Genomic DNA, 49,711 nt, shown 5'->3' on the forward strand with positions numbered 1-49,711 from the left:
GGTCGGCTTTGGTGGTGGGCGTTTCGGTCACTGTGCGGCCCGCGCGTCGTACTCGGCGAGCGCCTTCCGTCCGGCGTCGGTGAGCCGGATTCCCCGAACGTGGAAGTCGTCATCTTCGGGGTCGGTCTCGCACATGCCGGCGGTCTTCATGACCCGCACCTTGCCGGTGACGACGGTGCCGAGGTGTCCGCCCTGCGCGCCCTGGCGGATCTCGCCGGGTTCGTCGGTGAACCAGTCTTCGGTGACCGCGCCAGTGTCGATGGCGCGCAGCAGAGCGGCACGGGTGGGGGTGATGGTCAGGCCGGTCATGGTGGTCACGCCTCCTTGCTGGTGATGGCCTGCCGTGCCGCAGCTACGGCGTGTTCGATCTCGTCCAGCAGGGCGGGTACGTCACGGCGGCGTCCGTTGCGGTGATCGCGGGCCAGTTCCTCAATCAGCCGGGCCACCTCGCGGAACTTCTCCGCGTTGTGCGCCTGCACGACCTCGGGGGCGTTCAGCGGCTTGAGAACGGGCGAGCTGTAGCTGCTGCTGCCGACCTTGGTGAGGCGCTGGCGGTTGAACCGTTCGTCGTTGTCGCAGACGATCTGTGTCTTGGTGAGCTTAACGATGGTGGTGGTGCGGTAGCTGCCGTCACCGTGGTAGCTGTCGCGGTAGATGGCGACGGTGTTGCCTTCCCGAATCCAGTCGGCGTCGGTCATGGTGGTCACTTCCCGTTCGTGTCGTGGGCGTCGAGGACTGCTCGGCCGGTGTCGGTGAGCTTGTACGGCTGGCCTCGGTGCTCGTGTCCGCGCTGCCGGGGTAGCAGCTCGATGTGGCCGGCGCGGAGGGCGGCCTGCGCTGCGCCGGCTACGCGGCCTCCGTCGGGGGCTTCGAGGTTGATCCAGTCGTAGCCGCCGTAGATGGAGTGGAAGAGGTCGCCGCGCTGGGCGGCGCGGAGGATGCGGATGCGGGAGTCGTTGAGCTTCATGGTGGTTGTTTCCCTTCCACGCCCCGGGTTGGTATGCAGACCATACCATGGCATGACAGTCATGCCAATCCTGTTCATCCCCACACACGAGAAGGCCCGCCACCACCACGGCGACGGGCTCCCCCACACCACACCTCACGGCACAATCCGACGCCCCTTGTCCACCGCCGGGTCATACCGACCCTCCAAAAAATCGATGAACCGGTTCGCGTGCCCCACGCGAGACTCCACCGTCTTCTCCGCGTACGAGCCGTCACGATGACCCTGCTCGTACTCGTCAGCCAGCACCCGCAACGCGGCGATCTGCTCGGCAGGCAGCTTCGGGGTCGACATCAACTGCTCCCTTCGTCGGAGACCACATCCAACAACTCCGCTGCCCGCGCCGTCCACACCTGCACCTCGCCGTCCGGCACCTTCCCGAAATCCCAGTCGCACTCCCGCTCGTAACGGTAGGCAGGACCGAGGCTGTTGGCGTACAGCCACCGTGCAGCCCGCTCGCCGCCGTCACGCGGCCCACCGTCGAACACCACCACCCGCTCGTCGCACACGCCGTCGCTGTTCCAGTGCCGCACGACCAGCCTGTCGTCGCGCCCCGGCCCATCCCCCGGCAGCCCGCCCGTGATCTCCACCAAGGTCATGTTGCGGCGGCGCTTGAACGGGTCGCTGCTGGTCGACTCGGCGGCGTGATACCGCTTCCACACCTCAGCCTCGACGCGGTTGCCGTCGGAGACGTACGCGGACACCCCGAACCCGGACATCAGCCCGGGGCGCAGGTACACGCCCAGGTGATGCCCGTCGCCGCTGACACCTTCGGTGATGCCGCCGTTGCGGGCGCTGGTGTCGAGGGTGAGGCCGGCAGTCACGTCGGGCGGCCGATCCACGTACGTGTACCGCTGTGTGACGGTGATGCGCCGGCCATGGGTGAGCAGGTTGCGGATGCGGGCGGCGATGTGGGGCATGGTGTCGACGGCGGCCATGCAGGTGACTTCACGCATGCTGATGACGCGGGCAGGGTTGGCGGTCATCAGGTGTCCTTTCCGGTGATGACGTTGAGCCCACGGCTGGCAGCCCTCGCCTGGTAGCGCGGAAGGGTCTGATTGGCCGGCAGGATCGGGGCGTCCAGGTCCGCATCGGTGCGGGGTGCCGCCTCAATCGGGGTGGCGAGACACGGGCATGACTCGCACCCTTGGAGCACGTTGTGGGTGTACTGGTCGTGTCGGCAGAAGCGGCACGCCCACCGCCCGCGCAGGTCGGTCAGGTCAGCCATGGAAGGTCACCCACCAGACGACGGCGGTCCACGCGACAAAGGCAGTGCAGGTCATGACGGTTGCGACAACCCTCGCGGGAGTAGCGGACAGCCAGTCGATGCCACGGGACAGCCACGACAGGGGCGGGTACTGGTAGGGCCAGGCGAGGATGCACAGAACGGCCAGGGTGCGCGCGTACGGCAGACGACGGTCAGCCACGGGACGCCTCCATCTCTGCGGCGGTGGGCACGTATCCCCACCAGTAGTCCCCGCCGGGGACCTTCGTGTGGTGGCGGTCGCCGGTGTGGCCGGCGTCCTTCTGGCAGCGAAAGAACCTGGCGGCGTCTGCGGGCTCCCCGCACACCGGGCGGTTGACGGACTCAGCCACCAGTGGCCTCCACCCGCGCATACGGGCACTCCCACCCGATCCGCTCAGCCTCCACCGTCAGCATCTCGCGCCACCCCTGCGGTGGCGGGAACTCCGTGTTCTCGCTGTCGCCGTCGTAGTACAGGTTCGCCTTCCCGGTGCGCCCACCGAAGGTGATGCCGAGCCGTTCGGCGTCGGCGATCAGCGTGTCGATGACGGTCCGGATGCCGGTGGTGGTGCCGCCGGAGCGGACGTAGTAGCGGGTGTGCAGGCGACCTTCGGTGGAGATTTTGCCGGCGTCGGCGTTGTCGTCACCGGCGAAGCCGTCGTCGTAGAAGTCGACGTGCCCGGCCCATGCTTGTCGGTGCCCGTACCAGCGCAGGGTGATTCCGGTGGCCCAGTATCCGGTGCTCGATTCGAGTATCATGATCACTGCTCCTTCGGGGTGCCGGTGGGTACGCGGGTGAGCATCCCGCCGTTGGACAACAGGTGGTCGATCTCCCCGTCGGTCATGGTGTCGCCCAGCCTGTTGGTCCACAGGCTGATGCCACCTTTGACCCAGGTGGTCCAGAATGTCTCGACGACGGCCCCGGCGGGCAGATCCTTGGCGGTCTTCATCTGCGGCATGGTCACTGCCCTTCCGGTCCGCTGAGCAACTGGTAGTTCATGACGACGATGCTGCTGAGCGGCCCCTCATATCCGGCCTGCGTCATGCGTTCATGCACCTTCTGTGTCAGCACCTCCACGTCGGCGAAGCGGTTGACGGGCCGGTCGTAGGGGACGCTGGTGCTGCCGAAGCCGAACCCCAGCGGGCCGCAGTGGCTGTAGGAGACGAAGTAGATGTGCGGGTCCATGTCGCCGAATCCCTTCGGAGTGGTTGTCGGGTGGGCTGGGTTGTGGTGCCTCCGGCCGCATCTGATGCGGCACCCTCACGGCATGATCGGAGGCTGGGCGGGTCAGCTCGTGGGGTTCCAGTTGCGGCCACCCGAGCGGCGGTGCCCGTTGATGCGCCGGTCGGCTTCGTCGAGGGTTGCGGCGACACTCCACCGGAGGGGATTGGCGACCGCCACGATCTTGTAGTCGTCGTCCGCTCCGGGCCTGTGGGTGACTTCGTAACGAGCGTCTTGGCTGAGCCACTTGCCGGGTTCGGTGGGGATGAGCATCGCTGCGGCTCCTCTGCTGGTTGGTGGTTGGGTGGTGTTGTCGCCGGTCCGGGATACGACTCCCGGGCGTGCGGCCTACCTGACCGACCGGCGGGAAGGTCACGCCTCGGCGGCGGGGATGCCCAGGACTCGCCCGGCGTAGAACGCGGCGTTGGCGCTCGCGCTGTCGTTGCTGTCGTGGCGGGATGCGATCAGGTGCAGGATCGCCTCTTCCTGCGTGTGGTGCCGCCAACTGGTCGGCTTGCCGTCGATGACGAACGTCCACAGGACGGTGTCCCCGTCGGTGACCTCGACCAGGTGGTCTGCGCCGAGGGTGATGACGTCGGTGACCCGCTTGCGGCTGCTGCGGAGGGCACCGGGCCGGGTGGGGAGGACGATGTCGGCGATGCGTCGGAACTCGGTCTGCTGGTCGCGGATCTGCTGGAGGGCGGCGTCACGCTGGCGGTCGAGGAAGGTGGGGCGGGCGTCGTCGGTCATGGCTGCGCTCCTGTCAGTTGAAGTAGTCGGGGTCGTCGGTCATGCGGCGGCCTTCGGCGATCAGCCGGCCTAGGAACGCCCGCTGCTCGTGGGTGGCCTCGTGCGGGGCCTGGTGGATGGTGGCGGCTTCTTGGGCGACCGCGTATTCGGCGAGCCCGTACCAGACTCCGGCGTCGCCGCTGGCCGCCCAGTAGAGGGCGATGTCGGCCGCGTTTTCGGCGTCGCAGTCGTATCCGAAGTCGGCGCACTGGTCGCCGTCGCAGGCAGGGATGTGCACGATGAGGGTTTCGATGATGGTTGTGGTGGTGGGGAGTGCCCGGAATTCGAGGATGCCGGTGGGGGTGCTGTACAGGTAGCGGACGCTGTCGGCGGTGTGGCGGGTTTCCTGCATGGCTGCCTCCCGGTGAATCTCGGTCCGCGTTATGTGACCAGTCTAAACGCTCAACCCATCCGGGTCAACAATGCGGACCGAGTTTTCTTACTCGTCTTGAACAGCAGCCTTACGCGGCCGACCACCCACACCCGCCCGGTCCTGGTACCGCGCGAACCATGCCTCAATCTCGGCACGCCGCTCCGCAGACCACCACGGACGCGACCCCGACCGCGATCCCTCACGGCCGCCGATCCGCCCATCCGGCTCCGGGAACGGATCGGCAGACAGCCGGCCGCCCGGCTTCGACCGCTGCAACGCCTTTGACACCGACGTCGGCTTCACCCCGCCAATCTCGGCGACATCAGCCATCAACAGAACAGGCAGGTCAGGCACAGCACACCCCGAAACTCGGTCTACGTTGTCTGACACAGCGTAGGCGATCACTCGGGCCTCCCTTCATTGCGCACCGGCGGGGCGCGGCCTCACCTCAGGCGAGGATCAGGCCCTCGTCGGCGGACACGTGGCCATAGAAGCGGACGTCGAAGTAGTCGGTCGTGATGTCGGAGCCGTCGTAGTTGTAGGCGTTCATCACGTCCTTGATGGCGCGGGCGAATGCCTTCAGTTCGGGGGTGGCGACTCGGCGGTATCGAGGGTTGGTGCAGCCGTCTTCCGGGCCTTCGGTCCATCCCCACTCGTCAGGAATGCCGGAAAGCTGGACATTGATGGAGCCCCCACCGGAGTAGCACTGGGTGCGCACGCTGACTTTGATTCCGGCGGGGGCGTCGCCGATCGGATCGGCGGTCTTCACCGCGCCGGGGGTGGCGGTCATTCTGGCGATCTTCCGCGCAAGTTTCACCTCGGCGCGGATCAGCTTGGCGATGTCGGTGAGCCGGAGGTTACGGGTGTCGGCATACTTGCCGCCGTACCAGCGCCGGTCGGCGAACCCGCCCGGGGCGGTGTCGGCGAGGAGTTTGCGGAAGCGGTCGAGCATGCGGTTGGCGGCGGCGCGCTCGTGTTCGGGGGTGGTGGTGCGCTTGGGGTCGGCGAGGGTTTCGAGTGCGCGGATCTTGTCTCGGATGGCCTGTGCGTTCATTACCGCCCCCTAGGTTCTCGGTCCGGGTTACATGGACCAGTCTAGGCCCGATCGCGACGTGGGTCAACAATGCGGACCGAGTTTCTAGGGTTCAACCTCGACCGGCTGGCAGAACGGACACACATCCCCCTGCCAGCCGTCACACTCCGCCCCCTCCCACGCATGCTCCGCATCCGCGAAATGCTCCCCATCCCCCACCGCCAGTCCACACACCCGACACTCCACCAGCACACAACCCGCCTCATGCAGGAACGGCACCGGCGGGATCCGCTCCGGCCACCGCGCCCACACCTCGGCGATCGGCGTGAAGAAGTCGGTGACCTCGTAGCGGTGAATGTCGGTGGGTTCGCCGCCGCAGTGGTCGACGACAAGAACCCAGCAGCGGGCGGGAAGCCGACGCAGGGGCATGGGGGGGGGGGGAGTCTCCTACTGGCCGAGGGGTACGTCGGTCCAGGCGGCGACCAAGGCGGCCCCGTCACGCCACAGCCGGTAGGTGCCGTCGGCGCAAACGTGCTCGACGTACCAGCCGCGCCCGTGCCCGGCCACCTCCACCACCACGGGCTCGTGGGCGGCGAGGGCGGCGCGGTGTCGTTCGGCCTGCCGCACGTGCGCCTCAACCGGGGTAGGCGGGACGGCACGGCGGTGGATGCGGGCAGGCTGGGCGGTGAGCAGCGGCGGCGTCATCGGTTCTCCCTCGTCGGGCAGTTGGCGGGGCAGGGGCTGACCTCGGTGTCGGTGCCGCACACGCAGCGCGTCGACCTGGGCGCAGGTGGGGGTAGCCGGCGGGTGGGGCGGGGGCGACCGTGGGTGGCCACCCCCGCCTGCATGCTGCCGGTCACCGCTGACCGTTCCGAGCGGTTTCGCCCGTCGCCGGCTTCTGCTGTCCGCTGGGGTGGGCGACCTCGTAGGCGCGGCCGTGCCACTGCACGTACTCGCCGGCCTTCTCGTCCCACGTCACCCGGCCGGACGGCTGCCCGCTCACTGCTGGCCGCCGGCAGGGTGGACGGCGGCACCGACACCACGACGCTGCGCGGGCGGCCTGGCCTCGACGCGGAGGGCGGCGAGGATCGTACTGGTGCAGGCACGGCACTTACCGCAACTGCATCGGATAGCGTTGGCCATGGTCGGCCTCCTTCGGGGGGCTGGTTGCCCGCCCGGGGTCGCAACCCCCGGATGCCGGGCTGGTCTCCTGGTTGGGGATCTGGCGGGGTGCGGTGCTTGTCGAGGGCTGCCGCACCCCGCCTCCGTGTTCAGTCCTGTTGGCCGCTGCGGAGCCGCCCGGCCCGCTGCCGCAGGTTGGCAGCCTGCGTGCGCATCCGGTCCGGGTCACCGGCGTTGCCGGGCTGCTCGGCGGACTCGTCCAGGAACCGGGCGGCGTCCTCGCACTGGGTTGGGTCGGTCGAGTCGTAGCGCATGAAGTGGTAAACGGTGGCCATGCGACCTCCAGGGGTGGGTGGTCCGCCGGTTGTGGCGGCTCCGCGTGCGCCCGAGTGACGGGTCGGGCACCACGGGGCCGTCACAGCAGCCGGGAAACCCCCACCACAGCCCCCACCGCCGCGCCGGCAGCAATCCCCAGCCCGGACAGGAGGACAGCCACCCGCAACTTCCGGTACTTGCGGCGCACCGCCCACGACGTGCCCGCCAGCCGGGTTGCCTGCTGCCGGTGGTCTTCCAGCACCATGCTGATCACCTCGTCCGGGTCGGCTGCGCTGGCGTAGGCCATGAACCCCCACATGCCGGACAGGTTGGGGGCGAACACGGTCAGGGCGAGCAGAGTGGATGCCACCAGCGGGGCGAGGGTTCCAGCAGCCACCCCGGCGATCGCCCAGGCGGGCGACTGGGTGAGTGCGGCCCCGGCGACGCCGATGGCGGCGAAGTTGAGTGCGAGGAGAACGCTGACTTTCGTGTCGATGCGATTGTTGTGGGCGTCGGTTCGCTCGTGGACATGGTCGAGTAGGAGGCCCGTGTCGACGCTCACCGGTCGGCCCCGATCAGGTAGGCGACGACCTGCATGTCGTGGTCGTCGACACCCATCTGTTCGGCGATGCGCTGGAGCAGCCACCGGTCGGCTGCCCCGCTGATGCTGCGGTGCACGGTGACCGCGTCGAGTAGCGCGGTTTGCGTTTCGGTGAGGGCGACGGTGACCGGGACGACCGCGCGGCGGGTCCACAGCAGTCGCTGCCAGGTGGTCATCCGGTCGAGGTCGCCGTCCACGGTCAGCCAGCGGCGGCGTTGGCTGCCGGCGGTCGTGTGGTTCATGCGGGGGTCTCCTTGGTGGGTTGGTTGCTGGCCGCTGCGGCGACCCCGCCGGGCCGGAAATGCTGGGTCCGGCCCGACAGGCTCACGGCAGGTCAGCGGTCGAACAGGCTCGGCGCGAGCGCGTACAGGTGCGGGTCGCGGTGCAGCGGCGAGTCCTTGCAGTTGTCGACCCACGTCTGGTGGGTGTGGCAGGTGCGCCGGTCGTCGCCGTGCATGCCCTGGTCTTCGGCCTTGTCGTCGGCGGCCAGGGCGGCGGCGAGCTTCGGGTCGGGGCGGCCCATCAGTGGCCGTACCCGAGGGAGGCGCGGATGGCGGTGCGGCGGGTGTTGGCCCGGCCGGGGCGGACGCGGATGGTGCGCTGCTCCCCGTCGCTGCTGTGGACGGTGCGGACGGTGCGGATCTCACGGGCGGTGTAGCCGATGCTGGCGCTGGCGAACATGGTTTGCTCCTAAAGCGGGATGAAACGGATGTGGGTGGGTGTGGTGGCCCCGCCCCATCGACGGGGCCACCAGGTCAGCGCTTGCTGTTGTTCTGCTTGGCGTCGCGGTCGGTGGGCTTGTCCGGGCCGTCCAGGTCGGCGCGGATCTTCTCCCACTCGCGGATGTTCTTCCGGTCGGTAATCCCGACGACCTTGCCCATGTCAGGCCCCGTTACGGGCGGCGGTGGTGCGCGGACGGTACGGCTTGTTGACCGGGCTGTTGGCCGGGTAGCGGCCGGCGAGGACAGCGGGGACGGCGTTCGGGTCGGCGGCCTGCCGAACAGATCGGGGCAGGTTGCGCAGCGAGCGGGGCGTCACCGCTTCACCTCCACGGACTGCACCTTGCCGTCACGCACCTCGATGGCGCGGTCCGACTGGTAGCCGGCAGGGTTGCTGCCCCGCAAAGCCGCCTCGCCCAGGGTGGACAACACCACCGGAAACACGCCCGGCGTGCTGTCGGGTGCCGTCCGGTAGGCGAGCCCCCGGGCGATCGCCACCACGATCAGCAGCCGCAGCTCACCGATGGTGGCGATGTCCACGCTGTTGGGTACGAAGATCGACTCATATTGGTCGGCTTCCACACCACCGGCGGCGATCACGGTGAGGGCGGTGTGCTGGGTAGGGCCGCTCATCGCTGCACCCGCCTGCGGCCAGCATTGATGGAGTCCTTCAACGCCTCGGCGAGCAGGGCCGCGCGGGCGAACTCGGCCATCGACCCGTAGGTTCCCTCAGCCCGGTTGATGTCGCAGACGGCCAAACCTTCGGTGATGGTGCCGTCCGGGGCGATCTCAACCCGCTGGGTGACCTGGATGCGCCACTTCGTGTTGTCGTGCCAGTCGGTGCCCTCCCAGACGCGGGAGTAGTGGTCGACGACGCCCGGGTCGGGGATGCGACATCCGACGCACCAGGACGGCTCTTCGGGCATGAAGTATCCGGCGCGGGTGATCGTGGGTGCGGTCATCAGCGGACTCCCTCGACCTGGTCGGCGAACAGTTCGACGGCGGTGAGCAACGCCCGGAGGGTGTCCAGGTGCGCGGTGAGCGGGGCGATGCCGTCGGCGGTGACGTGGACGGCGGTGTTGCCGTACAGGTGGCTGCCGTCGCTGCGGGTGGTGTCGGGGCGCTGCACCCACACCTGCGTGTCGTGGATGGTGCCGATGAGGTGCCGGTGGGTGATGTCGGTGCCGGTGGTGGCGCAGTGGGTGGGCTGGCACCAGGCGGGGTGCGGGGTGGGGATCATGCCGCCACCGCCTTCACTGCGGCCATGCCCTGCTTGGTGAGGGCCAGCGACACGACCCGCTTCCGCCGGCCCTCGAAGGTGAGCGTCCCGTAGCCCTTGCGGGCGAGCGCCCGGAGGGTGGCGGCGGTGATGCCATCCCCCACGTAGACGACCCCGGCGCGGTGGGCGTTGATCGCCTTCTGCTGCGGCCCGGTGAGGGGCGTGAGGTGCGCGCCGGCCATGGTCGGACGGACCTGCCGGAACTGGCCGGTGGTGGCGATGTCGGCGAGGCTGCGGGTGATGACCTGCTCCGCCTCGGCAACGGCGGCGACAGCCGGGGCGTTGATGTGGGCGGCGACCTGCTCGGCCGTGTGACCCTGCCGGGCGTGGTCGCGGATCGCGGCGTACCGGGCGCGGTAGAGGTCCCGGTCGGCGGTGGTGGAGCAGAGGGCGTCGATGCGCTCGGCACCGGCGTAGACGTTGATTGCGTAGCCGCCCTCGACGGTGCGGGACGCGGTGACGGTGAGGTGCCCGTACTTCTTGGTGACGGGCGCGGGCATGCTGACGAAAGGCTTGATAGCCTGCACGACGGTTCCCTTCGGGGTTCCGATGAGGCCCCTGCACCGGTCATCCGTCCAAAGATCCCGGTGTGGGGGCTTTCCCTTGCAGAACTAACCTTGCCGCACTGGCATGTGAAAGTCAAGGCTTCCACATGCTTGTTAGGCGTCGAAGTTGTAGACCACCTCGTACGCCTCCGCGTCCAGCACCATCCGCGTGACGTCCACGCATCGATCCTTGGACCAGGCGAACCGCGTGATCTCCAAGACCATCGCCTTGTTCCTCGGCAGCCTCAACAGCTCGGCCTCATCCGGCAGCGGCGGGCGGCCGACAAGCCGCTCCGTGAACCGCTCCGGCTCCCAACCCTGCTCGGCGAGCCGCGCGAACACGCCCCCCTTGCCGGTGTCGTGGTAGACGATCGCCGTCCCGCGCGCCAGGTCGACAGGGATATGCGACTCGGCGATCTGCACCCGCCGGCCGTCGACCTCGAACACGCGGAAGCGCCGCACCACCGGTGAGCCGACCTCAATCCCGAGCGGTTCGGCGACATACTCCGGGGCGGGCACCTCGTCGACGCGGGCATCGAGGTCGCGCCACCGGTTGCCGGTGTCCTTGTCCTGGATGGCCTTGCCGCTCCCCCACTGCTTGCGTGAGAGCCGGTCGGGGGACTCGCGGACGATCCGCGCGAACTGCTCGCGGACAATGCTGGCCGCGCCCTGCCGGGAGATGATCGCGCCCTCAGCCCGGAGTGTGGCGACTGCCTGCTGCACTGCCCCACGGCCCATGTCGTGCTGGGCCATGAGTTCGCTGATGGATGGCAGCTTCGATCCGGCGGGCAGCTTCCCGGTGCGGATGTCCTCCCTGAGTTGGGCCGCGAGGCTGGCGGCGGTCCCTGGCATGTCAAACCCCCCACTGTCGTATGACAGCAGGTTACGTGGACAGCTAGAAGGTGCCCGCATCATCCGGACAACTTTGAGAGGGTTGCCAACTTTCACGTAAAGGGTGATGTAAGTTCCTCTGACTTGACTTGCATGTGACAGTGAGGAATGATCAGGTCATGCAAATGAGCGAAATCATGCTGCTCGTCGAGGCCCACAAGAAGGCCCGCAGCGGCGACGCGAAGCGCATCCGGCAGCAGGCCGGACTGACCATGTCCCAGGTAGCCGCCGTCGTTGGCGTCGGCGAGTCCACCGTCAGCCGCTGGGAAGGCGGCAGCCGCAAGCCCCGAGGTGAGCACGCCTTGAAGTGGGCCGCCCTGCTCAACGAGCTGGAGCGCGCACAGGTCAAGCCGGTCGCAGCCTGACCATGACCAGCCCAAGCGAAGAGGAATCGATCTTCGGCGTCTTTGAGGCGACCGTGCAACATCTCAACCTCGTCCACCGCAAGATTCAGCAGCTCGAAGCGGCCCGGGTCCAGGCCGAAGAACAACTCTTCCACTCCATTAGCAGCGAACATCGAGCGGGCAACCTCAGCAACGACGACCTCATCGATCTGTACCTCGCCCTGCGCGACCAGTTGCCCCTTCCGTTCATCAAGCGGTGGAATGCCGCCCTCCCGATCTCGGCGCAGGCCGCATGGACCCGAGCGCCGTGGAGGGGGCGGCATGAACCCAACGGACCAAGCGAGCACTCTTGGATTGGCTCACGGCCGATGGGTCGGGAGTCTCGCGTGCCCCGCTTCGGCGTCGCGGTGGTCTACGTCCTTTACGACGAGGCCGGCGAGCCGATCTATGTCGGCAGCACCGACCAGTTCCGTGTGCGCATCGGTCGACACGAGCGCGGCGAACTGCCATGGGTGGCGTACATGGCCCTTGAGTGCGCAGACCGCGAGGCGGCCTACCAGACGGAAGACGAACTCCTCAAGACCCGGATGCCGCCGGGGAATAAGAGAGCAGGCCGCTAGCTGTGAGCATCGATCTCATCCTGGAGGTGATGGATCACGCTCCGGCCGACCTCACCTCAGGTGAGCGGATGGTGCTGACCGTCATCGCTGAGCGCGCCAACGACAAGACGCGCATTGCCAAGCAGAGCAGCCGCTGGACCCTCGACACCGTTGCCCACCGAGCCGGCGTCAAACGGACCGGACTCAAGAGCATCTTCCAAGGACTCGCCCGCAAAGGCTGCGAGGTTCGGGTGCCGGTGAAGGTAACGCCGGAGGGGAAGCCCGTCTTCGCGTTCGAGGGCACTGCGGTCACGTTCAAGATTCCGAACCTCGCCGAGAGGGGTGGTCACAGCATCCCCACTCAGAGGGGAGGTCAGAGCATCCCCACTGAGCCGGCAGAGGGGATGCCACAGCATCCGAGAGGGGAGGCTGTGGCATCCGAGAGGGGTGGTCACAGCCACCCCCAGTCCCTCAAGACCCTCAAAGAACCCTCAAAGAACTCTTCTCTCTCTGCTCGTACGTCTGTCACTACCGCGCGCGAAGACGTCGACACCGGAGAGAGAGACGAGGTGGCTTCGCCTGAAAATCCAACCCACGACCGACGCCACCACTGGGTCATCGAAGCCGGATGCCCGCCACACCTCGCCGAAGAAGTCGTCGACCACCTCGAAGGCAAGCACGGCGTCAAACACATCGGCTGGTGGAAGAAGGTCCGCAGCGAAGGCGACCTGCCCGCCCTGGTGCAGGAAGCCCTCAACAACACCCCCCGCTGCGTCCGCTGCAACGGCACCGGCGAAGTGTGGTTGGAAGAGTTCAGCACCACCGCCAAGTGCAGCGCCTGCCCCACCGGCCCCGCCGCCCACGACCACCAGGGCCGCACCAGCGACCGCGAGAACGCCAACAGCCGTAACGCCCGGGGATGGCTCGACATCGAGGTAACCACCAGCCCTCGCCGCATCGGCAGCAGAAGCGAACCACCACCCGGGCACCGGCAGCGACCAGACGGCAGCTACATCATGGTGGACTCTCGCGACCCCAACATCGAATGGAGTTGGGACCAATGACCCTCAGCGGCTACCCCACATCCTCGAACGGGTCACGGCCGATCAGATCCACGCACGCCGCCCGCACGTCGATCCTCGGCGTCTCGTCGCGCATCAGATGCTCGGTGACGTGGTCGAACATGGGGGCAAGCTTCGCCACCTCGTCCTGTGACAGCACCGCCGCCAACGTCTGCCCCTCGGTGGTGGTGAACCCCACCGAGTACAGCTTCGCCGCAGGCAACCACGACAAGGTGAACGGGCCGATTGTCTTCGGCGGGGGGACGGCGGTCCGCTGCCGCTCCTCTTCCGCCTGGTCGACCAGTTCGGGTTCCCGACCCAACACGTCACGCATGATCTGCATCGGGCTGACCGGCTGCCCGGGGTGGTCGGCCGTCCACTGGACCAGGGCTTCGGCCACCCGCCGCGCTTCGTCGCCGTGCATCTTGAACTGGTATCGCGGCTGTGTGGAGTCAGGGGCCGGCTGGGGATCAGTCGTCATGCACGGCACCGTACGTACGAGCCGCCCCGGGAACTGTCCTTGATCCGACCCGAGCAGGCCGTAACCAAACGCCGCAAAGCTATGACCAGGAGGTTGACGCCATGACCGACCCTCAACCAACCGCAACCGGCAGCATGCACCGCCTCGACGGCGACCTGTGGATCGGCGTAGTCAACGACTGCACCCACACCATCGGCCCCGACACCATGGACCGCATGCAAGACGAACTCGAAGACCACATGCGCACCTGCCCCGACATGGAGGCCAACCAGTGACCGAGCCGATTCGCCACACCCTCCCGACCACCGCCCCGAACCCGGCCGACACTGGCCTGTTCGCCGAGGCATCTGTAGATGATCAAAGAAGACTCCAAGCCCTTGCCGAAGTCTTCGTCACCCGGCGAACCGAGCTGGGCTACACGCAGGCTGAGTTGGCATCAGCAGGCGGAGTCTCCCTGGCCACGGTCCAAGGAATCGAGAACGCCCGTGGTGGGGCGAGTTTGCGCGCGAGAACCACAGCCGGGCTTGAGCGAGGATTGGCATGGAGGCCCGGCAGCATTCGTCGGCTGCTTCAAGGAGCCGATCCCGAGCCGATCACGCTGCAACGCACCCCGACCGCCGACGACGCGGGTTCCCTCCTGTTCGCCAGCCCGGCACCCAGCACCATCACCGACCCCACCTCCGGGCAGAAGTACCAACTCCGCAAGCGACAGCTGTCCCGCAAGCCGTACCCCCGCTGGCGGGACGAAGACATGCCCCTACGGCCCGGCGACGTGATCGCTGTCGGCCTCACTCACAACCGTGCCGTCATCGGTGAGGTCGCCGGAGTCAACGACCACGCATTCCGCCTCAACCAGTACAACCGCACCGCCGACGTCTTCAACACCGGAACCACCGTGATCGGCTGGCAGCAGGTCGAAGAGTTCGGTCCTGTCGCCCGTAGGCGTGGTGCCGCTTGGATGATGCAGGAGCTGTTGAGGTGGGCCGAGAACTGGCAGGTCCACGACTGATCGAGCATGGCCGCACGGATCTGCTCGCCCCCGCCGTGTCCCGAGGATGACCCCCACCCAACCCAGCACCGGAGGAGCGCCATGCCACCCAAGTTGACCGTCCAGAACGCCGAGATCCAGACGGCATCCGTGGAAATCAAAACCCTGACCGTCTCCGGCAAGCAGGTCACGCTCGCCGTCTTCCGGCAACTTCACCGGGGATCGGTATTCGGTGAAGACGGTGACCTGCGGGGGGAACTCTGGGGGACTGTCAACTATCACCCCGAGGCAAAGGAGTGTGCGGGCGCTGAGCACTGGCATGTTGTCTGGCAGTCGGGCAGTGAACTTCGTCGGGCGCTTGTGGCCGCCGACCCGAGCTGGTACCTACGTCCGCGTCACATCCCAGAAGGATCACGGTGGTTGAACTCGGTCGTCTTGGATCACGTCACTACCGGAACCTCATACTTCGACGACGGGGCTGCCCTGCCGGTCGTCTCGCGCTACAACAGTGCGAGCCATATTCGTGGCGAGGCTGAGGTTCATGGCCTGGGGATCACTGTTGACGCATCAGACACGGCTGTCGCCGCCTATAACGCGGTCATGGATCTACGTAAGTGGGAAGCTCGGCAGGAAGATTGGCCCAGCCCACGCGAATCCTTCTGGGGCGATGACGATGGAATCCCACATGAGAGGAAACGAGCCGTGAAAGCTGTCGCCGCCCTGCGTGAGGAAGTAACGGCGTATGGCTTCTCGACAGACCACCTGTTCGAGAAGTTCCAGCTCGCAGTGAGATCCGAGGTCGACCGCCTCGACCGCCTTCGCCAATCGCACGCAGCTATCGCAGCCCTGCCCCAACTCTTCATCGCGGTCTGAGGGGTGCAGGTCAAATGATCGAGTACGTCAGCCGCAGCGGCGAGCCGGAGGCCATGAACTGCCCGGCCTTCATCTGCGATGCCTGCCGCAAGCAGGTCATCGGGCCGGGGAACATTCTGTGGGCCATCCGCCTCGGCGAGGATGCCGAGCGGGCATCAAGCCCGCTGTACGTGGCGCACAAGGGCCGCTGCGACCAGGCGGTCACGGCCCTGCTCGAACACCTCTACCCGTTCGATGAGGGCTGGCACAGCAACCTGTGGACCGAGATCGAGGCATTCCTCGGCCCGCTGAACAACAACGCGGTCCACGCCTTCGCCGACGACCCGGACGGCACCTACCACGACCACGCGCTGATCCAGCCCGGCGGCATCATCCTCCCCACCTTCGCCTCACCGAAAGGGGAGCTGCCTTGATTGACTCCCTTGACCCCGCCGTTCAGAACCTCTACCGGCACATGACGCTCATCTTCGACGAACTCGACGCCGACGAGGGCAAGGAGTGGCATCTGTGGGATGCCCTTGCCTGCTGGCGGCACTGCGGACACGGTCACTATCAGCCGTCCGGGCTGGTGCCACACAACATCACCGAGCACATGCCCCGGCTCGAAGAACTCTTCCGGCAGGCACACGGCTGGATCTGGTGGATTAAAAGCGCACCCAACCGTCGCCCTCTGCCCCGGTTCGTGCCGTGGGACCGCTGGTCGTGGCTCGCGTCCCTGCGGGGGACCGAAGCGGCGCGAGCCACCAACGAGGAACTAGACGAGATGTACCCGGCCGATCCTGTCGCCCCTCGCGGCTGACCCCAACCACCCACGGAGGAACCCGCATGTTGACCGAAGCGAAGCAGACCATCGGATTCGCCGTCCTCACCGTCGCCGCTTTCACCTCGACTGTCGCCCTGGAACCGTCCAGCCCGTTCGGGATGGTCGCCGCCACCGGTGCAGGTGTCGCCCTCGGCCTCACATTCCTGTGCGGCTCTCACTGGCTGCGGGAGCGGCACTGTCAGCGTGTCGCAACCGCGCTGCACGACGCCACGCACGGAGGCACCCGATGACCAACACTCCGACCGTTGACAGCCGCTGGCAGCGCCGTGACGGCACCATCGACACGGTCACCCGCCTGTCTGTCATCCACGACCGGCCGAACGTCCACTACACGAGCACCCGCCCCGAAGGTGGCTGGGGTGTGGGCGTGAGCAGAACCGACGTGTTCGTGGCCGCGCGCACCCTGCTCGACACCCACGCCTGAACCCGACGGAGGAAGCCATGACCGACACCGCAGACGTTGCGCGACTACTCGGCAAGGCCATCGCCGAGCAACGCCACGCCATCCTCTACAGCATTCCCAGCCTCGGCCGATCCCGAGGTATCACCCAAGCCCATCTCGCCGCCTGGACCGGGCTTCCCCTCGCCACCATTCAGGCACTTGAAGCGGGTCGAATCGGCGACACCGTCCGGCCACGTACCAGCGTCGCCATTGAGGCGGCATTGCAGTGGGACGCCGGCACCATCAGCGCCGTACTTAAAGGTGCCGAGCCGCCCGCCCCAAGGGAGATTGCCCTTCGCGCCGAACTCGACGGCGGCGACCGGAGGAACCCGTGACTGACCCGGCCCCTGCCCGCGCGATCCCCGCCCCTCACAGCGACGAAGAAGTGATGGCGCTCCTGGACGTCATCGCCGACGCCCGCATGCGTGGTGTCGGCTCCGCCAGTTGGTCGATGGCGTTGGCCATCCTCAACGCCGGCTACCGCCGCACCATCACCTCACCGGCCGGCGAACCCGTCTGCCAGCACTGTGCCACCCAGCCCCGCCCACCTTCCGGTGTCGGGAGCGCGGGCATGTGATCACCCCCAACTGACGGAGGCAACCATGCCGCTACCCCAGCACGTCGAAGACGACCTCGAAGCGCACCTGCGGCCCATCCGCGCCGCCCACCCCGGCATCAGCAACGGTGAAGCCGCGCAGCTCCTGCCCGAACACCTGCGGCAGCCACTGTGGGAGCGGGCCGTCGGCCGCTACCTGGCCGCGAAACTGGCGGAAGTCGGCAAGTCCTGCTGCGACCTGCACAACGGGCACTGTGAGCCACCCGCCGACCTGTGCTGCTACGGCTGCACCGAGGTCGCCCACCCGCAGCATCCGGCCGGCGTGCCGTGCGTGCTGACCACCGCCGCCGAACGCGACTGACGAACGGGGAAGACCATGACCGACCCAACCGCCCAGCCTGGCGTCGTGCGCTCCCAGGGTGGCCTTGTGACGGAGAGCGGCGGCCATCTCTACCACTGGCTGCCCGACCACGACTACGGGGGCGACAGCGAGCCGATGAGGTCTACCGCGCAGCATGTCGAAGGCCACCTGTTGCCCCGCTACCGGTGGGCTCGCATGGCTCGGCTTGGCTGCTGCCGCACCGGGCTGCACTTCCTCGCTTGGAGCGACCAGGGTGACGCCTTCATGTGCGCGTGCAAGCGCATCATTTTGGGTGGGGAGGACGTCCGGTGACCGGCCGCCGCCGCGCCCCCGCATCCTTGCGCCGCCGCACCACCCCCCGCCCCGCCGAGCCTGCCGCCGTCGACCCGGCGTACCCGGTGTGCCCCGACTGCGGGCATCACACCTCGGCGTGGACGGGTGGGGGTTGCACAGTGCTGCGGCCTGCCAGCGACGCCGAGCAGAAGGCGGGTGCGCCGTGGGTGGTGGGGTGTGGGCATGACTGCACGGTCACCTTGTGGGGGGAGTCGGCGTGGGACCGGCTTGCCCGCGCACTGTGGGGCGACGCCGGCACGTAACCGCCCCGTGCGCCCGCCACAATCGACGTACAGCCCCGAACATGCCGCCCCGCACCACCGCCACGGCCGAAACGCCCCGAGGCGATCTGAGCGGGCCAGCAACCCCAACCCCAACCCCAAGAGGCCGCCATGACCGAAAACCCGAGAGCCGCCGTCATCACCTGGGACTGGCGGCAGCAACCCGACCTCAACCACCTCGCCCAAGCCATCAACCACCTCAGCGGCGGAACCCTGCACCTACGCGCCGCCAACACCGGATCAGACGAGTACGCAATCGTCATCGCCGACACGGACCTCGACGACGCGACGACGCAGGCCACGTACCGCCGGTGGTGTGACGACGGGCAAGACATCGGTGAGGTACGCCGTGGATGACTCCCCCATCCGCAGCGTGTCGGACAGCACCGCGCGCCAGATCGTGGCCCGCGCCGCCGCCATGAGCGCCCTCGGCCGCGCCTTCACCGGCCTCGCCGACGGCATCCGGATCATGGAACGGGACGACGACCTCCGTGACGCCATCCACAACGCCACCCCCTGCAAGATGTGGTTCTGCCCCACCTCGGGGGAGACGGAATGCGGGGTGCACGGCGGCTTCGACGTGTGCTGCCACCGGCCCGACCTGCACCGGCCTGTCGAACCCGGGGCCTGCTGACCTCGGCTTGTGGTGCACCGTCTGCGACACGGCATGTCACACAACCCCGGCCAGCGTCTAACACGGGAGCGCCAATGACTGAACCGCCGACCCGCCGGCAGATCACATCAGTAGACGACCTGCCCGGCCCGGCCCGGCCCCGACGAGTGGCCCGAACTCGCGGAGTTCCTGCGCCGGTCCGTCGCCGCAGCCCACACCCACACCCACACCCGCGCGGAACCGGACGACATTGAGCGGCTGCGCGCCCGCATCATCCCGCCAGCCACCGACCTTGGCGACGCCACCACCGGGTGAGGTCCACCAACCCCTACCCCGCCCCACAACGCCAGTGTTATAGTTGCTGCATGGATTCGTGGGACATCAACCTCACCGAGCAGGTCGAAGACTGGTACCTGACCCTCGCCAAGGAAGACCCCGAATCCGCCAACCTCATCGCCGCCGCCATCGACATGCTCGCCCACGAAGGCCCCACCCTCGGCCGACCTCTCGTCGACCACATCAAAGCCTCCCGCCACCGCAACATGAAAGAACTCCGCCCCGGCAGCGCCGGCAACAGCGAAGTGCGCATCCTGTTCTGCTTCGACCCAAACCGGGCAGCAATCCTCCTCATCGCCGGAGACAAAAACGGGCAGTGGAAAGACTGGTACCGCACCAGCATCCCCGCCGCCGACACCCTGTACGACAACCATCTCCAGGAGCTGAAGGGACAACACTGATGGTGAGCAACTGGCGGGACGTACGCGCCCGCGCCGAACTCGACGAAACCAAAGTCGCCGCACACAAGCAGCACATGATCGCCGAGATTCGTGCGGCACGCCTCGCCGAGGTGCGGCAGCGCCACGACATGAGCCAAACCCAGGTCGCCGACATCATGGGCGTGTCTCAGGCCCGCGTGTCGGCGATCGAGAAGGGTGAGCTGCCCGCCACGGAGATCGGCACGATCGCCAAGTACATCAACGCGCTTGGTGGGAAGCTTCAGATCGTCGCCGACTTCGGTGACGAGAAGCTGGTGCTGGGTTGAGGGTCCACGACTTCGAGGGTTGGCTTGCCGAGTCGCTGGCTGCACAGCCATGGGCCGGTTCGGTGTCCCGCTGGTCGGCGGACGGCGGCCCGAAACCGGTCGGTGTCACCCTCAACGACAAGGTCCGCATGCAGTTCGTGAAGGCCGAGTCGGGGCAGGCGTGGACCGGCACGTGGGAGCAGCCGCCACCAGCACCACCGGTGGACGCATCCCCCGCTGACCCGGTGTCGTGGGCTGCCGCTGTCGCCGACGTGATCCGCGCCGGCCAGCATCCCGGCGTCAAAGCCGTCCTCACCTACGCGGAGTGGGGCGGCTCCACCAAACCGGGCGGGGTTCGCGTGGAGCTGGGCGACAACAGCCAGTTGTACGGGTCGATCCTCACCGGCCGATGACCGCCGTCCGGCTCACCGTCCCCGCCGACGGTTTCGCCACCACACCGTTCTGGCGGCGGCTCACCGCCGTCGCCGCCGGGCAGGGACACGACCGAGACCACGGCTTGCAGCTTACCGGCCACGTCGACCCTGACAACCTGTACACGCTGCGGTGTGTGCGCTGCGACCAGGCGGTGGTGGAGCTGACCGTCGACCGGGGCTGACGCCGGCCGCGCCACGATCACCGAAGCCCCACACCTCACGTCCGGGTGTGGGGGCTTCGGCGTGTGCGGGGTCAGGCGGCCCGCCACCTGTTGCGGTCGTCTGTCGCCGACGGCCCACACCGCATCAGGGTGCCCTTCACCGTGCGGCCGAGCGCGCCCCGGGGTGAGCAGTATGCCCCCGGATGCACCCCGTTCTGCACGGAGGCGGTGGTTCTCGCGGGGGTCGGTTTCGGTTTCGGCTTGGGTGCGGTGGTGCGCGGCAGGCTGGTCGTCTTGCGTGCGGTTGGGGTGCGGGTGGCTTTCGGGGCGGCCGTGGTGGTGGCTGCGGTCCGGTCGGGGGTCGGGCTGGCGGCGGTGGGGTCGAGGCTGGCGAGCGCCCCGCCCAGCTTCCGCACCTCCACCGACGCGGACGTGGTGGGCGCTGACACGGGTTTCGGTGTGTCGCTGTTGAACGCGGCCGTGATGCCCCCGCCGCAGCAGCACAGGGTGAACAGGCTGGTGAGGGTGATGCCGATGGTCTGCTTGGTGGTGAATCGCTTGGTCACCGGCCGAGTGTGCTGCTGGTGGTCGGCGCGGGGGGATGGGCCGTTTAGACGGGCGTCTGTCAGGTAGGCGACTGCGGGCTGCGCTTCGGCGGTCGGCCCTTCTTCGGTGCTGGCCGGAACTCTTTGAGCTGGTCGAGCATGGCGTCGGGGTTCTTGGCGAGCAGCACCATGCAGGCGACGAGGAAGTCGTTGAGTGTCCAGTCGCGCCCGGCCAGCACTCGTTGCGCGTCCGTCTTCACCTCGGCCGGTGGGCGGAATGTCGTCTTGTCGCGCTGGTGTCTGTCGGGCACCTGATCAGTCTCGCATGTGGGGTACCCACTTTGGCAGGGGCGGGGTAAAGTAGATGTGGACACCCCACTTTCTACCTGTCGAACCCCTCCCTGAGGAGCCCGTGATGGCCAGCCGAGGTGTGATCCTGCGAAACCGTGGAGCCGGCCGCAGCTTTTGGCGAGGCGAAGAGAAGGCCGACGGCGGCCACCGCTACCTGCGTAAGCGCGCCAAGCGGTCGGAGCGGCGTCAATGGCAGGCCGACTACCAGCTGCCGGGTCGCCGCGATGTCCGCAACACGATGGAGAACGACTGATGCCCTGCCCCAGAACCTGCACCCTGCCCACCCCCGCGCAGGCCCACTGCTCCGTCTGCCACCACACCTTCGGCGGGATCACCGGCTTCGACGCCCACCGCCGCGACGGTGAATGCCTGAACCCGGCCACCCTCGGCTTCGTGCAGCGCGACGGGGTGTGGCGCACCCCGATGAGCGACGACGCCCGCCAACGGTTCGCCAGCCTCCACACCCTGGCGGAGGGCTGACCGCCATGGGCTTCTACGTCTACGCCGAGGTGTGGTGCAACGGCCCTGGCGACGTCAACGGCCTCTGCGGCAACGCCTACAGCGACCAGGGCACCCCGGGCGAGGTCCGGCAGCAGGCCCGCCAGTCCGGATGGCTCGTCTCGCAGCCGGGCGGCCACGACTACTGCTCGACCACCTGCCGGGCCGCAGCAACCACGAGCACCACCAACTGACGAACGGAGCCCCGCAATGCTCACCGACCAGCAGCTCACCGAAACGGCCCTCCGTCTCATCGACGCCGAACTCCACCGCCTCGCCACCTACGACCGGTCCGGGCAGATCGGCGAACTCCTGTGCGAGCACCACTGCACCACCCCCGACTGCGGCCACGACCCGGTCGAGTCGGCGCAGGAGATGCGGGCGGTGCACGCGCACGTCAAGGAAGCCGCGCGTCGCCTCCGGGCCGACCTGGCACGGCAGGCCGGGGAGCACGGCGTCACCCTTCCCACCGCCGCCAACTGACCGAACGGAGCCCCACCCATGGGATGCGACATCCACGCCTTCGTAGAAACCCGCACCGGCGACACCTGGAAGTACGCCGGAGACGCCTTCCCCGACAACGAGTACCCCGACGATCGACACTGCCCCTTCGATGGTGCCCGCAGCTACGGCCTGTTCGGGTTCCTCGCCGACGTCCGCAACTACTCCAGGGTGCCGGTGATCTCACCGCCGCGTGACCTGCCAGCCGACGTGTCACCCGAGGTGCGGGCCAAAAGCGACCGCTGGGATACCGACGGCCACAGCCACACCTGGCTGACGCTCGCCGAACTGGTCGGCTTCGACTATGAGCAAACCTTCTTCGACCAGCGCGCCAAGGAGGAGCCGGAGGTGACGACCGTGCGGGACTTCCTCGGCGAGTGGTACTTCGGCCGGCTGGCACTGCTGTCCAAGCTCGGCGCACCGGAGAACGTGCGCATCGTCTTCTGGTTCGACAGCTAACCGAACGGAGCCCCGATGAAGACCTGGACTGTCATCTCCACCGTCACCCACGCCGGTGGCATCGACGACACCCACACCGCCCACCCGTTCGCCGCCATCCCCGGCCGCGCCGACGTGTACGGGCACACCGTGCATGCCGCCCTCGTGCAGGCCGACACCGCCGACCAGGCCATCACCGCCACCCGGGACGCTTTCCGCATTGCCGGCCACATCACCCCCAACACCAGCCCCGACTCCCCGATCCTCGACGGCCGGTGGACGGTCATCGGCACCGCCGACAACGGACTGTGCGCCTCCCACCGGGTGCTGGCCGTGATCGCCGGAGACCACGAGGTGGACGGCCGCTACGAGTCGACGATGTCCCACCGGTGGGTTCAGGTGGTCGCCGCCAGCAGCGCCGCCGACGCGGACCGGGCCGGCTACAAGGCCGCCGCCGAGACGTACGACGACACCTGGCACTGACCCGCCACCCACGAACGGGGTTCCGAATGATCCGCGAAGACGAGTTCCGTATCTCCCGCCGCCCGTACGCCGTCCAACTCGACACCCTCACCTGGCGCACCGTCGGCAGCGGCAGCCGCGAAGACGGAACGGAAGGTGTGTGACCATGCCTGACGCCCTGATCGGCGCACTGATCGTGCTGGCCGTGTTCGCCGCAATCACCCTCATCCACTTCACCGGCACCCGACCGAGGCGACGCCGATGACCGACACCACCCTGCACCCGGACACCACCGCAGCCCTGACCAGCCTGGCCGGCATCACCGCCGGATGGCTTGGCAAGGCCGGCATGACCGCCGAAGCCGACACCATCCGCAACCTGCCACCCGTGCACACCCTCGACGACCTCGCCGCCTACGCGTGCGTCTCACCCATCATGACGTCGGCATACCACCACGCCGGGGTGCTCACCTGGCCCCAGGCGCAGGCCGGCATCGACGCCGCCCGGGATGCGCTTGCGGCCCGGCATGCCGCCACCTCCCACTACCCGCTGACCCATGCCGACGTTCGATACCGGGCAGTCGACCATCACGCGTCGTGGCTGTGGACGATCGCCTGCTACGCCGCACACGCTGCCGTCACCAACCGCAAGGAGATGCCATGACCGACACCCACCTGTACGCCATCGCCCGCCGTGTCGTCGCCCAGCTCAACCGGATCAACGGCACCGGCCGTGAGGAGATCGGTCTGCGCATCCTGAAAGTCACCGAAGAGGCCGGGGAGGTGGCATCGGCGTGGATCGGCACCATCGGCCAGAACCCGCGCAAGGGGGTCACCCACACCCGGGAGGATGTGGCGGGGGAGTTGGCGGATGTGGTGTTGACCGCGCTGGTGGCGATCGGGAGTCTCGGCCTGGACCCGGAGCGGGTGGTCGGCGACTGCATCACCAAGGTCAACGAACGGTTCCCCGCCAACAGCCCCGTGTACGCCGCCGCCGGCAACAGCCCGGCCTGACCGCAGGGGGAAGAGCACCGTGCCCACCGAAGTCCTCACCGGCTCTGCCTACGTCCGTGCCGTTGTTGACCTGCTCATCGCCCGCGATGTGCCCGTCGACCTCAACGCCATGGACCTCGACGAAGAGCAGTGCAACATTCCCATCGCCAACTTCGACGAGATTGTCTGGTTGCGCTGGCTCGACGACCCCGAACACGGCTGGCACCTCGACGACGACCACGGGCGTCGCGGCGCGGCGATCTGCGCCCCCGACACCCTGCCCCACATCGCCGCCCGCATCCTCGCCGACTACGTCTGACCCGACGAGGAGGAGACCCAGACGATGGACCTGACGCCCCTACGCGAGGCCGCACGCCTCATGCGCGAGCGGGCCACCGCTGCGACGCCGAGCCCATGGACGGCTACCGACAACCTCTGCATCAGCTCGCCGTCCGGATACCGGGGTCGGGTGGTGGCGTCCGTCGGCGCGTATGACGGCGGTTGGCCGTCGACCGCCGACGCCCGGCACATCGCGTCGCCGGGGCACACCATCGTCCATCGACCGGCGTAACATCACCCTCCGGTGTCCGCCCATCCCCCAGGTTGCGGACACCAGCACCACCCCGGCCCGCGCCCTCCCCCCGTAGAGTGCGGGCCGGACCATGAAAAGCCCTCACTGGTACCAACATGGTCCCCCGCTGCGGCTGCCAACCGCTGCCAGACACTTAGCGCGTGGTCCACCCGGGACAGCCGCGCCCAAGCTCCCAAACCCTCGCCGCGCTGCTCCGCACCCAAATCCTGACCGGGCAGCTCAAGCCAGGCGACCCCATCCCGTCGGACCGGTGGCTACAGGAAACCCACGGGGTCAGCCGCGAGCTGGTGCGCCGAGCCATCGCCACCCTGCGCGCTGAGGGCCTAATCGTCGTACGCCAGGGCCACACTTCACGCGTGCGGCAGGAGCCCCCGAGACGTCCGATCGACATGACCGGCGTGGTGCGCATCGAAACCCGCATGCCGCTCGCCCCCGAACGCGAGGACATGGACATCCCGCCCTCCGATGGGGTTCCCATACTCCTCGTCTGGCGGGACGGGCAAGACCAGCCCGAGAAACTGCCCGGCGACCGGTGGACCATCCCAGGCCCAGCCTGGCCTGCACGCTAGCGACAGTCGCCCAACCGACACGACATGCGCAAAGTTTTGCGCTATTTGCCTGTCGGTACCAGTGGCAGTTGCATGCTGCGTCGATTGCGGTGAAGGTCGACTACTTAACGCACAAGATCCGGCTACTCAAACCGCAGACAGCCGGGCAGGTCAGCCCTGCCCCGAGACCCCCAAACAGGGGTCAACCGAACGAACCACACCCGACTAGCGTGAACAGGTAACAACGCAGCCAGCAAGACGATGGTTGCCGATCCGTGAAAGTTGCACCATCAACAGCACACAAAGCGCACGGTTACCGGGGGGACCAACCATGCCGCCTCACAGCACACCCGACCGCACCGCCGCCGTGCACCTCGCACCACCCGGCTGACCGCCACCGCACCCGGGGACTTCCCCACCCCGGGAGCGGACACGGCGAGACGCAGCCCGCGACCTGCGTCTCCGATCTCACCCCACCTCAGGCAGAGACGGAGCACCACCCCATGAGCGACGACGACACCCAGGCCGGCGGCAACACCGACGCCTTCACCATCAGCCCCCGCAAAGAAACCCTCGCCATCGAACGCATACTCGCGCGCCGACAAGTCACACGACCGCCGATCTGGCTCCTCACCGCCACCATCACCACCACCGTCGCAGCATTCGTAGCCATCGGTGCCCTGTACTCCTACGAGGCGACCCACGGCTCCACCTCAACGGGCAACACCACCCACGTCATCGCTGTGCTCGCGCTCGGCCTGGCATCCATCGCCGGCTGGTCCCTGTCCACGGCCATCTACCTTCGGCTTCGTGACCGGGCCGACAGCGACCGGATCGACGCATACCGCTACCAGTTGTTGAGAGAACAGCAAGCCGAGAACCTGAGAATCCTTTTGAACGTCATCCGCTTACGCGACGAGCCCCAGAACGACCAGCGCCGGTGGGACAACTACGCCGACCTGCTGGAGAAGCGGACACCGGAAGGTGTTGTCCCGATGGACAGGTTCCTCCAAACTTCCCAGGTCAGGCGGCGCAACTAGAAGAGTCCCAGTCGAGCCTTCGACCTGGCCATCGCGGTCGCCCTGCTCGGTGCCGCCGGTGAGCTGCCGCTGCTGCCGATGGAGGGGGTGGTGGTCCTGGGCGAGTTGGGGCTCGACGGCACCGTCCGCCCGGTCCGCGGCGTGCTGCCGATGGTCACCGCGGCGGTACGCGCCGGGCTGGGCCGGGTGGTCGTGCCGGTGGGAAACGCGGCGGAGGCGGCGGTGATCCCGGGGGTGAAGGTGCGCGCCGTCGACACCCTGCACCGGCTCGTCGCCTTCGTCCGGGACGGCGCTCCCCTGCTGGAGCCGCCGCCGGCTGCTCCCGCCGGGACGCCGTCCGGGCCGGATCTCGCCGACGTCGCCGGGCAGGGGCTGGGCCGGCGGGCGTTGGAGGTGGCGGCGGCCGGCGGGCACCACCTCTGTCTGCTGGGGCCGCCCGGTGCCGGCAAGACGATGCTCGCCGAGCGGCTGCCGTCGATCCTGCCGGAGCTCGACGACGAGGCCGCGTTGGAGGTCACCGCACTGCACTCGATCGCCGGCACGCTGCCACCGGACGGCCGGTTGCTGCGTCGGCCGCCCTTCCAGGCACCCCACCACTCGGCGACCGTGCCGTCGCTGGTCGGCGGCGGCTCGGGGCTGGCCCGGCCCGGCGCGCTGTCGCTGGCCCACCGGGGGGTGCTCTTTCTCGACGAGGCAGCCGAGTTCAGCAAAGGAGCCCTGGAGGCGCTGCGCCAACCGTTGGAAAGTGGGCAGGTCCATCTCACCCGGGCCCGGGGCAGCACCCGTTACCCGGCCCGGGTTCAGTTGATCATGGCGGCCAATCCCTGCCCCTGCGCGAAGCCCGGTGGCGACTCGCTCTGCGAGTGCAGTCCGCTGGTGCGACGGCGCTACCTCGGCCGGCTCTCCGGTCCCCTGCTCGACCGGATCGACGTACAGGTCAGGGTGCTGCCGGTACGGGCGGCCGAACTGATGGGCGTCGACCCGGACGGCGAACCGTCGGCGGTGGTCGCCGCCCGGGTGGCGGTGGCGCGCGCGGCTGCCGCCGAACGGTGGGCCCCGGTCGGGCACCGGCTCAACGCGGAGGTGCCGGGCCCGCTGCTGCGCCGACCACCGTGGCGGCTCGCCGCCCAGGCCACCGCCGAACTACGGGGGCGGCTCGACCGGGGCTCGCTGTCGGCCCGGGGCTTCGATCGCATCATCCGGCTCGCCTGGACGATCGCCGATCTTGACGGCCGGCCACGGCCCGATCTTGAGGACGTCCGGGAGGCCACCGGCCTGAGAACGGGGGAGGAAGTGTGAACAGCACCGAAGATCTGCACGCCCGGGTGGCACTGACCTGGCTGACCGAGCCGGGCACCCGGTTGGTGCACCGGCTGGTGGGCCGGCTCGGTCCGGTCGCCACGCTGGACCTCCTGCTCGACGGTGGGGCACCCGACGAGACGTTGCGGGCGGCGGTCGCGGCCCGGCTGCACGCGGGCGACCCCCGCCCGGTCGCCGCCGAGGCGGTGGCGCTCACCGACCGGCTCGGCGCGCGGATCATCTCCCCGCACGACGACGAGTGGCCCACCCAGCTGGGCGACCTGGAAGGACTGGTGCTGCCCGGGGCGAGCCGGAAGGTCGACCGGGAGACCGCCCCACCGCTCTGCATCTGGGTACGTGGCGGGTGGCCGTTGGCCCAGGTGCTGGACCGCTCGGTGGCGGTGGTCGGCGCACGGGCCGCCACCGGGTACGGCGTACACGTCGCCACGGAACTCGGGTACGGCCTGGCCGACCGGGAGTGGACGGTGGTCTCCGGTGGCGCGTTCGGCATCGACGCCGCCGCCCACCGGGGCGCGTTGAACGCCGGTGGGGTGACGGTGGCGGTGCTGGCGTGCGGGGTGGACCGCCCCTATCCGATGGGCAACTCCGCGCTGTTCGACCGGATCGCCGAGACCGGGTTGCTGATCAGCGAGTGGCTGCCCGGTGCGGAGCCGCTGCGTCCCCGATTCCTGATCCGTAACCGGGTGATCGCCGCCGGCACCCGGGGCAGTGTGCTGGTGGAGGCGGCGGCCCGCAGCGGCGCGGCCCAGACCATGCACCGCGCGATCGCCCTGCGACGACCGGCGATGGTGGTGCCCGGCCCGGTCACCTCGGCGCTGTCGGTGGGCGCGCACGAACTGCTCCGTGAGTACGAACGCACCCGACTCGTGACCGGGCTGGCGCACGTGTTGGAGGAGGTGGGCCGGATCGGGGCGGACCTGGCACCACCCGCCCGAGGCGCGGACCGTCCCACGGACGTCCTCGACGACGAGGCCGCCATGCTGCGCGAGTCGATGCCCCGACGCGGTGCGATCGGTGCGGACGCGCTCGCCGCCCGGGCCGGCGTGCCGATCCGCACGGCGTTGCGCAAGCTCGCCCTGCTGACGGAGCTGGGCCTGGTGAGCCGGCACGACGACGGCTACGCCCTGGTCCGACGGTGAGCGGTCGAGACATACGGATCTCTGGCGACGACGTCCTGACCGACAGGGGTCTCCCCACGAGCGGGCCGGTCCACCCGGGACGACGCCGGCCGTAGATCGCGCTGGCCCGAGGTCGGTACGAATGCGATGATCGCTGCCGTGTCGATTCCCCGTCGTTCCGTGCTCGGTCTCGGGTTCGCCGCCGCCCTCGGGTTGGCCGGCTGTGCCAAGAACCCGCCCACCGCGCCGGCCGGCTCCTGGGCCACCGCCACGCCGGTCGACGGTGCGCAGGGAGGCCAGGGTGCTGCGGCGGCCCGCCAGCCGGGGGCGGCCGCCCGGGGCACCACCCCGGTCCCGGCCAGCAAGCCGCGCACCCTCACCGTGGCGCTCCAGCGCTACCTCCAGCCGACCACCGAGAACCCGAAGCACCCGACGTACGCCGGGGCGGTGGTGCTGGCGGTGACCGACGGTGAGCCGACCGACCACCTGGCGGTCGGTGAGGCGCTGCGCTACGACGCCGGCCCGGTGCTGCTGCCGGCGGCGAAGCGGGTCGCCATGCGTCCCGACTCGATCTTCGACCTGGCCTCGCTCACCAAGGTCTACACCGCGATCCTCACCCTGCAACAGGTCGACAGCGGCCGGATCGACCTGGACGCGCCGGTGGTGCGCTACCTGCCCGAGTTCACCGGCGCCGGCAAGTCCACCGTCACCGTGGCGATGCTGCTGGCCCACACCAGCGGTCTGCCAGTCGGGGCCAAGGTGACCGGTTACGCGACGATGGCCGAGCGGTGGCGCGCGGTGCTGACCACGCCGCTGGTCAGCGGCGCCACCCCGGGCACCGTGTTCCGCTATTCCAGCGTCGGCCTGATGGTGGCCGGGAAGATCGTCGAGAAGGTCACCGGGCTCAGCCTCGACCGGGCCCTGAAGACCCACCTGACCACGCCGTTGGGGCTGCGCTACACCGAGTTCAACCCCAACACCTGGCTCGGCACGACCGACCGGGCCAACCGGCTGGTCGCCACCGACGCCCGCTCCTCCCGGGGGCTGCTACGGGGGGTGGTGCACGACGACGTCGCCAACCACCTCGGCGGCATCGCCGGTCACGCCGGGATATTCGCCCCCGCCGAGGAGGTGGCGGTCATCGGGCAGTTGCTGCTCGACGGCGGCAGCTACGGCGGGAAGCGGATCCTCGCCGAGAGCACCGTCGCCCGGATGCTGCGCAACGCCAACACCGGGCTGCCCGCCGTCGACCCGGACCGACCGGGCCGCACCTCCGACCACGGCCTGGGCGTGGTGCTCAACCAGCCCTGGTTCATGGGCAAGCTCGCCCGGCCCACCACCTTCGGGCACACCGGGTTCACCGGCACCTCGTTCCTGGTCCAACCCGACCGACGCCGGGTGCTGGTGCTGCTCACCAACCGCGCCCACCCCAACTGGAGCTGGGCCGACCCGGATCCGGCCCGGGTCGCCGTGGCCAACACGTTCGCCTGACCCGTCGCCCTACCCGCCTGCGTCCGTAAGCTGGGCGGGTGGCCCCGGACGACCGCTCGCTCCCCCGTCGGTCACCGCCGCCCTGCGGGTGCCACCACCGGTCGACCTTGGCGGAGGCGGGTCGATGAGTCGACGCGGTGCGGGCACCCGGGTCACCCACCAGGCACTGCCGCCGGCGATGCGGGACGCGGTGGACGAGTTCGCCGCCCACCTCGCCCAGGTGCGCAACCGGTCCGCGCACACCGTCCGGGCGTACGTGGCCGACCTGGTCTCGCTGCTCGACCATGCCGTCCGGATGGGCTGTGCCGAGCCAGCCGACCTCGACCTGAGCGTGTTGCGAAGCTGGCTGGCGAAGCAGCGGACGACAGGCGCGGCGCGCAGTTCGTCGGCCCGGCGGGCCGCCGCGGTGCGTACCTTCAGCGCGTGGGCGCACCGGTCCGGCCTGCTGGCCACGGACGTGGCCGCGCCGCTGGCCACTCCGAAGGCCCGTCGGGAGCTGCCTGTCGTGCTCCGCGCCGACCAGGCCGCCACCCTCGTCGAAGCCCCGGGCGACGGCGGGCCTGCCGCACCGGGCGGTGCCGGTGCGCCGGGGGCGGCCACGGCGGACGATCCGGTGCTGTTGCGTGACCGGGCGTTGCTCGAGCTGCTCTACGCGACCGGGGCGCGGATCAGCGAGGTGTGCGGGTTGGACAGCACGGACGTCGACCACGACCGTCGGGTGGTCCGGGTCCTCGGCAAGGGTAACCGGGAGCGCACGGTCCCGTACGGGCTGCCGGCGCAGCGGGCCGTCGACAGGTGGCTGGCGGTCGGCCGGCCCGCACTGGCCGGACCGGAATCCGACCGGGCACTGTTCCTCGGTGCCCGGGGCGGCCGGCTGCACCCGACGATGGCCCGACGGATCGTCGCCGGTTACGCCCGGGCCGCCGGGCTGCCTCCGACCAGCCCGCACGGGCTGCGCCACTCGGCGGCAACCCACCTGCTCGACGGCGGCGCGGACCTGCGGGCGGTGCAGGAGCTGCTGGGGCACTCGTCCCTGGCGAGCACCCAGATCTACACCCACGTGTCGATGGAGCGGTTGCGTGCCGCCTACCGCCAGGCCCACCCCCGGGCCTGACCTGCCAGCCGACCAGCTCCGGCCCGGCCAGTCCCGCCAGCCCCGGCGCGTCAGATAGGCGTAGACCGCCGCCGGGTAACCGGCCGGCCCGCAGGACCGACCGCCGCAGCGAGGGGGCGTCGGACCACAGTGGCCGGCGACGATCGGTCCTGCGGGCCCCGGCGTGCGGGCTACGATCACCGGATGAGCGTCCCGCCGCCGCCCGAGTCGATTCCCGGGGCCCGACTGCTCTTCACCCTCGACCCCTCGGTCAGTTATCTCAACCACGGGGCGTTCGGCGCGGTGCCCGTCGGGGTGCAGCGCACCCAGCAGCGGTTGCGCGACGAGATGGAAGCCAACCCGCAGCGCTTCTTCGGCCAGTCACTGACCGACCGGCTCGCCCACACCCGGCGGCACCTGGCCGCTTTCCTCGGTGCCGATCCGGAGGGCACCGCCCTGGTCGGCAACACCACCACGGGGGTGGCCGTCGCCCTCCAGTCACTCGGTCTGCGCCACGACGACGAGGTACTCAGCACCGACCACGGGTACGGCGCGGTGCACCTCTCCGTCGCCCGGGAATGCCGCCGGACGGGTGCGACCGCCCGTAGCCTGCACCTGCCCCTGTCGGCCAGCGACGCGCAGCTCGTGGAGATCGTGCGGGCCGGGCTGCGCCCGGGACGGACCCGGTTGCTGCTGGTCGACCAGCTCACCTCGGCCACCGCCCGGTTGCTGCCGGTCGCCGCGCTGGTGGCCGTGGCCCGCGAGCACGGCGTCGCCGTGCTGGTGGACGCCGCGCACGTGCCCGGGATGCTGCCCGTCCAGGTCGACGCGATCGGGGCCGACTTCTGGGTGGGCAACCTGCACAAGTGGGGGTACGCGCCCCGTGGCACGGCAGTCCTGGTGGTCGCCCCACGGTGGCGGGACCGGATCGAGCCGCTGGTGGTGTCCTGGCAGCAGGCGAGCGGCTTCCCGGGCAACGTCGAGTGGCAGGCCACACTCGACTACACGGGTTGGCTGAGCGCCCCGGCCGGGCTCTACACCTTGCGTACCCTCGGGCTGGAGCGGGTCCGCGCGCACAACGCGGCACTGGCGACGTACGGGCAGCGGGTGGTCGCCGACGCGCTCGGGGTGCCGCCGACCGACCTGCCCGACCCGGGCGGGCCGGGGGTGGCGATGCGGATCGTGCCGTTGCCACCGGGCGTCGCCGGCACGTTGGAGGCCGCCGGGGCGTTGCGGGCCCGGATCGCCGACCGGCTCGCCGCCGAGGTGTCGGTGATGGCCTGGAACGGGCGGGGGTGGCTCCGGCTCTGCGGTCAGGTCTACAACACCCCCGACGAGTACGAGCGGTTGGCCTCCCGGCTGCCGGCGTTGCTGGCCCAGGGGTGACGGGGCTCCTGCCGGGCGCTGACCGCACCGGCAGGGTGGCCGTCCGTCCCGCCGGGCGATCCCGTCCGGCCCCTGGTCCCACCGCTGACCGGTGTCGAGGGCGCCAATCCGGACCAGCGGGGGGCCGCCGCGCCGGACCAGCAGATGGTCAGCGCCGGGGGCGGCATCCGGGGTGAACCGGTCGGCGGAGTCGCCGGGCCCGTCGACCCGGAGGAGACCCACCTCGGCGGGTGTCGCCACCGGGAGCAGCCGGACCGGGCCGAGCCCCAGCAGGGCCAGCGGGTCGAGGTATTCCTGGCCCCGCCGGACCCCCCAGTGCAGGCACCCGCCGGTCGGGGTGGACACCCCCGCCACGGGGCAGCCCGGATGCCCGCCCAGCAGCACACCCAGCGGTGCGCCACCCGCCACGACGTCGCCGGGGAGCACCTCGGGGCGGACCGGTTCGTAGGTGGTCCGCAGCCCCCCGGAGTGGCCGACGGTGACCACCGGGCGGCCGGCGACCATGCCGGCGAACAGCACGGTGCCGGCTGCGGCGGCCCGGACGGCGGCCCCGGGTACGGCGGCGAGGTCCACGCCCCGGTGACCCGCCAGCCAGGGCAGCGGAGGCGGGTCGAACCGGCGCACCGGCCGGGGTGGCCCGTCGAGTGGCCACCGGAACACCGGGGCCGGCCCGGCCCGGACCGGGGCGGACGGGGGTGGGGTGGACCGGGGTGGGGTGGACCGTCCGGGAACCCAGTGGGGGCCGAACATGAGCACGGCGGCCCCGAGGGCCGCCACCTGCCGCAGTGCTGTACGCATCACCGCAGCATGTCGGGGCCGGCGGACCGACGCCACGGACCGGCTGTCCGCTGTGGATGACGGGACCGGCTGTGGAAAACGCCCACCCGGCCTGTCGATCTGCTATACCCCTGTGCCGGCGGCGGCCGGGGAGAGCGCAGGGGGGACGGCCGTGGTCCGGCGGTGTCGGCCCCGCAGCGGGGCTAGGCTGGCGGCATCGCAGGCGGGCGCAGACCGGGAGGCCACCGATGACCACCATCGACGAGGTGAGCCGACCGTCGCGGGTCGCCGGGCCGGACGAGGCGATCAGCGCGGAGGAGCTGCAACTGGCCGCCCGCAACCACGGCATCCCGCTCGAGGCGTTGCGCTACGACGTCACCCCGGCCGGCCTGCACTACCTGCTCATCCACTACGACATCCCCGACCTCGACGCGGTGACCCACACGCTGACCGTGGACGGCGCGGTACGTCAGCCGCTCCGGCTCGGGCTGACCGAGCTGCGTGAACGCCCCCGGGTGACGCGGCGGGTCACGCTGGAGTGCGCCGGCAACGGGCGGGCGCTGCTGCACCCCCGCCCGGTCAGCCAGCCGTGGTTGGTGGAGGCGGTGGGCAACGCCGAGTGGACCGGCACCCCGTTGGCGCCGTTACTGCGTGAGGCAGGGATCGCGCCCGACGCGGTGGACGTGGTGTTCACCGGCGCCGACCACGGTGTGGAACGCGGGGTGGAGCAGGACTACCAGCGGGCCCTGCCGGTCGCCGACGCGCTGCGCGACGAGGTGCTGCTGGCGTACGAGATGAACGGCGCTCCGCTGCTGCCCCAGCACGGCGCACCGCTGCGGCTGATCGTCCCCGGCTGGTACGGCATGGCGCACGTCAAGTGGCTACGGTCGATCAACGTGCTGACCGGGGAGTTCGACGGCTACCAGAACGCGGTGGCCTACCGGCTGCGGCGCGACGCCGACGACCCGGGTGTGCCGGTGACCCGGATCGAGCCCCGGGCGCTGGTCCGGCCGCCGGGCTTCCCCGACTTCATGTCCCGCAGCAGGGTGCTGCGTCCGGGACCGTGCACGGTGGACGGACGCGCCTGGTCGGGGCACGGCCCGGTGGTCGGGGTGGAGGTGACCACGGACGGCGGGGTGACCTGGACGCCGGCCGTCCTGGACCCGCCGGGCGGTGGCGAGTGGTCCTGGCGGCGCTGGCGGTACGAGTGGACGCCGCAGCCCGGCCGGTACGCGCTGGCCGCGCGGGCGACCGACGCGTCGGGGCGTACCCAGCCGGTGGAGCAGCCGTGGAACCGGGGTGGTTTCGCCAACAACCTGGTCCAGCGGGTCGACGTGCTCGTCGTCGAGGAGTGAGGTCGGCGGCGGGGTGAACAACCCTGGCCCGGCGGGGGCCCGGTGTCGGCGGGTGGGGGGCCGACGCGGGGTGGGTCAGCTACCGAAACCCGAGTCGGCGGGCAGCGAGATGTCGGGCTTCTCCAGCTCCTCGACGTTGACGTCCTTGAACGTCATCACCCGGACGTTCTTGACGAAGCGGGCCGGACGGTACATGTCCCAGACCCAGGCGTCGTGCATCTCGACCTCGAAGTAGACCTCGCCGTCGGAGTTGCGCACGTGCAGGTCCACCTGGTTGGCCAGGTAGAAGCGGCGTTCCGTCTCCACGACGTAGGAGAACTGACGGACAATGTCGCGGTACTCCCGGTAGAGCTGCAGCTCCATCTCGGTCTCGTACTTTTCGAGATCTTCCGCGCTCATCGCACTCCGCCTTCCATGACCACATCTTCCCCCACCGGTGCCGGAGGCCGAGGCTGCTCGCCCAACGCCACGCCGACGGTACCCCCTGCCGTGCCCGAGCGCTCCATCGGCTCGGGAGCGGCTGCGCCGAGCGGCCGACGGGCCCGGGGCGGGGCACCCTCCCGGCCCGACACGGCGGCCACATTGACGTACGAGAACCGGTGCTCCACGCAGGGCCCACGCTCGCGCAGCGCCTCGGTGTGCTCGGCCGTGATGTACCCCTTGTGCTCGGCGAAGCCGTAACCCGGGTGGCGTCCGTCCAGCTCCACCATGATCCGGTCCCGGGTGACCTTGGCCAGTACGCTCGCCGCCGCCACGCAGGCCGCCACCCGGTCACCCTTCCAGACCGCCAGCCCCGGCACGTCCAGCCCGTCCACCCCGAAGCCGTCGGTGAGCACGTACTCCGGTCGGGTGGTCAGTGAGGCCAGGGCCCGGCGCATCGCGGCGAGGTTGCACACGTGCAGCCCCCGGGCGTCGACCTCCTCGGCCGGGATGACCACCACCGCGTACGCCAGGGCACGGGCGACGACCTCGGCGTAGACCCGCTCCCGGCTGGCCGGGGTGAGCAGTTTGGAGTCGGCCAGCCCTTCGATCTCGCCGCGTCGCCCCTCGGGGAGCACCGCGGCGGCGGCCACCAGCGGGCCGGCGCAGGCGCCCCGGCCGGCCTCGTCCGCGCCCGCGACGTGCCGGAAGCCGCGCCGTTGCAGGGCCCGTTCCAGCGCGTAGAGCCCTCCGTCGCGGCGCACCACCGTGCGCGGCGGGGTCAGCACGACGCCTCCGGGGCCGGGGCGGCGGCCAGCACCTGGGTGAGCAGGGCGGCCAGGTCGGCCGGGTAGCACCGCTCGGCGGTGTCGGCCAGCTCGGCCGCCGACCACCAGCGGTGCCCGGTGACGCTGGCCCGTTCGATCTCGTCGAACCCGGCCGTGTCGACCTCCCAGGTGGGCACCCGGACCACGAAGAACTCCTGTTCCTGGCGGTACCACACGCCGTCGAAGGGAAACTCGATCGTCTCGGAGCGGACCGACCCGCCCAGCTCGGCCGGGGTGAGCCGCAGCCCGGTCTCCTCGGCCAGCTCGCGGGCCGCCCCGGCCGCCGGGGACTCCCCCGGGGTGAGCCCACCACCGGGGGTGAACCAGTACCGGTGACCCGGGCGGGCCGGGTCGACGCCCGCGAAGAGGAGCACCCGGCCGGACGCGTCGACGAGCAGCACCCGGGCCGCACGACGGGGGTGGAAGACGGTCACCGCATCAGCCTGCCAGACGGTGTCGACGCTCGGCCACGCCCGGGTGGTCGCGAACCGGTCAGGGGTTGGGAATCCCGTCGAACGACTTGGGCACGGTGAGCCAGGTGGCCCGGTCGAACGGCCAGAACACGGTGAAGGCCCGGCCCACGACCTCGCCCTCGGGGATGGTGGCGCTGTCGATGTTGCGACCGGACTGCTGCCAGTGCTCCAGCGAGTCCCCGGAGGCCGAGCGGTGGTCACCCATCACCCAGAGCCGCCCCGCCGGGACGGTGATGTCGAACTCCTGGTCGGCGGGCTTGTCCTGCTGGCCGTTGGCGGAGTAGATGTAGGGCTCGTCGAGGGACTTGCCGTTGATCGTCAGCCGGTCCTGCGCGTCGCAGCAGACCACGTGGTCGCCGCCGACCCCGATCACCCGCTTGATGAAGTCCTCGCCGTCGGGGTTGCCACTCCACTCGGTCGGCGCCTTGAACACCACCACCTCACCCCGGTGCGGTGAGCGGAAGTCGTAGACCAGCTTGTTGACCAGCACCCGATCGTCGATCTTGAGAGTGTTCTCCATGGACGGCGACGGGATGAAGAAGGTCTGCAGCACGAATGCGCGGACCAGCACCGCCACCAGAATCGCGACGCCCAGGAGAATGGGCAGCTCCTTCCAGAAGGAGCTGCGCGGCTTGTCGGTCTGCTCGTCAATCACGGGTGGAGCCTACGTCGCCGGAGCCGTCCGGGCCGCCCGGAACGCCGGAGGCGTCCCGGCCACCCGGAGCGCCGCAGCCGTTCCCGGCGCAGGCGTGGTGGCCGCCCGGAGCCCGGGGGCCACACCCGTCGCCCGGAGCGCACGACGGCCGCGAGCAGCGCGGCGACCGGCAGGAGCAGGACCACGTCACCGGTGGGGGTCGGCCGGACCGGTGCCGGGGCGTTGGGCGCGGCAGCGGAGTCCGACAGCCGTTCGAAGGTGGCCGGCACGGGCAGCGACGCCCACCGCGACGACGGCCACACCACCATGAACGCCCGGCCGATCACGTTGTCGATCGGCACCGGCCCCTGGCAGCGGGCGTCCTGGGAGACCAGCCGGTGGTCGCCCATCACGAAGATCTGACCAGGGGGTACGACCACCTCGTCGAACCGGCGGGACCGGCACTCCTTGGGGTTCGGCGGTACGTCCAGCGGTGAGTCACGCACCACGTACGGCTCGTCCAGCGGGATGCCGTTGACCAGCACCCGACCCTGGTCGTCGCAGCACTTGACCCGGTCGCCGGGCAACCCGATCACCCGCTTGATGAAGTCCTTCTCGCCGGGGCGGCCCACGCCGACCAGGTCGCCGAGGGTACGCCCGATCTTGCCGACGGCACCGGTCGGCGGCACGGGACTCTCCAGGGCGACCCACTTGTCGGTGCCCCGGAACACCACCACCTCACCGCGCAGCGGGTCACGTACGTCGTAGACGACCTTGTTGACCAGCACCCGGTCGCCGATGAGGAGGGTGTCCTCCATCGAACTGGACGGGATGAAGAAGGCCTGGAGCAGGAAGGTGCGGATCAGCACCGCCAGACAGAAGGCCACGATCAGCAGGAGCGGCAGCTCCTGCCAGAGGGGCATCTGCCGACGGGTGGGTCGGCTCCGCCGACGCCACGGGTCGGCTGTGCCGTTCGAGTCGAGCACCTGCACCACGCCACTCCCCGGTCCGCAGAAACGACACTACCGCCCGGGAGCCTCGTCGAGGCCCCACGGGCGGCAGCGGACGATCGGAGTGCCGCGATCTGGGTCGCGACACCACCTGCCGGACTGCGCCCGTACCGATCAGCGTAGTGCGCTCTGGTCGATACGACATCCGCGCAGGTCAGGCGGCCTGGCGAGCGGGAAGTCAGCTGGGCTGCTTCTCCCGCTTCTCCTTGATCTTGGCCTTCTTGCCGCGCAGCTCGCGCAGGTAGTAGAGCTTGGCCCGGCGGACGTCGCCACGGGTCACGATCTCGATCCGGTCGATGCCCGGGCCGTTGAGCGGGTAGGTCCGCTCCACGCCCACCCCGAAGCTGACCTTGCGGACCGAGAAGGTCTCGCGCAGACCGTCACCCTGGCGGCGGATGACGACGCCCTGGAAGATCTGGACCCGGGACCGGTTGCCCTCGACGACCCGCGCGTGCACCTTGACGGTGTCACCGGCACGGAAGTCGGGGAGGTCGGTGCGCTTCGACTGGGCGTCAAGGGCGTCCAGGATGTTCATCGCTGCGTCCTCGTGATGCTCACGGCGCACCGTCAGTCGGTGCGCGGATGGGTGATTCTGATTCCCGGTGCCGGTCGGCGGGCCGACCCTGTCCGGGGATCCTCGCAGCCGCCCACGGGCGCGGACGGATGCGGCAACCCCTCTACTTTGCCATATCCCCCGGGGGCAGCGGAAACCCACCCCGCTCCAGCGTCGCCAAGTCCCGTTTGTCCAGGATCTCCGGGGGCAACGCGGCGAGCATGTCCGGTCGCCGGGTGCCGGTGCGGGTCAACGCCTCGTCCCGTCGCCAGCGGGCGATCCGGCCGTGGTCACCCGAGCGGAGCACCTCGGGTACCTCGTGCCCCCGCCAACTCGCCGGCTTGGTGTACATCGGGGCCTCCAGCAGGCCGTGCGCGTGCGACTCGTCGTCCAGCGAACCGGCGTTGCCGAGCACCCCGGGCAACAGCCGGGTGACCGCCTCCAGGATCACCAGCACCGCCACCTCGCCACCGAAGAGCACGTAGTCGCCGAGTGAGACCTCGGTGACCCGCAGCCGGGTCGAGGCGTGGTCGAGCACCCGCTGGTCGATGCCCTCGTACCGGCCGCAGGCGAAGAGCAGGTGCGACTCGGTGGCCAACTCGTGCGCCATCGCCTGGGTGAACGGCACGCCGGCCGGGGAGGGCACCAGCAGCCGGGGCAGGGTCAGGCCGTCCGGAGCCAACTCGTCGGGGGCCAACGCGTCAAGCGCCTCGCCCCACGGTTCCGGCCGCATCACCATGCCCGGCCCGCCACCGTAGGGCGTGTCGTCGACCGTGCGGTGCACGTCGCGGGTCCAGGTCCGCAGGTCGTGCACGGCCAACCGGAGCAGGCCCTGTTCCCGGGCCCGCCCGATCAGGGACAGATCCAGTGGGGCGAAGTAGTCCGGGAAGATCGACACGATGTCGACGCGCATGAGGGTGGCTTCCGGTCTAGAGGTCGAGCAGACCGGCCGGCGGGTCGACGACGACGCGTCCGCCGGCGAGATCGACCTCCGGGACGATCGCCTTGACGAACGGGATCAGCGCGCTGCCCCCCTGCGGGCGGCGCAGGACGAGCAGGTCGGAGGCGGGCGCGTGGTCGATCTTGACCACCTCGCCGAGGTGCTCACCGGCCGGGGTCACCACGGCCAGGCCGACCAACTGGTGGTCGTGGAACTCCTCCGGGTCCTCCGGTGGGGCGACGGAGGCGCTGTCCACCCCGAGTAGGGTGCCGCGCAGCGCCTCGGCGGTCTCCCGGTCGAGGACCCCCTCGAAGGCCACCAGCATCCGCCCCTGGTGCCAACGGGCCGCCTCGATGGTCAGCTCGTCGGGGACCAGGTACGCCACCTCCGGGTCGGCGGTCGCGGCCGGCTCGGCCCCGCCCCGACGGGGGGTCTCCACCCGGGGCGGCACCCCCGGCTCGGTGCTCAGCACCGCGCCGGGGGCGAACCGCGCCTCGGGCTCGTCGGTCCGCACCTCCACGGTGACCTCACCGCGGATGCCGTGCGGCTTGCCGATCCTGCCGACGATGAGCAGCATCAGTACGAGTCGACGATGTCGACGCGTACCCCGCGTCCTCCGATGGAGCCGATCACCTGACGCAGCGCCTTGGCGGTCCGACCGGACCGCCCGATCACCGTGCCGAGATCCTCCGGGTGCACGCGGACTTCCAGCCGCTTGCCCCGACGGGAGTCGACCATGCGGACGCGCACGTCGTCCGGGTGGTCGACGATCCCCTTGACCAGGTGCTCCAGGGCGGGACGCAGCGGCATGTCAGGCCTGCTCACCGGAGTCGGCAGCAGCGGCCGGGGCCTCGGCCGGAGCCTCGGTCTTCGGCGCCTCGGGCTCGGCCGGGGACTCCGCCTTGGCGGCCTTGCGGGCCGGCTTGGCCGGGGTCTCCGGAGCCAGGCCGGCAGCGGCCTTCGCCTCGGCCTCGTACGCCGCCTTGCGGTCGGCGCGCTCGGCGGCGACCTTGAGCGGCGGCGGGGCCGGCAGGCCCTTGAACTTCTGCCAGTCGCCGGTCAGCTCCAGCAGCCGCTGGACGGCCTCGCTCGGCTGCGCGCCGACCGAGAGCCAGTACTGGACCCGCTCCGACTTGACCTCGATGATCGAGGGGTCTTCCTTCGGCTGGTAGATGCCCACGAACTCGATCGCGCGACCGTCGCGCTTGGTGCGCGAGTCCGCGATGACGATGCGGTACTGCGGGTTGCGGATCTTGCCCATCCGCAGGAGCCGGATCTTTACGGCCACAGTTGTTTCGCTCCTGTTGCGATTTCACCGACCCGGCTACGGGCGGTGCACGGGTGAGCGTCGACCGGCACAGTGGGGTTGGGCCGGAGACTGCTCGGTGGACTGGCGACGCGCCCGGGTTAGAGGGCGCCGGACGCGCGCCGGATACCAGCGACCCATTCTGCCAGATCGCGCACCGGATGCTCACATCGGGCCGGCCCGACGGCAGGGCGTCGGTCCCGGCGGGCCGTCCGACCACCGCCGCCACGCGCCCCGACGACGGCCCGGCCAGGTGAGCTACGACACACTCACCGCGCGGGCGGTCGGTCCCAACCCGGCGGCAGCTCCGTCGGCGACGTCCAGTCGGCCGGCGGGACGAAGTCGCACCAGGTGCCGTCGAACGGGAACTTCCCCGCCTCGGCGAGGGCGATCACCCGCTCCCCCTCGGCACGGACCGCCTGCTCGTCGGTCACCCAGTAGTGGTCGGGAAAGGCCAGCCGCTCGGTGAACTCGCCCTCGTCCTTCCACTGCCAACTGAGATCGGGACGGACCACCACGTCCAGGTCCTGGTCGACCACGTCCACCCCGGCCACCGACCCGTCGTCCCACCGGACCCCGGGCTCCTCCAGGTTGACGTACCAGGCGACGAAGCGGTCCTGCTCGTCGCGGAAGAACCAGACCGAGTGCGCCGCCCCCGTGGGCAGGAACTCCAGCAGCGGAGGACCGTCCCACCGGCCCCGGGCCAGCCGGTAGGACGAGGCGATCCACTCGGTGAACGGCATCGCCCGCATGCCCAGGCCCGCCTCGGACACCTCGTGCGCCACCGGCGTGTCCCGGGCCACCCAGAGCAGCAGACCCCGGTCGTCGTCGCCCACCACCCGGGCCGGCCGGACCCACCCGATCCGGCCCCGCCGCACGTTGCGATGCATGATCAACTGACCTGGCGCGAAACGCATCACACCTCCACAGGTCTGGACGGGCTTCCGGCGCTCCGACCCACCGCCGCACCCGGGACGAACAGTGCGGGCCGGCTTTCGGCGTACCCGCGACGAACCGGGCAGCCGGGCCCGGTGGGCCGGTTGCGCGGCGATACGGGTCGCCGCGCCCACGGCCGGCCGGCGCGACCCGGGAGCCGGACCTACGGGCCCCCGGGCTGCGGTGGGCCGCCTCAGTAGGCGCGGGCCAGGATGGCGGTCAGGTCCGGCTCGTCCTCGCTGTCCGGGACGGAACCGTCGGCGCGCAGCAGGCACCGGACGGTGACGCCCTGGCCGTTGGCCTCGGCCTCGCCCGGCACGCCGACGGCCGACCACGGCACCATGGCCCAGCCGGTGGCCGCCGCCTCGATCGCCTCGGCGAGGGTGGACACCTGCACGGTGCGGGACCGCCGGTGGGCCAACGCCTCGTCGTGCAACGCCTGCTGGTCGGCCTCCAAAGCGGCCAGGACCGCGCCGACGACGTCCGCGACCGGGGTGGGGGCCTTCGAGCCGTCCGTCCGCCGGACCACGACCGCGTTGCCGGCGGCCAGGTCGCGGGGGCCGACCTCGACGCGTACCGGATAGCCGCGCAGCTCGGCGTCGACGGCCCGGCGGCCGAACGCGGTGTCGGTGCGGTCATCGAGCGCGACCCGGACCCCGGCGTCGCGCAGCGCGTCGCGCAGCTTGGCCGCCGCCTCGCCCACGCCGTCGCCCGCCTTGACGATCATGACGTACGCCTGGATCGGGGCCAGCCTCGGCGGCACCCGCAGCCCGTTGTCGTCACCGTGCGCCATGATCAGCCCGCCGAGCATCCGGGTCGAGGTGCCCCAGGAGGTGGTCCAGGCGTGCTCCCGGCCACCCTCGGCCGAGGAGTAGCTGATGTCGAACGCCTTGGCGAAGTTCTGCCCCAGCTCGTGACTGGTGCCGAGCTGCAGCGCCTTGCCGTCGCCCATCATGCCTTCGCAGGTGTAGGTGGCGGTCGCCCCGGCGAAGCGCTCCCGGGTGGTCTTCAGCCCGACCACCACCGGGATGCCCAGCACGTTGACCATCAGGTCCTCGTACGCCTCGTGCAGGATCTTGCGGGCGTAGGCGCGGGCGTCGGCACGGGTGGCGTGCGCGGTGTGCCCCTCCTGCCAGAGGAACTCGCTGGTGCGCAGGAAGATCCGGGGGCGCAACTCCCAGCGGACCACGTTGGCCCACTGGTTGAGCAGCAGCGGCAGGTCCCGGTACGAGTCGATCCACTTGGCCATGAACTCGCCGATCACCGTCTCGCTGGTGGGACGCACCACCACCGGCTCGGCGAGCTGCTTGCCGCCACCGTGGGTGACCACCGCCAGCTCCGGCGAGAAGCCCTCGACGTGCTCGGCCTCCCGCTTGAGGTAGCTCTCCGGGATGAACAGCGGGAAGTACGCGTTCTCCGCGCCGGCCGCCTTGATCCGGGCGTCCATCTCGGCCTGCATCCGCTCCCAGATGGCGTAGCCGGCCGGACGGATGACCATGGTCCCCCGGACCGGGCCGTTGTCGGCCAGCTTCGCCTTGGCGATCAGGTCCTGGTACCAGCGGGGAAAGTCCTCCGCACGGGGAGTGAGCACGCGAGCCATGACCGCACATCCTATGCGCCCCGCCCGGACCCGATGCGCTCGGGCACGCCGCCGCCCACATCCTCACCCCGCGCCACGGATGCCGGCCGCGCGGGAAACGCCCCACGCCCCACGCCCCACGATCATGCTCGATCCTGGTTGTAGTGGCATCCCCGCGCCTTGAGGCCACTACAACCAGGATCGAGCGCGATCTTGACGCGAGAACCTGAAAACGCGAGGACAGGTGAGACCGTGGCGAGGACGGCGGCTGGCGCGGTGGGCGGAGCATCGCGGAGACGGCCTGCGGGCAGCGTTGGCAGCCGCGAATGCCGGCAGGCACAGGGGGCGGGACGGCACACGTCGACGGTCAGCGCACGCCGGCGATCAGCGCACGCCGGCGATCAGCGCACGCCAGCGATCAGCGCACGCCAGCGATCAGCGCACGCCAGCGATCAGCGCACGCCAGCGATCAGCGCACGCCAGCGATCAGCGCACGCCAGCGATCAAGGGCTCGATGGCCGGCGCGCGGGGGCAGCCGGCGCACATCGGCAGCCAAGCGCACACCGACGGTCAGGGGCTCGATGCCGGCGCGCGGGCGGGGCGGGCGGGGACGGGGACAGGGACGGGCGGGGGTGGGTCAGCGGACCACCCGGCCGCGCAGGACGATCCGGCTGGGCGTCCGGACCACCCGCAGGTCACGGCGCGGATCCTCGGGGTAGACGACCAGATCCGCCAGGCCGCCCTCGACCAGGCCGGGGAAGCCGAGCCACTGCCGGGCCCGCCAGGAGGCGGCGGCGAGGACGTCCACGGCGGGCATGCCGGCCTGCTCGTGCAGCAGCAGCATCTCCTCGGCGGCCAGCCCGTGGTCGATGCCGCCGCCCGCGTCGGTGCCCACGTAGATCGGCACCCCGGCCTCGTGGGCGGCGCGCACCACCTCGGGGAAACGGTCGCGCAGGGCGAGCATGTGGTCGGCGTAGCCGGGGAACTTGGGGCGGGCCGCGGCGGCGATGCCCCCGAAGGTCCGAATGTTGATCATCGTGGGGACCAGCGCGGTGCCCTGCCGGGCCATCAGGTCGATCAGGTCGAGGCTCAGCCCGGTGCCGTGCTCCACCGAGTCCACCCCGGCGCGCACCATGATCTCCACGGCCGACTCGCTGAACGTGTGTACCGCGGCGCGTACCCCGGCGGCGTGTGCGGCGGCCACGGCGGCGGCCATCGTGTCGGCGTCCCAGGCCGGGGCGAGGTCGCCGACGCCCCGGTCGATCCAGTCACCGACCAGCTTGACCCAGCCGTTGCCGGCGGCGGCCTGCGCGGTGACCGCCGCGGTCACCTCCGCCGCGTCGACCTCCAGGCCGATGTCGCGCAGGTAGCGCTTCGGCGGGGCGACGTGCCGCCCGGCGCGGGCCAGTCGCGGCAGGTCCGGTTCGTCGTCGAGTTCGGGGTACGGGTACGGCGAGCCGGCGTCGCGCAGCGCGAGCACCCCGGCGTCCCGGTCGGTACGGGCCAACGTGCGGGCCTGGTCGAGGGAGGTGACCGGGGTGGCGCCCCGGGCGATGCCGAGGTGGCAGTGGGCGTCGACCAGGCCGGGCAGCACGAACCCGGAGTCGGCGACCGTCTCGGCGTCGGGCACCGGGTCGAAGGTGACCCGGTCGCCGTCGAGCCAGACGTCCCGGACCTCGTCGTCGGGCAGGAGCACACCGCGCACATGCAGAGCCATGCGCACAGTCCTACCCGATCACTTCCGCGCCCGTTCGAGGACCTCCTGCCGACGCCGCGTCCACGCCGGGAGGTCGAGCGTCACCTTCCAGGGCCGGTCGATGGTGACCAGGCCGTCGGTCTCCACGCTGGGCTCGTAGCCGCCCTTGGGGCTCAACAGCAGTTCGGTGAAGGTGATCTTATCCCGCAGCGGATCGATGACCCAGTAGGCATCCACTCCGGCGTTGGCGTAGATGCGGACCTTCTCGTGCCGGTCGCGGATGGTCGATTCGGGGGAGATGACCTCGACGGCGAGCATGGCGTCCTGGACCGGCACCGGCGAACGGTTCGCCTGCTCGACCCGGATGACCACCACGTCCGGTCGTGGTTCGTTGCGGCGGTCGATCGACAGGGACTGGTCCATGCTGACGAAGTAGTCGTCCGGGCAGTGGAGTTCGAGGGCGAACACCACCCGGGCACAGACGAACTGGTGTAGCGGCGTGGGGGACGGCACGATCAACCTTCCGTTGATCAGTTCGTACGGAAGGTCCTTCGGCAGGTCGCCGAGGTCGTCGACCGTCCACTCGTGCCGTTCGGGCAGGCTGGGCGCTGCGGTCATGACATCTCCTCCCAGGGGCGACGACCACCCTAGGTGCCCGGATCGTCGCCCTCCGCCACCGACACGCGTCAGCGGGGCCGGTTGTCGCCCCTGCCGAGCTTGTTGAAGTCGATCTTCGGAAGCTTGAAGCCCGGCGGCAGCCCCTGGCCGCCCGCCAGGTCGTTCGGGTCCATCCCCGGCGGGAGCTGCGGCATGCCACCCGGGAAGCCGCCCGGCAGCCCGGCGCCCGCGCCGCTGCGCGGCCGGTTGCCGCCCTTGGTGCCCTTGCGCTTGTTCTTCGGCGACTTGGTGGCCTTGCGCCGGCCCCCGCCGGGCAGACCCATCATGCCGCCCATCTGCTTCATCATCTTCTGCGCGTCGGCGAAGCGGTTGAGCAGCTGGTTGACGTCCATGACGGTCACCCCGGAACCACCGGCGATACGGGCCCGCCGGGACCCGTTGATGATCTTCGGGTTGGTCCGCTCGGCCGGGGTCATCGACCGGATGATCGCGGTGACCCGGTCGAAGTGCTTGTCGTCCAGCTCGGCGAGCTGGTCCTTCATCTGCCCCATGCCGGGCATCATGGCCAGCACGTTGGCGATCGGGCCCATCCGCCGCACCGCGATGAGCTGGTCGAGGAAGTCCTCCAGGGTGAACTGCTCACCGCCCATCAGCTTGGCGGTCATCTTCTCCTTCTGATCGGTGTCGAAGGCCTGTTCGGCCTGCTCGATCAGAGTGAGGACGTCGCCCATGCCGAGGATCCGGCTGGCCATCCGGTCGGGGTGGAAGACGTCGAAGTCCTCCAACTTTTCACCGGTGGAGGCGAACAGGATCGGCTGGCCGGTGACCTCGCGTACCGACAGTGCGGCGCCACCCCGGGCGTCGCCGTCGAGCTTGGACAGGACCACACCGGTGATGCCGACACCGTCGCGGAACGCCTCGGCGGTGCGGACCGCGTCCTGACCGACCATCGCGTCGATGACGAAGATGACCTCGTCGGGGTCGACCGCGTCACGGATATCGGCGGCCTGCTGCATCATCTCGGCGTCGATGCCGAGCCGGCCGGCGGTGTCGACGATGACGATGTCCCGGGCGGCCCGCTTCGCGTGCTCGATCGAGGCGCGGGCGACCTGCACCGGGTCACCGGTGCCGTTGCCGGGCTCCGGGGCGTACACCTCGACGCCGGCGCGACCACCGAGCACCTGGAGCTGCCCGACGGCGTTGGGACGCTGGAGGTCCGCGGCGACCAGCAGCGGCTGGTGCCCCTGCGCCTTGAGCCAGCGGGCCAGCTTGCCGGCGAGGGTGGTCTTACCGGAACCCTGGAGGCCGGCCAGCATGATCACGGTCGGCGGCTGCTTGGCGAACTGGAGCCGGCGGCCCTCGCCGCCGAGCACGTTGATCAGCTCTTCGTTGACGATCTTGACGATCTGCTGGGCCGGGTTGAGCGCCTGGGAGACCTCCGCGCTGCGGGCCCGCTCCTTGACGTTGGTGATGAAGCCCTTGACCACCGGCAGCGCGACGTCCGCCTCCAGCAGCGCCAGCCGGATCTCACGGGCGGTGGCGTCGATGTCGGCATCGGTGAGCCGGCCCTTGCCCCGGAGCTTGGTGAAGATTCCGGACAGGCGGTCACTCAAGGTGTCAAACACGCGAACATCCCGTTTGTCGTCAGCGGCGGGCACAGGTGCGGCCGGGCCGGCTGTCCAGCCCACCGTTAGGGTAGCCCGCCGGCCGCACGCCCGCTCCGGCCCCGCGCGCCGCGCCCCACGCCACGCCGAAGGCGACGGACGCGCGCCGGTCACCCCACCGGCACCACCCGGCTCACCCGCCACCCCACCCAGCGAACCGGGGGTCGGTGATCAAGAGGTTCAGGTCATCAACCGGCGCGAGACTGACGCAAACCTCTTGATCACCAGCGTCCGACACACCACCTCGCCCCACCCCGGCAAGGTGGGTCGGTGATCAAGAGGTTCAGGTCATCAACCGGCGCGAGATTGACGCAAACCTCTTGATCACCGGGGGACGTGGCGGGTCTCGGCCCGGCGGCGGGTGCCCCGGCGTACGTCGACGGGTGTAGCCCGTGACCCGGAGGCCGGCCGGGACGTGTCGGTGCGGTTGGAGAGACGGCTGCGCGGCCCTACACGGCGGCGAGGACGGCGGCCTCGATGTGGGCCCGCTGCTCGTCCGACGGCCAACCACCGACCAGGTAGAACGCGTCGACCACGTCACCGCCGAGGGTGGAGATCCGGGCGGCGCGCACCTGCGCCCCGGCCTCGTCCAACGCGCAGGTGACCCGGTAGAGCAGGCCCGCCGCGTCGGCGGCGCGCAGCTCCAGCAGGACCGCGTCGGTGGCCGCCTCCCGGTGCCAGACCACCCTCGGCGCGGCACCCTGGCTGCGCGCGGCGAGCGCCCGGCCCCGCAGCCGCTGGGTGACCGAGACGTCGCCGGTGACCGCGCGGCGCAGGTCGGCACTGAGCGCGATCGGGTCCGGGGCCATCCCGTAGCGCGGCTGCACCAGGCACTCGACCAGGGCCCGGTCGTCGACCGTGGCGGCGTCCGCCGAGATCACGTCCAGCCGGTGCAGGGCCAGGCAGCCGGCCACCGTGGCGAGCAGTCCCCGCCGGTCGGATGCGGCCACCGCCACCCGGTCGTCGGTCAGGTGGACGACCGGCAGTGGCCCGGCGACCAGCGCCGGGTCGGGGTCGGGCGGGGCGGGCACCACGCCGGTGTCCAGGGTGGTCCGTACCCGGGCGACCAGCTCGGCGATCAGCCGCCCCTTCCAGCCGGACCAGGCGGCCGGGCCGGTGGCGGCGGCGTCGGCCAGCACCAGGGCGTGCAGCAGCTCCAGGGTGGTGGTGTCACCGACCCGCTCGGCCACCCCGGCGATCGTCTTCGGGTCGGACAGGTCGCGGCGGGTGGCCACGTCGGGCAGGAGCAGGTGCAGCCGGACCAGGGTGCCGATCAACGCCGCCTCCCCGGCGGGCAGGCCGATCCGGGTGGCCACCGCCTGGGCGAGCGGGGCACCGACGGTCGAGTGGTCGCCGTCCAGCCCCTTGCCGATGTCGTGCAGGAACGCGCCGATCAGCAGCAGGTCGGGGCGCTCGACGTCACGGGTGTGCCGGCTCGCCTCGTACGCGGCCTGCACCAGGTGCCGGTCGAGGGTGAACCGGTGCACCGGGTTGTGCTGGGGCAGGCTGCGCAGCCGGGTCCACTCGGGCAGCCAGCCGTCGATCAGGCCGTACCGGTCGCAGGTCTCCCAGGCGGGCACCAGGCCGGGGCCGGCACCGAGCAGGGTGACGAACGCGGACCGGGCGGCCGGCGGCCAGGGCGCGGGCAGCGGCGGGCAGTACGCGGCCAGCCACTCGCAGGTGGCCCGGGCGATCGGCAGCCGGGTGGTGGCCGCGGCGGCGGCGATCCGCAGCGACAGGCTCGGGTCGGGGCGGGCCCCGATGGCGGTCCGGGCGAGCACCAGCTCCCCGTCGTGCTCGACGACGTCCCGGGCCACCGGGCGGCGCAGCGGCCGGCCGTCGGCACCCCGGCGGCGGCCGGAGCGGAGCCGGTCGGCGGCCCGCCAGGCGTCGTCGAGGGCGTGGCTGACGGTGCGGGCGTCACCGGCGACCCGGCGCAGCAGGGCGTCGCCGTCGCCGGTCTCCGCCCGCGTCCCGGCGTCGGTGGCCTCCGGGGTCGGCTGGCGCAGGCCGAGCAGCGCGGCCACCCCGGCGCGTTC

General features: G+C 70.5%; 86 protein-coding genes and 2 pseudogenes (2 of these 88 running past the window's edge). 38 read left to right on the forward strand and 50 right to left on the reverse strand.

Going from position 1 to position 49,711, the window contains the following annotated elements:
- The 30 genes from AB0B63_RS07130 to AB0B63_RS07275 form a co-directional block, all read right to left on the reverse strand.
- Positions 1-31, reverse strand: partial view of a hypothetical protein gene (locus AB0B63_RS07130; RefSeq protein ID WP_357015328.1) — the 5' end (the start) only. The gene continues 230 nt to the left of window position 1, outside the view; 31 of the gene's 261 nt are visible here — the first part of the coding sequence; its start codon is at positions 29-31; the stop codon falls past the left edge of the window.
- Positions 28-309, reverse strand: coding sequence for a hypothetical protein (locus AB0B63_RS07135; RefSeq protein WP_357015330.1), 282 nt, complete (start codon positions 307-309; stop codon positions 28-30). The genes AB0B63_RS07130 and AB0B63_RS07135 overlap by 4 nt, the downstream gene beginning before the upstream one ends.
- Before the next feature lie 5 nt (positions 310-314).
- Positions 315-707, reverse strand: coding sequence for a hypothetical protein (locus AB0B63_RS07140; protein ID WP_357015332.1), 393 nt, complete (start codon positions 705-707; stop codon positions 315-317).
- Complete coding sequence (locus AB0B63_RS07145; protein ID WP_357015334.1) at positions 704-967, reverse strand: hypothetical protein; 264 nt, start codon at positions 965-967, stop codon at positions 704-706. Before AB0B63_RS07145 ends, AB0B63_RS07140 begins: the two co-directional genes overlap by 4 nt.
- A gap of 135 nt (positions 968-1,102) precedes the next feature.
- Positions 1,103-1,300, reverse strand: a complete 198-nt coding sequence (locus AB0B63_RS07150; protein WP_357015336.1) for a hypothetical protein — start codon at positions 1,298-1,300, stop codon at positions 1,103-1,105.
- On the reverse strand, positions 1,300-1,944 hold the full coding sequence (locus AB0B63_RS07155) for a hypothetical protein (RefSeq protein WP_357015338.1): 645 nt from the start codon (positions 1,942-1,944) through the stop codon (positions 1,300-1,302). Before AB0B63_RS07155 ends, AB0B63_RS07150 begins: the two co-directional genes overlap by 1 nt.
- 47 nt (positions 1,945-1,991) lie before the next feature.
- A complete protein-coding gene (locus AB0B63_RS07160) occupies positions 1,992-2,234 on the reverse strand; it encodes a hypothetical protein (RefSeq protein ID WP_357015340.1) in 243 nt (80 codons plus the stop codon).
- Positions 2,227-2,433: a hypothetical protein gene (locus tag AB0B63_RS07165; protein WP_357015342.1), complete on the reverse strand. Its 207-nt coding sequence runs from the start codon at positions 2,431-2,433 to the stop codon at positions 2,227-2,229. The genes AB0B63_RS07160 and AB0B63_RS07165 overlap by 8 nt, the downstream gene beginning before the upstream one ends.
- A gap of 161 nt (positions 2,434-2,594) precedes the next feature.
- Positions 2,595-3,008, reverse strand: coding sequence for a hypothetical protein (locus AB0B63_RS07170; protein WP_357015344.1), 414 nt, complete (start codon positions 3,006-3,008; stop codon positions 2,595-2,597).
- Between the two features lie 2 nt (positions 3,009-3,010).
- Positions 3,011-3,199 (reverse strand): hypothetical protein, encoded by a 189-nt coding sequence (locus AB0B63_RS07175; RefSeq protein ID WP_357015346.1) that lies wholly within the window; start codon positions 3,197-3,199, stop codon positions 3,011-3,013.
- An 11-nt stretch (positions 3,200-3,210) separates the two neighbouring features.
- Complete coding sequence (locus AB0B63_RS07180) at positions 3,211-3,435, reverse strand: hypothetical protein (protein WP_357015348.1); 225 nt, start codon at positions 3,433-3,435, stop codon at positions 3,211-3,213.
- A 102-nt stretch (positions 3,436-3,537) separates the two neighbouring features.
- The gene (locus AB0B63_RS07185; RefSeq protein ID WP_357015350.1) at positions 3,538-3,744 is read right to left on the reverse strand and encodes a hypothetical protein; all 207 of its coding nucleotides are present in this window, start codon (positions 3,742-3,744) and stop codon (positions 3,538-3,540) included.
- Positions 3,745-3,843: 99 nt separating this feature from the next.
- A complete protein-coding gene (locus AB0B63_RS07190) occupies positions 3,844-4,221 on the reverse strand; it encodes a hypothetical protein (protein ID WP_357015352.1) in 378 nt (125 codons plus the stop codon).
- A gap of 13 nt (positions 4,222-4,234) precedes the next feature.
- Positions 4,235-4,612: a hypothetical protein gene (locus AB0B63_RS07195; protein WP_357015354.1), complete on the reverse strand. Its 378-nt coding sequence runs from the start codon at positions 4,610-4,612 to the stop codon at positions 4,235-4,237.
- A gap of 469 nt (positions 4,613-5,081) precedes the next feature.
- Positions 5,082-5,687, reverse strand: a complete 606-nt coding sequence (locus tag AB0B63_RS07200) for a hypothetical protein (protein WP_357015356.1) — start codon at positions 5,685-5,687, stop codon at positions 5,082-5,084.
- 84 nt (positions 5,688-5,771) lie between these two features.
- Positions 5,772-6,095, reverse strand: a complete 324-nt coding sequence (locus AB0B63_RS07205; protein ID WP_357015358.1) for a hypothetical protein — start codon at positions 6,093-6,095, stop codon at positions 5,772-5,774.
- Between the two features lie 18 nt (positions 6,096-6,113).
- A complete protein-coding gene (locus tag AB0B63_RS07210; protein WP_357015360.1) occupies positions 6,114-6,371 on the reverse strand; it encodes a hypothetical protein in 258 nt (85 codons plus the stop codon).
- A gap of 151 nt (positions 6,372-6,522) precedes the next feature.
- A complete protein-coding gene (locus AB0B63_RS07215) occupies positions 6,523-6,669 on the reverse strand; it encodes a hypothetical protein (RefSeq protein ID WP_357015362.1) in 147 nt (48 codons plus the stop codon).
- 268 nt (positions 6,670-6,937) lie between these two features.
- Positions 6,938-7,123, reverse strand: a complete 186-nt coding sequence (locus AB0B63_RS07220; protein ID WP_357015364.1) for a hypothetical protein — start codon at positions 7,121-7,123, stop codon at positions 6,938-6,940.
- Positions 7,124-7,203: 80 nt separating this feature from the next.
- Entirely contained in the window at positions 7,204-7,665 is a 462-nt protein-coding gene (locus AB0B63_RS07225; protein ID WP_357015366.1) for a hypothetical protein, read from the reverse strand.
- On the reverse strand, positions 7,662-7,946 hold the full coding sequence (locus AB0B63_RS07230; protein WP_357015368.1) for a hypothetical protein: 285 nt from the start codon (positions 7,944-7,946) through the stop codon (positions 7,662-7,664). The genes AB0B63_RS07225 and AB0B63_RS07230 overlap by 4 nt, the downstream gene beginning before the upstream one ends.
- Before the next feature lie 92 nt (positions 7,947-8,038).
- The gene (locus AB0B63_RS07235) at positions 8,039-8,227 is read right to left on the reverse strand and encodes a hypothetical protein (RefSeq protein ID WP_357015370.1); all 189 of its coding nucleotides are present in this window, start codon (positions 8,225-8,227) and stop codon (positions 8,039-8,041) included.
- The gene (locus tag AB0B63_RS07240; protein ID WP_357015372.1) at positions 8,227-8,385 is read right to left on the reverse strand and encodes a hypothetical protein; all 159 of its coding nucleotides are present in this window, start codon (positions 8,383-8,385) and stop codon (positions 8,227-8,229) included. Before AB0B63_RS07240 ends, AB0B63_RS07235 begins: the two co-directional genes overlap by 1 nt.
- A gap of 74 nt (positions 8,386-8,459) precedes the next feature.
- The gene (locus AB0B63_RS07245; RefSeq protein ID WP_357015374.1) at positions 8,460-8,585 is read right to left on the reverse strand and encodes a hypothetical protein; all 126 of its coding nucleotides are present in this window, start codon (positions 8,583-8,585) and stop codon (positions 8,460-8,462) included.
- Between the two features lies 1 nt (position 8,586).
- A complete protein-coding gene (locus AB0B63_RS07250; RefSeq protein WP_357015376.1) occupies positions 8,587-8,742 on the reverse strand; it encodes a hypothetical protein in 156 nt (51 codons plus the stop codon).
- On the reverse strand, positions 8,739-9,056 hold the full coding sequence (locus AB0B63_RS07255) for a hypothetical protein (protein ID WP_357015378.1): 318 nt from the start codon (positions 9,054-9,056) through the stop codon (positions 8,739-8,741). Before AB0B63_RS07255 ends, AB0B63_RS07250 begins: the two co-directional genes overlap by 4 nt.
- Positions 9,053-9,385, reverse strand: a complete 333-nt coding sequence (locus AB0B63_RS07260; RefSeq protein WP_357015380.1) for a hypothetical protein — start codon at positions 9,383-9,385, stop codon at positions 9,053-9,055. Before AB0B63_RS07260 ends, AB0B63_RS07255 begins: the two co-directional genes overlap by 4 nt.
- Positions 9,385-9,663, reverse strand: coding sequence for a hypothetical protein (locus tag AB0B63_RS07265; RefSeq protein WP_357015382.1), 279 nt, complete (start codon positions 9,661-9,663; stop codon positions 9,385-9,387). Before AB0B63_RS07265 ends, AB0B63_RS07260 begins: the two co-directional genes overlap by 1 nt.
- Positions 9,660-10,202, reverse strand: a complete 543-nt coding sequence (locus AB0B63_RS07270) for a hypothetical protein (RefSeq protein WP_357015384.1) — start codon at positions 10,200-10,202, stop codon at positions 9,660-9,662. The genes AB0B63_RS07265 and AB0B63_RS07270 overlap by 4 nt, the downstream gene beginning before the upstream one ends.
- Positions 10,203-10,361: 159 nt before the next feature.
- Positions 10,362-11,099 carry a GntR family transcriptional regulator gene (locus AB0B63_RS07275; protein ID WP_357015386.1) on the reverse strand — a complete coding sequence of 246 codons (738 nt, stop codon included), beginning with the start codon at positions 11,097-11,099 and terminating at the stop codon, positions 10,362-10,364.
- A gap of 158 nt (positions 11,100-11,257) precedes the next feature.
- On the opposite strand from AB0B63_RS07275, the gene AB0B63_RS07280 reads away from it, so the two are divergent.
- Genes AB0B63_RS07280 through AB0B63_RS07290 form a run of 3 tightly spaced genes read left to right on the forward strand, consistent with a single transcriptional unit; the run spans position 11,258 to position 13,145 of the window.
- Positions 11,258-11,503: a helix-turn-helix transcriptional regulator gene (locus tag AB0B63_RS07280; RefSeq protein ID WP_357015388.1), complete on the forward strand. Its 246-nt coding sequence runs from the start codon at positions 11,258-11,260 to the stop codon at positions 11,501-11,503.
- 2 nt (positions 11,504-11,505) lie between these two features.
- On the forward strand, positions 11,506-12,102 hold the full coding sequence (locus AB0B63_RS07285; RefSeq protein ID WP_357015390.1) for a GIY-YIG nuclease family protein: 597 nt from the start codon (positions 11,506-11,508) through the stop codon (positions 12,100-12,102).
- A 2-nt stretch (positions 12,103-12,104) separates the two neighbouring features.
- Positions 12,105-13,145 (forward strand): hypothetical protein, encoded by a 1,041-nt coding sequence (locus tag AB0B63_RS07290; RefSeq protein ID WP_357015392.1) that lies wholly within the window; start codon positions 12,105-12,107, stop codon positions 13,143-13,145.
- Positions 13,146-13,155: 10 nt separating this feature from the next.
- Here the strand turns inward: AB0B63_RS07290 and AB0B63_RS07295 are convergent, their stop codons facing one another.
- Positions 13,156-13,623, reverse strand: coding sequence for a hypothetical protein (locus tag AB0B63_RS07295; RefSeq protein WP_357015394.1), 468 nt, complete (start codon positions 13,621-13,623; stop codon positions 13,156-13,158).
- Between the two features lie 101 nt (positions 13,624-13,724).
- Between AB0B63_RS07295 and AB0B63_RS07300 the strand changes: the two genes are divergently transcribed.
- The 17 genes from AB0B63_RS07300 (at position 13,725) to AB0B63_RS07380 (ending at position 20,530) form a co-directional block, all read left to right on the forward strand.
- A complete protein-coding gene (locus AB0B63_RS07300; protein WP_357015396.1) occupies positions 13,725-13,898 on the forward strand; it encodes a hypothetical protein in 174 nt (57 codons plus the stop codon).
- A complete protein-coding gene (locus AB0B63_RS07305; RefSeq protein ID WP_357015398.1) occupies positions 13,895-14,632 on the forward strand; it encodes a helix-turn-helix transcriptional regulator in 738 nt (245 codons plus the stop codon). Before AB0B63_RS07300 ends, AB0B63_RS07305 begins: the two co-directional genes overlap by 4 nt.
- 81 nt (positions 14,633-14,713) lie before the next feature.
- Positions 14,714-15,484: a hypothetical protein gene (locus AB0B63_RS07310; protein ID WP_357015400.1), complete on the forward strand. Its 771-nt coding sequence runs from the start codon at positions 14,714-14,716 to the stop codon at positions 15,482-15,484.
- A 14-nt stretch (positions 15,485-15,498) separates the two neighbouring features.
- On the forward strand, positions 15,499-15,897 hold the full coding sequence (locus AB0B63_RS07315; RefSeq protein ID WP_357015402.1) for a hypothetical protein: 399 nt from the start codon (positions 15,499-15,501) through the stop codon (positions 15,895-15,897).
- Entirely contained in the window at positions 15,894-16,283 is a 390-nt protein-coding gene (locus AB0B63_RS07320; RefSeq protein WP_357015404.1) for a hypothetical protein, read from the forward strand. The genes AB0B63_RS07315 and AB0B63_RS07320 overlap by 4 nt, the downstream gene beginning before the upstream one ends.
- A 26-nt stretch (positions 16,284-16,309) precedes the next feature.
- Positions 16,310-16,537 (forward strand): hypothetical protein, encoded by a 228-nt coding sequence (locus AB0B63_RS07325; RefSeq protein ID WP_357015406.1) that lies wholly within the window; start codon positions 16,310-16,312, stop codon positions 16,535-16,537.
- Positions 16,534-16,731 carry a hypothetical protein gene (locus AB0B63_RS07330; protein ID WP_357015408.1) on the forward strand — a complete coding sequence of 66 codons (198 nt, stop codon included), beginning with the start codon at positions 16,534-16,536 and terminating at the stop codon, positions 16,729-16,731. Before AB0B63_RS07325 ends, AB0B63_RS07330 begins: the two co-directional genes overlap by 4 nt.
- Positions 16,732-16,748: 17 nt before the next feature.
- The gene (locus AB0B63_RS07335) at positions 16,749-17,084 is read left to right on the forward strand and encodes a hypothetical protein (RefSeq protein ID WP_357015410.1); all 336 of its coding nucleotides are present in this window, start codon (positions 16,749-16,751) and stop codon (positions 17,082-17,084) included.
- Between the two features lie 53 nt (positions 17,085-17,137).
- Complete coding sequence (locus AB0B63_RS07340; RefSeq protein ID WP_357015412.1) at positions 17,138-17,326, forward strand: hypothetical protein; 189 nt, start codon at positions 17,138-17,140, stop codon at positions 17,324-17,326.
- A gap of 25 nt (positions 17,327-17,351) precedes the next feature.
- Positions 17,352-17,666, forward strand: a complete 315-nt coding sequence (locus AB0B63_RS07345) for a hypothetical protein (RefSeq protein WP_357015414.1) — start codon at positions 17,352-17,354, stop codon at positions 17,664-17,666.
- Between the two features lie 15 nt (positions 17,667-17,681).
- A complete protein-coding gene (locus AB0B63_RS07350; protein ID WP_357015417.1) occupies positions 17,682-17,978 on the forward strand; it encodes a hypothetical protein in 297 nt (98 codons plus the stop codon).
- Positions 17,979-18,391: 413 nt separating this feature from the next.
- Positions 18,392-18,637 carry a hypothetical protein gene (locus AB0B63_RS07355; protein WP_357015419.1) on the forward strand — a complete coding sequence of 82 codons (246 nt, stop codon included), beginning with the start codon at positions 18,392-18,394 and terminating at the stop codon, positions 18,635-18,637.
- Entirely contained in the window at positions 18,630-18,914 is a 285-nt protein-coding gene (locus tag AB0B63_RS07360; RefSeq protein ID WP_357015421.1) for a hypothetical protein, read from the forward strand. The genes AB0B63_RS07355 and AB0B63_RS07360 overlap by 8 nt, the downstream gene beginning before the upstream one ends.
- A gap of 344 nt (positions 18,915-19,258) precedes the next feature.
- Positions 19,259-19,630, forward strand: coding sequence for a type II toxin-antitoxin system RelE/ParE family toxin (locus tag AB0B63_RS07365; protein ID WP_357015423.1), 372 nt, complete (start codon positions 19,259-19,261; stop codon positions 19,628-19,630).
- The gene (locus AB0B63_RS07370; protein ID WP_357015425.1) at positions 19,630-19,935 is read left to right on the forward strand and encodes a helix-turn-helix transcriptional regulator; all 306 of its coding nucleotides are present in this window, start codon (positions 19,630-19,632) and stop codon (positions 19,933-19,935) included. Before AB0B63_RS07365 ends, AB0B63_RS07370 begins: the two co-directional genes overlap by 1 nt.
- Positions 19,932-20,327: a hypothetical protein gene (locus tag AB0B63_RS07375; protein ID WP_357015427.1), complete on the forward strand. Its 396-nt coding sequence runs from the start codon at positions 19,932-19,934 to the stop codon at positions 20,325-20,327. The genes AB0B63_RS07370 and AB0B63_RS07375 overlap by 4 nt, the downstream gene beginning before the upstream one ends.
- Positions 20,324-20,530: a hypothetical protein gene (locus AB0B63_RS07380; RefSeq protein ID WP_357015429.1), complete on the forward strand. Its 207-nt coding sequence runs from the start codon at positions 20,324-20,326 to the stop codon at positions 20,528-20,530. Before AB0B63_RS07375 ends, AB0B63_RS07380 begins: the two co-directional genes overlap by 4 nt.
- A gap of 71 nt (positions 20,531-20,601) precedes the next feature.
- Here the strand turns inward: AB0B63_RS07380 and AB0B63_RS07385 are convergent, their stop codons facing one another.
- Positions 20,602-21,075 (reverse strand): hypothetical protein, encoded by a 474-nt coding sequence (locus AB0B63_RS07385; RefSeq protein WP_357015432.1) that lies wholly within the window; start codon positions 21,073-21,075, stop codon positions 20,602-20,604.
- A 59-nt stretch (positions 21,076-21,134) separates the two neighbouring features.
- Positions 21,135-21,365: a hypothetical protein gene (locus tag AB0B63_RS07390; RefSeq protein ID WP_357015435.1), complete on the reverse strand. Its 231-nt coding sequence runs from the start codon at positions 21,363-21,365 to the stop codon at positions 21,135-21,137.
- A gap of 104 nt (positions 21,366-21,469) precedes the next feature.
- Here AB0B63_RS07390 and AB0B63_RS07395 point away from each other — a divergent pair, with 104 nt between their 5' ends.
- From AB0B63_RS07395 to AB0B63_RS07475, 17 genes and pseudogenes are all read left to right on the forward strand, one after another.
- Positions 21,470-21,658, forward strand: a complete 189-nt coding sequence (locus AB0B63_RS07395) for a hypothetical protein (protein ID WP_357015438.1) — start codon at positions 21,470-21,472, stop codon at positions 21,656-21,658.
- Positions 21,658-21,885: a hypothetical protein gene (locus AB0B63_RS07400; RefSeq protein ID WP_357015441.1), complete on the forward strand. Its 228-nt coding sequence runs from the start codon at positions 21,658-21,660 to the stop codon at positions 21,883-21,885. The genes AB0B63_RS07395 and AB0B63_RS07400 overlap by 1 nt, the downstream gene beginning before the upstream one ends.
- Before the next feature lie 5 nt (positions 21,886-21,890).
- Positions 21,891-22,097 carry a hypothetical protein gene (locus AB0B63_RS07405; RefSeq protein WP_357015444.1) on the forward strand — a complete coding sequence of 69 codons (207 nt, stop codon included), beginning with the start codon at positions 21,891-21,893 and terminating at the stop codon, positions 22,095-22,097.
- 16 nt (positions 22,098-22,113) lie between these two features.
- Positions 22,114-22,386, forward strand: a complete 273-nt coding sequence (locus AB0B63_RS07410; protein ID WP_357015447.1) for a hypothetical protein — start codon at positions 22,114-22,116, stop codon at positions 22,384-22,386.
- Between the two features lie 18 nt (positions 22,387-22,404).
- Positions 22,405-22,863, forward strand: a complete 459-nt coding sequence (locus tag AB0B63_RS07415; protein WP_357015450.1) for a hypothetical protein — start codon at positions 22,405-22,407, stop codon at positions 22,861-22,863.
- Between the two features lie 15 nt (positions 22,864-22,878).
- Positions 22,879-23,325, forward strand: coding sequence for a hypothetical protein (locus AB0B63_RS07420; RefSeq protein ID WP_357015453.1), 447 nt, complete (start codon positions 22,879-22,881; stop codon positions 23,323-23,325).
- Positions 23,326-23,565: 240 nt separating this feature from the next.
- Positions 23,566-23,967 carry a hypothetical protein gene (locus AB0B63_RS07425; RefSeq protein WP_357015456.1) on the forward strand — a complete coding sequence of 134 codons (402 nt, stop codon included), beginning with the start codon at positions 23,566-23,568 and terminating at the stop codon, positions 23,965-23,967.
- Positions 23,964-24,317 carry a MazG-like family protein gene (locus tag AB0B63_RS07430; RefSeq protein ID WP_357015459.1) on the forward strand — a complete coding sequence of 118 codons (354 nt, stop codon included), beginning with the start codon at positions 23,964-23,966 and terminating at the stop codon, positions 24,315-24,317. Before AB0B63_RS07425 ends, AB0B63_RS07430 begins: the two co-directional genes overlap by 4 nt.
- Before the next feature lie 19 nt (positions 24,318-24,336).
- Entirely contained in the window at positions 24,337-24,615 is a 279-nt protein-coding gene (locus AB0B63_RS07435; RefSeq protein WP_357015462.1) for a hypothetical protein, read from the forward strand.
- Positions 24,616-24,639: 24 nt separating this feature from the next.
- Positions 24,640-24,867 carry a hypothetical protein gene (locus AB0B63_RS07440; RefSeq protein WP_357015465.1) on the forward strand — a complete coding sequence of 76 codons (228 nt, stop codon included), beginning with the start codon at positions 24,640-24,642 and terminating at the stop codon, positions 24,865-24,867.
- A 161-nt stretch (positions 24,868-25,028) separates the two neighbouring features.
- Positions 25,029-25,457, forward strand: coding sequence for a winged helix-turn-helix domain-containing protein (locus tag AB0B63_RS07445; RefSeq protein ID WP_357015468.1), 429 nt, complete (start codon positions 25,029-25,031; stop codon positions 25,455-25,457).
- 482 nt (positions 25,458-25,939) lie between these two features.
- Positions 25,940-26,476, forward strand: a complete 537-nt coding sequence (locus tag AB0B63_RS07450) for a hypothetical protein (RefSeq protein WP_357015471.1) — start codon at positions 25,940-25,942, stop codon at positions 26,474-26,476.
- An 18-nt stretch (positions 26,477-26,494) separates the two neighbouring features.
- A pseudogene (locus tag AB0B63_RS07455) lies at positions 26,495-27,775 on the forward strand (YifB family Mg chelatase-like AAA ATPase); the annotation flags it as partial.
- On the forward strand, positions 27,772-28,935 hold the full coding sequence (locus tag AB0B63_RS07460; protein ID WP_357015474.1) for a DNA-processing protein DprA: 1,164 nt from the start codon (positions 27,772-27,774) through the stop codon (positions 28,933-28,935). The pseudogene AB0B63_RS07455 and the gene AB0B63_RS07460, both read left to right, overlap by 4 nt.
- 138 nt (positions 28,936-29,073) lie before the next feature.
- A complete protein-coding gene (locus AB0B63_RS07465; RefSeq protein WP_357015477.1) occupies positions 29,074-30,405 on the forward strand; it encodes a serine hydrolase domain-containing protein in 1,332 nt (443 codons plus the stop codon).
- A gap of 124 nt (positions 30,406-30,529) precedes the next feature.
- Positions 30,530-31,519 (forward strand): tyrosine recombinase XerC, encoded by a 990-nt coding sequence (locus AB0B63_RS07470; RefSeq protein WP_357015481.1) that lies wholly within the window; start codon positions 30,530-30,532, stop codon positions 31,517-31,519.
- A gap of 183 nt (positions 31,520-31,702) precedes the next feature.
- Positions 31,703-32,884, forward strand: coding sequence for an aminotransferase class V-fold PLP-dependent enzyme (locus tag AB0B63_RS07475; RefSeq protein ID WP_357015484.1), 1,182 nt, complete (start codon positions 31,703-31,705; stop codon positions 32,882-32,884).
- Positions 32,885-33,121: 237 nt separating this feature from the next.
- On the opposite strand, the pseudogene AB0B63_RS07480 reads toward AB0B63_RS07475, so the two are convergent.
- Positions 33,122-33,634 (reverse strand): annotated as a pseudogene (locus AB0B63_RS07480) (peptidoglycan DD-metalloendopeptidase family protein); the annotation flags it as partial.
- A 275-nt stretch (positions 33,635-33,909) separates the two neighbouring features.
- On the opposite strand from AB0B63_RS07480, the gene AB0B63_RS07485 reads away from it, so the two are divergent.
- Positions 33,910-35,016, forward strand: coding sequence for a sulfite oxidase (locus AB0B63_RS07485; protein WP_357015487.1), 1,107 nt, complete (start codon positions 33,910-33,912; stop codon positions 35,014-35,016).
- Positions 35,017-35,091: 75 nt separating this feature from the next.
- Here AB0B63_RS07485 and AB0B63_RS07490 read toward each other — a convergent pair whose 3' ends face one another.
- From AB0B63_RS07490 to AB0B63_RS07565, 16 genes are all read right to left on the reverse strand, one after another.
- Positions 35,092-35,415: a DUF2469 domain-containing protein gene (locus tag AB0B63_RS07490; RefSeq protein ID WP_011905215.1), complete on the reverse strand. Its 324-nt coding sequence runs from the start codon at positions 35,413-35,415 to the stop codon at positions 35,092-35,094.
- The gene (locus AB0B63_RS07495) at positions 35,412-36,224 is read right to left on the reverse strand and encodes a ribonuclease HII (protein ID WP_357015491.1); all 813 of its coding nucleotides are present in this window, start codon (positions 36,222-36,224) and stop codon (positions 35,412-35,414) included. The genes AB0B63_RS07490 and AB0B63_RS07495 overlap by 4 nt, the downstream gene beginning before the upstream one ends.
- Positions 36,218-36,697 carry an NUDIX domain-containing protein gene (locus tag AB0B63_RS07500; protein ID WP_357015494.1) on the reverse strand — a complete coding sequence of 160 codons (480 nt, stop codon included), beginning with the start codon at positions 36,695-36,697 and terminating at the stop codon, positions 36,218-36,220. The genes AB0B63_RS07495 and AB0B63_RS07500 overlap by 7 nt, the downstream gene beginning before the upstream one ends.
- 58 nt (positions 36,698-36,755) lie before the next feature.
- Positions 36,756-37,391 carry a signal peptidase I gene (gene lepB, locus AB0B63_RS07505; protein ID WP_208567189.1) on the reverse strand — a complete coding sequence of 212 codons (636 nt, stop codon included), beginning with the start codon at positions 37,389-37,391 and terminating at the stop codon, positions 36,756-36,758.
- Complete coding sequence (gene lepB, locus AB0B63_RS07510; protein ID WP_357015497.1) at positions 37,388-38,365, reverse strand: signal peptidase I; 978 nt, start codon at positions 38,363-38,365, stop codon at positions 37,388-37,390. The genes lepB (AB0B63_RS07505) and lepB (AB0B63_RS07510) overlap by 4 nt, the downstream gene beginning before the upstream one ends.
- 193 nt (positions 38,366-38,558) lie before the next feature.
- Complete coding sequence (gene rplS / locus AB0B63_RS07515) at positions 38,559-38,915, reverse strand: 50S ribosomal protein L19 (protein WP_007456548.1); 357 nt, start codon at positions 38,913-38,915, stop codon at positions 38,559-38,561.
- 142 nt (positions 38,916-39,057) lie between these two features.
- Positions 39,058-39,846, reverse strand: a complete 789-nt coding sequence (gene trmD, locus AB0B63_RS07520) for a tRNA (guanosine(37)-N1)-methyltransferase TrmD (protein ID WP_357015501.1) — start codon at positions 39,844-39,846, stop codon at positions 39,058-39,060.
- Positions 39,847-39,862: 16 nt separating this feature from the next.
- Positions 39,863-40,447 carry a ribosome maturation factor RimM gene (gene rimM, locus AB0B63_RS07525; RefSeq protein ID WP_208567441.1) on the reverse strand — a complete coding sequence of 195 codons (585 nt, stop codon included), beginning with the start codon at positions 40,445-40,447 and terminating at the stop codon, positions 39,863-39,865.
- Positions 40,448-40,449: 2 nt separating this feature from the next.
- Positions 40,450-40,710, reverse strand: coding sequence for an RNA-binding protein (locus AB0B63_RS07530; protein ID WP_172862164.1), 261 nt, complete (start codon positions 40,708-40,710; stop codon positions 40,450-40,452).
- Positions 40,685-41,161 carry a 30S ribosomal protein S16 gene (rpsP, locus tag AB0B63_RS07535; RefSeq protein ID WP_357015504.1) on the reverse strand — a complete coding sequence of 159 codons (477 nt, stop codon included), beginning with the start codon at positions 41,159-41,161 and terminating at the stop codon, positions 40,685-40,687. Before rpsP ends, AB0B63_RS07530 begins: the two co-directional genes overlap by 26 nt.
- A gap of 287 nt (positions 41,162-41,448) precedes the next feature.
- Complete coding sequence (locus AB0B63_RS07540) at positions 41,449-42,096, reverse strand: DUF402 domain-containing protein (RefSeq protein WP_208567193.1); 648 nt, start codon at positions 42,094-42,096, stop codon at positions 41,449-41,451.
- Positions 42,097-42,308: 212 nt separating this feature from the next.
- Entirely contained in the window at positions 42,309-43,715 is a 1,407-nt protein-coding gene (gene proS / locus AB0B63_RS07545; protein ID WP_357015508.1) for a proline--tRNA ligase, read from the reverse strand.
- A 616-nt stretch (positions 43,716-44,331) separates the two neighbouring features.
- The gene (locus AB0B63_RS07550) at positions 44,332-45,411 is read right to left on the reverse strand and encodes an amidohydrolase family protein (protein ID WP_204956864.1); all 1,080 of its coding nucleotides are present in this window, start codon (positions 45,409-45,411) and stop codon (positions 44,332-44,334) included.
- Between the two features lie 18 nt (positions 45,412-45,429).
- Positions 45,430-46,008, reverse strand: coding sequence for a Uma2 family endonuclease (locus tag AB0B63_RS07555; protein WP_208567195.1), 579 nt, complete (start codon positions 46,006-46,008; stop codon positions 45,430-45,432).
- A 68-nt stretch (positions 46,009-46,076) separates the two neighbouring features.
- Positions 46,077-47,633: a signal recognition particle protein gene (ffh, locus tag AB0B63_RS07560; RefSeq protein WP_208567196.1), complete on the reverse strand. Its 1,557-nt coding sequence runs from the start codon at positions 47,631-47,633 to the stop codon at positions 46,077-46,079.
- Positions 47,634-48,121: 488 nt separating this feature from the next.
- Positions 48,122-49,711, reverse strand: the 3' portion of a protein-coding gene (locus tag AB0B63_RS07565) for a [protein-PII] uridylyltransferase (protein ID WP_357015514.1). It continues 735 nt past the right edge of the window; only the last 1,590 of its 2,325 coding nucleotides appear in the window; the start codon falls outside the window, past its right edge; the stop codon is at positions 48,122-48,124.

Source organism: Micromonospora sp. NPDC049081, from assembly GCF_040648835.1.
GTDB classification, from domain to species: Bacteria; Actinomycetota; Actinomycetes; order Mycobacteriales; family Micromonosporaceae; genus Micromonospora; species Micromonospora antibiotica.

Excerpts from the sequence above, each read along its gene's own strand:
- trmD (WP_357015501.1), bottom strand. The coding sequence starts at position 39,846 with ATGCGCGTCGACATCGTGTCGATCTTCCCGGACTACTTCGCCCCACTG.
- AB0B63_RS07150 (WP_357015336.1), bottom strand. The coding sequence starts at position 1,300 with ATGTCGACCCCGAAGCTGCCTGCCGAGCAGATCGCCGCGTTGCGGGTG.
- AB0B63_RS07490 (WP_011905215.1), bottom strand. The coding sequence starts at position 35,415 with ATGAGCGCGGAAGATCTCGAAAAGTACGAGACCGAGATGGAGCTGCAG.
- AB0B63_RS07155 (WP_357015338.1), bottom strand. The coding sequence starts at position 1,944 with ATGGCCGCCGTCGACACCATGCCCCACATCGCCGCCCGCATCCGCAAC.
- AB0B63_RS07190 (WP_357015352.1), bottom strand. The coding sequence starts at position 4,221 with ATGACCGACGACGCCCGCCCCACCTTCCTCGACCGCCAGCGTGACGCC.
- AB0B63_RS07350 (WP_357015417.1), top strand. The coding sequence starts at position 17,682 with ATGACCGACCCAACCGCCCAGCCTGGCGTCGTGCGCTCCCAGGGTGGC.
- AB0B63_RS07175 (WP_357015346.1), bottom strand. The coding sequence starts at position 3,199 with ATGAAGACCGCCAAGGATCTGCCCGCCGGGGCCGTCGTCGAGACATTC.
- AB0B63_RS07370 (WP_357015425.1), top strand. The coding sequence starts at position 19,630 with ATGGTGAGCAACTGGCGGGACGTACGCGCCCGCGCCGAACTCGACGAA.
- AB0B63_RS07325 (WP_357015406.1), top strand. The coding sequence starts at position 16,310 with ATGTTGACCGAAGCGAAGCAGACCATCGGATTCGCCGTCCTCACCGTC.
- AB0B63_RS07265 (WP_357015382.1), bottom strand. The coding sequence starts at position 9,663 with ATGATCCCCACCCCGCACCCCGCCTGGTGCCAGCCCACCCACTGCGCC.
- AB0B63_RS07365 (WP_357015423.1), top strand. The coding sequence starts at position 19,259 with ATGGATTCGTGGGACATCAACCTCACCGAGCAGGTCGAAGACTGGTAC.
- AB0B63_RS07315 (WP_357015402.1), top strand. The coding sequence starts at position 15,499 with ATGATCGAGTACGTCAGCCGCAGCGGCGAGCCGGAGGCCATGAACTGC.
- AB0B63_RS07295 (WP_357015394.1), bottom strand. The coding sequence starts at position 13,623 with ATGACGACTGATCCCCAGCCGGCCCCTGACTCCACACAGCCGCGATAC.
- AB0B63_RS07550 (WP_204956864.1), bottom strand. The coding sequence starts at position 45,411 with ATGGCTCTGCATGTGCGCGGTGTGCTCCTGCCCGACGACGAGGTCCGG.
- AB0B63_RS07205 (WP_357015358.1), bottom strand. The coding sequence starts at position 6,095 with ATGCCCCTGCGTCGGCTTCCCGCCCGCTGCTGGGTTCTTGTCGTCGAC.
- AB0B63_RS07330 (WP_357015408.1), top strand. The coding sequence starts at position 16,534 with ATGACCAACACTCCGACCGTTGACAGCCGCTGGCAGCGCCGTGACGGC.
- AB0B63_RS07415 (WP_357015450.1), top strand. The coding sequence starts at position 22,405 with ATGGGATGCGACATCCACGCCTTCGTAGAAACCCGCACCGGCGACACC.
- AB0B63_RS07180 (WP_357015348.1), bottom strand. The coding sequence starts at position 3,435 with ATGGACCCGCACATCTACTTCGTCTCCTACAGCCACTGCGGCCCGCTG.
- AB0B63_RS07310 (WP_357015400.1), top strand. The coding sequence starts at position 14,714 with ATGCCACCCAAGTTGACCGTCCAGAACGCCGAGATCCAGACGGCATCC.
- AB0B63_RS07285 (WP_357015390.1), top strand. The coding sequence starts at position 11,506 with ATGACCAGCCCAAGCGAAGAGGAATCGATCTTCGGCGTCTTTGAGGCG.
- AB0B63_RS07400 (WP_357015441.1), top strand. The coding sequence starts at position 21,658 with ATGCCCTGCCCCAGAACCTGCACCCTGCCCACCCCCGCGCAGGCCCAC.
- AB0B63_RS07430 (WP_357015459.1), top strand. The coding sequence starts at position 23,964 with ATGACCGACACCCACCTGTACGCCATCGCCCGCCGTGTCGTCGCCCAG.
- proS (WP_357015508.1), bottom strand. The coding sequence starts at position 43,715 with ATGGCTCGCGTGCTCACTCCCCGTGCGGAGGACTTTCCCCGCTGGTAC.
- AB0B63_RS07395 (WP_357015438.1), top strand. The coding sequence starts at position 21,470 with ATGGCCAGCCGAGGTGTGATCCTGCGAAACCGTGGAGCCGGCCGCAGC.
- AB0B63_RS07410 (WP_357015447.1), top strand. The coding sequence starts at position 22,114 with ATGCTCACCGACCAGCAGCTCACCGAAACGGCCCTCCGTCTCATCGAC.
- AB0B63_RS07235 (WP_357015370.1), bottom strand. The coding sequence starts at position 8,227 with ATGGGCCGCCCCGACCCGAAGCTCGCCGCCGCCCTGGCCGCCGACGAC.
- AB0B63_RS07220 (WP_357015364.1), bottom strand. The coding sequence starts at position 7,123 with ATGGCCACCGTTTACCACTTCATGCGCTACGACTCGACCGACCCAACC.
- AB0B63_RS07185 (WP_357015350.1), bottom strand. The coding sequence starts at position 3,744 with ATGCTCATCCCCACCGAACCCGGCAAGTGGCTCAGCCAAGACGCTCGT.
- AB0B63_RS07135 (WP_357015330.1), bottom strand. The coding sequence starts at position 309 with ATGACCGGCCTGACCATCACCCCCACCCGTGCCGCTCTGCTGCGCGCC.
- AB0B63_RS07340 (WP_357015412.1), top strand. The coding sequence starts at position 17,138 with ATGGCGCTCCTGGACGTCATCGCCGACGCCCGCATGCGTGGTGTCGGC.
- AB0B63_RS07300 (WP_357015396.1), top strand. The coding sequence starts at position 13,725 with ATGACCGACCCTCAACCAACCGCAACCGGCAGCATGCACCGCCTCGAC.
- AB0B63_RS07270 (WP_357015384.1), bottom strand. The coding sequence starts at position 10,202 with ATGCCCGCGCCCGTCACCAAGAAGTACGGGCACCTCACCGTCACCGCG.
- AB0B63_RS07200 (WP_357015356.1), bottom strand. The coding sequence starts at position 5,687 with ATGAACGCACAGGCCATCCGAGACAAGATCCGCGCACTCGAAACCCTC.
- AB0B63_RS07335 (WP_357015410.1), top strand. The coding sequence starts at position 16,749 with ATGACCGACACCGCAGACGTTGCGCGACTACTCGGCAAGGCCATCGCC.
- AB0B63_RS07280 (WP_357015388.1), top strand. The coding sequence starts at position 11,258 with ATGCAAATGAGCGAAATCATGCTGCTCGTCGAGGCCCACAAGAAGGCC.
- AB0B63_RS07470 (WP_357015481.1), top strand. The coding sequence starts at position 30,530 with ATGAGTCGACGCGGTGCGGGCACCCGGGTCACCCACCAGGCACTGCCG.
- AB0B63_RS07160 (WP_357015340.1), bottom strand. The coding sequence starts at position 2,234 with ATGGCTGACCTGACCGACCTGCGCGGGCGGTGGGCGTGCCGCTTCTGC.
- AB0B63_RS07345 (WP_357015414.1), top strand. The coding sequence starts at position 17,352 with ATGCCGCTACCCCAGCACGTCGAAGACGACCTCGAAGCGCACCTGCGG.
- AB0B63_RS07240 (WP_357015372.1), bottom strand. The coding sequence starts at position 8,385 with ATGTTCGCCAGCGCCAGCATCGGCTACACCGCCCGTGAGATCCGCACC.
- AB0B63_RS07195 (WP_357015354.1), bottom strand. The coding sequence starts at position 4,612 with ATGCAGGAAACCCGCCACACCGCCGACAGCGTCCGCTACCTGTACAGC.
- AB0B63_RS07210 (WP_357015360.1), bottom strand. The coding sequence starts at position 6,371 with ATGACGCCGCCGCTGCTCACCGCCCAGCCTGCCCGCATCCACCGCCGT.
- AB0B63_RS07355 (WP_357015419.1), top strand. The coding sequence starts at position 18,392 with ATGACCGAAAACCCGAGAGCCGCCGTCATCACCTGGGACTGGCGGCAG.
- AB0B63_RS07230 (WP_357015368.1), bottom strand. The coding sequence starts at position 7,946 with ATGAACCACACGACCGCCGGCAGCCAACGCCGCCGCTGGCTGACCGTG.
- AB0B63_RS07540 (WP_208567193.1), bottom strand. The coding sequence starts at position 42,096 with ATGCGTTTCGCGCCAGGTCAGTTGATCATGCATCGCAACGTGCGGCGG.
- AB0B63_RS07170 (WP_357015344.1), bottom strand. The coding sequence starts at position 3,008 with ATGATACTCGAATCGAGCACCGGATACTGGGCCACCGGAATCACCCTG.
- AB0B63_RS07440 (WP_357015465.1), top strand. The coding sequence starts at position 24,640 with ATGGACCTGACGCCCCTACGCGAGGCCGCACGCCTCATGCGCGAGCGG.
- AB0B63_RS07485 (WP_357015487.1), top strand. The coding sequence starts at position 33,910 with ATGACCACCATCGACGAGGTGAGCCGACCGTCGCGGGTCGCCGGGCCG.
- rplS (WP_007456548.1), bottom strand. The coding sequence starts at position 38,915 with ATGAACATCCTGGACGCCCTTGACGCCCAGTCGAAGCGCACCGACCTC.
- AB0B63_RS07420 (WP_357015453.1), top strand. The coding sequence starts at position 22,879 with ATGAAGACCTGGACTGTCATCTCCACCGTCACCCACGCCGGTGGCATC.
- AB0B63_RS07555 (WP_208567195.1), bottom strand. The coding sequence starts at position 46,008 with ATGACCGCAGCGCCCAGCCTGCCCGAACGGCACGAGTGGACGGTCGAC.
- AB0B63_RS07245 (WP_357015374.1), bottom strand. The coding sequence starts at position 8,585 with ATGGGCAAGGTCGTCGGGATTACCGACCGGAAGAACATCCGCGAGTGG.
- AB0B63_RS07425 (WP_357015456.1), top strand. The coding sequence starts at position 23,566 with ATGACCGACACCACCCTGCACCCGGACACCACCGCAGCCCTGACCAGC.
- AB0B63_RS07405 (WP_357015444.1), top strand. The coding sequence starts at position 21,891 with ATGGGCTTCTACGTCTACGCCGAGGTGTGGTGCAACGGCCCTGGCGAC.
- AB0B63_RS07275 (WP_357015386.1), bottom strand. The coding sequence starts at position 11,099 with ATGCCAGGGACCGCCGCCAGCCTCGCGGCCCAACTCAGGGAGGACATC.
- AB0B63_RS07145 (WP_357015334.1), bottom strand. The coding sequence starts at position 967 with ATGAAGCTCAACGACTCCCGCATCCGCATCCTCCGCGCCGCCCAGCGC.
- AB0B63_RS07260 (WP_357015380.1), bottom strand. The coding sequence starts at position 9,385 with ATGACCGCACCCACGATCACCCGCGCCGGATACTTCATGCCCGAAGAG.
- AB0B63_RS07450 (WP_357015471.1), top strand. The coding sequence starts at position 25,940 with ATGAGCGACGACGACACCCAGGCCGGCGGCAACACCGACGCCTTCACC.
- AB0B63_RS07380 (WP_357015429.1), top strand. The coding sequence starts at position 20,324 with ATGACCGCCGTCCGGCTCACCGTCCCCGCCGACGGTTTCGCCACCACA.
- AB0B63_RS07475 (WP_357015484.1), top strand. The coding sequence starts at position 31,703 with ATGAGCGTCCCGCCGCCGCCCGAGTCGATTCCCGGGGCCCGACTGCTC.
- AB0B63_RS07255 (WP_357015378.1), bottom strand. The coding sequence starts at position 9,056 with ATGAGCGGCCCTACCCAGCACACCGCCCTCACCGTGATCGCCGCCGGT.